Consider the following 57,671-nt stretch of genomic DNA (forward strand, 5'->3'; position numbering starts at 1 on the left):
CGTACAAAACCTTCATTGAAAATAATACTTTACAAACAAACTATCAATCCTGTATTCTAATGGGGTTACTTTATTACGGAAAAGCGGACAAGCAGTTATGCAATAAATTTTTTTTGGAGGGAATCGAACGTGCGCGAAGAAACTTCACATCATTTTTTTACCAAAGCCGAAGCATTCGTTACAACGATTATACTGCTTAGCATTATCGGCTTATTTATTATTAAGCTAGAAGCGCCGCCCCATGTTCCGCTTCTACTCTGTACGCTTCTGCTCATCCTCATCGGCTTCCTGAAGAAAGCTTCATGGAAAGAGATGGAGCAGGGAATCATCGACGGCGTGCGACCCGGCCTTATTCCTATTTTTATTTTTCTTCTAATCGGAGCGCTCATCGGTGTCTGGATGGTGAGCGGCACCGTCCCAACAATGATGATGTACGGCTTTACTATTTTATCGGCTGATTACTTTTTGCCTGCTGCGCTTCTGATTGCGGCAATTGTCGGCACTTGTATCGGCAGCTCGCTTACGACAGCAGCTACGATTGGTGTAGCACTTATGGGGATGGGGAGTGTGATGGGGATCAGTCCAGCGCTTGTAGCAGGTGCTGTTATCTCCGGTGCTTTTTTCGGTGATAAAATGTCTCCGTTATCTGATACGACGAACCTGGCTCCGACCATTGCACGCATTGATCTATTTACACATATTCGCCATATGACATGGACAACTGTGCCAGCGCTTGTCATTTCTTTGCTTATCTTCTTCTTTATTGGCAGCGGGCAGACGGCGCCCCAGTCTGCCGCCCAAGTAGAGAGCCTGCGACAAGCTCTGCAAGCGCATAGCGTGATCCATCCGGCTGCACTGATTCCGCCGCTCCTGCTTCTTGTGCTTGCCTTGCGGCGTATTCCCGCTATTCCTACATTAATGGCAGGCATCCTATCGGGAATTGTGATTGCTTTCTGGCTGTATCCGGGAATGACAGCAGGACAGATGGCAGCCATTCTGCAGAACGGATTCGTCTCCAAGTCAGGCATAGAGGCGGTCGACTCGCTGCTTACACGCGGCGGCATGCAGAGCATGATGTTCTCTGTTTCGCTCATTTTCTTATCGCTAAGCATGGGCGGCTTGCTATACCGCCTGGGCATTATCAATAGATTAATGGAGATGATTCACAGTTTCATCGAAACTCGTGGACGGCTGATCGCTTCCACCGCTCTCTCCTCCATCGGCATAAATGTACTGCTTGGAGAACAGTATCTATCCATTATTCTGCCTGGAAATGCCTTCGTGCAACAGTATGAGAAGCTTGGACTGGCGCGCAAGAATCTATCACGTGTGCTCGAAGATGCCGGCACAGTCGTCAATCCGCTTGTACCGTGGAGCGTATGCGGTGTATTCCTTACCGGAGTACTTGGGGTCTCTACGATGGAATATCTTCCGTTCGCCTTCTTCTGCCTGCTCTCTCCATTGCTGACCCTGGTGCTCGGTTTTACCGGCATCGGTGTACCGAAAGAACAAGAAGTTCATGTGAAATAACTCATCTTCCGCGTGTAGAGAAACCGATGGTTTTTCTACACGCCTTTTATATCCTGGCAATTTTCTTATTGTGGCTTCAAGCGAATGATCTTATCGTCTCCCGGGCGCTCCTGCCCTCGGCCATCCCGATTATTCGTCAGTATATAGAGCGAACCGTCAGCCCCTTCGACAATGTCACGAATACGACCATATCGGTCCGGAAAAAGCGCATGCAAAGAAACAATTGTAGGCTGCTTCTCCTCTCCCATATCCGCCTTCCATACTTGTTGACCGCGCAGATTGGCCGCAAGCAGTTGATTCTTCCAGGGGCCTTGACTGATAAAGCTTAAGCCAGATGGCGCCCACGTATCTTCTCCGCTATGCATAAGCGGCGGCTCCATTCCTTCCTGACGCTCATCGCCTTCAATGACCGGCCACCCGTAATTCGCCCCTGCTTTGATTATATTTAATTCATCATGTGCAGATTGACCATGTTCTACACTGTACATCTGTCCCGTTTGCGGATGCCATGCTAAGCCCTGGGGATTTCGATGACCATAGCTATAGACGGGAGATGCCGGGTCAGGATTGTCCTGTGGAATAGTCCCGTCCGAGCGAATACGAAGGATCTTTCCTGCCAGATCTTCTCGTTGCTGCGACCGCTCCCGATCAAGCGCATCACCTGTTGTAATATAGAGCATACCATCAGGTCCGAAGCGGAGCCGCCCCCCATTGTGATTCCCATTTCCTGGAATATGGTCAAGCAGGACTTTATCAATCTTGGCACGGTTGTTTCTCTCTACAAGCCGAAGCACTCGGTTCTTAATCTGACCATTTTGTTCATATGAATGGTACACATACAGATAATGATTCTCTGCAAACTTCGGATCAAGAGCAAGTCCTAGCAATCCGCCTTCCCCCTGCTCTACAAACGGCGGCGGAAGGGATAGCACCGGCTCTGTAAGCAGCACTCCCTCTCGTATCACGCGCAGCGTTCCCGGACGTTCCGTAAAAAACATCCTTCCATCCGGTGCAAGCGCCAGCGCCCACGGCACTTGGAGCCCTTCGATAAACACCTCCGGACGATAAGGAATATCCGCTGCCGCAAGTGGTACGGCCTTTTGTACAAGTGGGCGTTCGGCAGGCTGGGAATGTTCCGCTTCCTTTTGTGGAGGTGAAGCGGGAGCTCCCTCTTTGTCCGGCGAGCAGCCAGCAGCACCTCCGACCACACTCAGGCACAGCACCCCTGCAATCAACAGTCGTCCCGCATACCGTTTCATTTCTCTTCCCCTTCCGTCTTTTCTTACTTCAGCGTCACAAGAAAAGCTTCCAAGCGGGTCAAACCTTCTTCTAGAATGTCCATCGCATACGCGTAAGAGATACGAATATATCCTTCACCATACGAGGAGAATGCATCACCCGGCACCACCGCCACACGCTGCTCCTCAAGCAGACGCGAAGCAAAAGCAAAAGAAGAGAGGCCAAATTGTGAGATGGAGGGAAGGATATAGAAGGCACCATCCGGCTTAATAACATCAAGCCCCATGGCAGTAAGGCGCTCATATACGTATGTACGGCGCCGATCATACTCTCCTTTCATCGCTTCCGCATCGTCTATCCCTTCCGTTACCGCTTCAAGTGCCGCATATTGGCTAATCGAGCTTGCACACGTAGCATTATACTGATGAACCTTCACCATCTGTTCCGTTATGTATGCAGGAGCAAACGTAAAACCAATCCGCCATCCGGTCATAGAATGTGATTTTGATAATCCGTTAATCACGATGGTCTTATCCCGCATAAAAGGCAGTGCCGCAATAGAGCGGTGTTCCCCTTCATAAATAAGTTCGCTGTAAATCTCATCGGAAATAACAAAAATTTCTTTGTCCGCAAGCAGCGATGCAATCTCTTTCACTTCATTCTGACCAAGCGTACATCCGGTTGGATTGGATGGATACGGAAGGATGACACAGCGGGTCTTTGCGGTGATTTTTTCTTCGATCAGAGCGGCTGTCATCTTAAATCCGGTATGTCGGGTGTCTACATATACAGGTACCGCACCACACAGCCGAATAATCGGCTCATACCCCGGATAGACAGGTCCCGGCAGAATCACTTCACTTCCTTCTTCTAGAATGGTGCGAAGCGCAATATCGATCGCTTCGCTCGCCCCATTCGTTACGATAATCTCTGCGGCTGCATCGTAGCGCAGGCCGTACTTCTTCTCCATAAATGTACTAACAGCCTCCCGCAACTGCGGCAAACCAGCATTTGGAGTATATGTTGTGTGATTCTGTTCAATCGCTCGTTTGCCCGCCTCTTTAATATGCTCCGGCGTAGCAAAGTCCGGCTGTCCAATCGTTAGTGAAATCGCGTCATCATACTGCTGGACGAGATTAAAGAATCTGCGGATGCCGGAAATTTGAATGTCGCGTACCCTTGTATTAAGTAAATGCTGCATATGTCTCGTTCTTCCTTTCTCCTTATAAAACATGGCCTCTTTTTGTAAAGTATAGCACGATTTTTACAGAAGAATGGCCGCTATTGGACTTTTGCAGAAACAACTCCTTTCATTGATAGCAGCTTCTCGACAATATCTTGATGATTGTAGCCCGGCGGAAACGAAACGAGAACAAATGTCGTAACCCCTTGTTCGGTTTCATCCATAGAAATATCTTTAATTGTAATACCCGTCTCTTCCAAAAGTGCGGTAACACGAGTCAGCATCTGTTGCTCAGGCAATGCAACATAGGAGAGCTGGTATAATGACTTATTCATATGTTTTTTTAAAGGCGGCAGTCCAACCATACATAGAACAACGACAATAACGGTGACGATGGAGACAAAATATTGACCTCCACCAATCGCAAAGCCGATAATCATCGCAAGCAGCAGCATAGCCGCTGTAGAATACCCGCTAATGGTAAACTTATCGCTGCGGAATACGATGCCCGCCGCCAGAAAACCGCCGATTCCGCCGCCTACTTGCGCCGCTAACCGAGCAGGATCAAATCGCACATTGTCACGGTCAATAAATTCATCAAAACCATACAATGATAGCCACATGAGCAGACACCCGGACACGGCAACAAGAATATGCGTCTTTAATCCCGCGAATTTATTTTTTCGCTCGCGTTCCCATCCAAGCAATCCGCCTAGTACTACAGCAAGCAGCAAGCGAAACAAAAAGACGAGATTCCGCCCCCAGTTTATATTCAGGTCAACTTCCATCTCTTTGCCTCCTATACACAGGTATACACAGCAAACGATTTGCTACCTTGCTCTTACCACCTGCGCTCGCTTTTGAGCAATCATGCAAGCATTCCCTCCGTCTTTAGCTGTTCAAGTACCTTTATATCCGTAGGAAATGCGAGTACAGGCAACGTATCATATGAAAAAAATGCCACATCCATCAAATCATCCGCCGCCGCAAGTATACCGCCCTCCTCTTCTGCAAGAAACCATATTCCTACCGTGTGCTGATGCGGATTATGAAAATTGGAATGCACCGCATAGACACGCTGCACAGCAATGGTAAGTCCTGTTTCTTCGTAGAATTCGCGCCGCAACGCATCATGCACATCCTCATCCCACTCTACATAGCCACAGGGAATGCACCACTGACCTTCATAGCTGCCCTGGCGTTGTCCCAGAAGGATCTTGCCATCCCTCATGATAATAGCGGCAACTCCTACAGCGGGATTTTGGTAGAAGATATAGCCGCAGACCGTACAATACGGCTTGCTTGTTTCCTTTTTTTCATTTAATGCAAGCGCTCCCCCACATTTGGGACAATGATGATATCGCATATTTTTCTCCTTTTTCATGTAGTATACCTGATTCCCCAATTTCAGACGCATACTGTGTTATATAAAGAAAAAGGTGACGATACCCGCTTTCCTTGTCGGAAAACGCAGGCATCCGTCACCTCTTGCTTCATTACATTACTACACCATTTTATTTGTCAGCGTACCCAATTTTTCAATCTCAACCGTCACTTCATCTCCGGCTTTCAGCCACTCTCTTTTTTCTTCCGGCAGCCCCATAATCACGCCCTCCGGTGTCCCTGTTAAAATTACATCTCCTGGATACAGCGTCATATGCTCGGAAATATAGCTAATAATCTCATCACAGCGGAAAATCATATCGGACGTGTTCGAATTCTGGCGCACGTCTCCATTCACAATGGTTTTCACCTGCAATTGATTCGGATCTCCCACCTCATCTGCTGTTACAAGGTACGGGCCAATCGGGCTGAAATCATCGCATGTTTTGCCAAGCAGCCACTGGGAGCTTTTAAATTGCAAATCACGGGCCGACAAATCATTCGCATTACAATAACCATACACATACGAAAGTGCGTCTTCGCGCTTTACGTTCTTTGCTTCTTTGCCAATGACAATGGCTAACTCCACCTCATAATCAACCTGCGTTGATTTCTCCGGTAGTTTTACATTCTGTCCATGTCCTGTAAGCGTGTTGCTGAATTTGCTGAACAGAAGCGGAGCTTCTGGCGGCGCCATGTTCGATTCTTCGGCATGCTTCTTATAGTTCAGACCGACACAAATAATTTTTGAAGGTTCCGGTACGCACGGACCGAATCTAAGCGACTCTTCGCTCACAAAACAATCGCTGCCGTTTTGCAGTGCTTCATCGACCAATTGTTCTAGTGCGCACTTTCCACTTGCCCCCTGTTCAATCAATGTTTTTACTGAGACAGGAACATTGTCCGCTTTTGCTTGGGCAAGTGCAGCTTCCACATCAAGAATGCCCTTTTGCGTTTTTACCCCTAGGCCCCATTTTCCTTCTTTCTCGAAAACTACTGTAATCATGGTGCGCCTCCTACTATACGTAATGTAAATATACTAGTTTTGTCGTCGTTCCCTGCTGCCTATGCTTTAACAAACACCGTTTTAATAGAGGTAAAAAACTCTATTGCAGCCTGACCCTGCTCACGGGAATGCGAGCTGGATTGCTTCATCCCTCCGAACGGAGCCTGTAATTCAACCCCTGCTGTTTCGGCATTAATCCGCACAAGCCCAGCCTCCATTTCGTTAATAAAAGCAAGCATGCTGCCAATATTCGTTGTATAAATAGAAGCACTTAGTCCGAATTCCACATCATTTGCCAGCTGGAGCGCTTCTTCGATTGTCTGCACCTTAATTAATGCCAGAACCGGACCAAAGATTTCTTCCTGTGCAATAATCATATCATTTGTGACATCTTCAAACACTGTCGGCTGCACATAAAAACCATGCTCGGCATCATTTTCCGTATATCTTTCACCGCCCCAGAGCAGCGCAGCCCCCTCCTGCTTCCCTTTTTCGATATAGGAAAGGACGGTATTCAGTTGATTTTCACTCGCGCAAGGTCCCATCCAGGTTTCCCCAAGCATTCCGTTGCCGACCTTTATCTCTTTTACTTTGGCTACCAGCTTTTCTTTGAATGCATCATAGACTTCAGCCTCAACGAACACGCGGCTTGTTGCGGTGCATTTCTGCCCCGTAGAACGCAGGCCGCCGCTAATGGTTCCTTCTACCGCGAGATCAAGATCGGCGTCTTTTGCAATAATGACAGGGTTTTTTCCTCCCATCTCAAGCTGATACTTCGCGCCACGGGCAAGCGCTCCCTGGCCAACTCTTTTTCCGACAGCATTGGAGCCGGTAAATGTAATGCCATTAATGTCCGGATGTTCAATTATTCCCTCACCGATAACAGAGCCTTTACCGGTTACCATATTTACAACACCTGCTGGAATCCCGGCTTCATTCATGCATTCAATAATTTTAGCAGCCGTAACCGCTGCCTCCTGTGCCGGTTTAAGAACAACCGCATTTCCATAGATCAGGGCGGGTGCCATTTTCCAGACTGGAATCGCTACCGGAAAGTTCCATGGAGAGATCACACCGACAACACCGAGCGGTACGCGTGTTGTAAACATGAGCGCTTCGCTGTCTGTAGAAGGAATCACATCGCCAACCTTTCGCATCCCTTCCCCCGCATAGTAACGAAGAATGGCAATGCCGCGAGCCGTTTCTCCTTTTGCCTCAGGAAATGTTTTTCCCATTTCTTTCGTCATCGTTTCTGCAATTTCGTCAAGGCGGCTTTCCATAACATTCGCTACTTTATAAAGGTAATCCCCCCGTGCCGCACCGGAAAGCTTACGCCATGCCACCTGGGCTTTTTTTGCAGCGGCAACAGCCGCATCCAGATCTTCACGTGCTGAGCTCTGTACATAGCCGACAATTTCATTTTTGTTGGCCGGGTTGATACTTGCGTCCACCTTGTTTGTAGACGCTGACTTCCATTCACCGTTTATATAATTTAAATACGTTTTTGTCTCTACCTGTGCAGTCATTTCATCCATCTCCTTTTTACTATTGTTTTTTCACTCCCTGTCCGCCTGGTTAGAAGGTAGGGCCGATACGCCAAATGCCAAAATCGTGCTGCTTTAATATTTCTGATTTCGTCAGTTTTCCTGAGCTTACCAGAGCAATTTCATCAAAGATACGTTGTCCTACGGATTGTATCGTTTCCTTGCCATCTATGATGGTTCCGGCATTGATATCCATGTTATCCTGCATACTCTCAAACATCGGTGTATTGGTTGAAATCTTAATCACAGGGGCAATCGGTGATCCGGTTGGCGTGCCGCGGCCGCTCGTAAACAGCACCACCTGAGCCCCGCCCGCTACCATGCCGGTTAATTGTTCGATGTCATGACCCGGCGTATCCATCCATACCAGCCCTTTTTGCTGCGGTGCTTGTGCGTAATCAATCAGCTCCTGAAGCGGGCTGCTGCCTGACTTATTGGCGGCGCCAAGCGATTTTTCTTCTAGGGAGCTTAATCCCCCCTTAATATTACCGGGGCTTGGATTCCCTGTTCGGATGTCGACGCCCATCATAATCGCACGGCTTTCCATCTGCTCAATGACCTCGTATACACGGCGGGCAACCTTTTCATTAACCGCTCGTTTGGCCAGAAGGTGTTCGGCTCCGATGAGTTCTGTCGTTTCTGCCAGAATCGCCGTTCCCCCTGCCTTGACAACCAGATCGCTTACCACACCAACAGCAGGATTGGCAGACAAACCGGAACACGCATCCGATCCCCCGCATTCCGTTCCAATAATTAATTCGCTAAAATCAAAAGGTTCGCGCAACTGTGCCGATGCATCCTGTACCATTTTTGCCGCTACCTTTGCTCCTTGGGCGATGGTCATAAGCGTCCCGCCGTTATCCTGAATCGATACTACTTCAACAGGTTTTCCGCTTTTTGCGATTTCTTCCGCTACGCTTCTTGCCTGATGCGTCTCACAGCCCAGTCCCAATACAACCACACCATATACATTGGGATTCAGCCCCATACCCACATACGTGCGGAAGGTTTGATCATAGTCAACTCCGACCTGAGCACAGCCATGCTGGTGAATGAAGCTGACAGTCCCCTGCACAAGCTGGGTAATCTGGTGTGCCGCCTGAGTAGCACAGGTAATAGTCGGCAGAATTAATACATGATTTCGCACGCCGATTTTTCCATCAGGCCGTCGATATCCCCAAAACATCGGTTTATTTTCCTGTGTCAACTTTATCCCCCCTTCCTCGTTTTCCCTCCAGGTTATGAATATGCACATGCTCTCCCGCAGCAATATCACAAGACGCCATGCCAATGACTTCCCCGTATTTTATAATGTCATCCCCTTTGGCAATGGGTACGACGGCAAACTTATGCCCAAAATCAATCTCATCAGATATCGTTATCCGGTATGTGTGTCCCTCACAGTTCACTTCTACCGCAGCACCCGCCGGGATTCTGCCAAGCGCTACCGCAACCTTATCCTGCGGCTTCATCATTACCGTTTTATGGATGGCTTCCATCGCAGCTTCTCTCCTTTTTGTGAAAATCATCGGAAAAGCAAGGAAAATACTTGTTAGCGAACAGTAAGCCCGCCATCTGCTACATAATTGCTTCCTGTAACAAAGGACGCCTCTTCACTCGCAAGGAAAAGAGCGAGATTTGCCACTTCCTCCGGGGTTCCCATCCGACCGATCGGCTGGCGCTGCTGCATTTGCACTCTTGCAGCCTCCGGATTCGGGTTATCTGAAAGAATCTTTTTAATCCATGGTGACTCAATCGTTCCGGGGGAAATGGCATTGACGCGGATTCCCTTTTTCGCAAAGTCGGAAGCAACCGATTTGGTAAGACCGACAATCGCCGCTTTGGATGCACAATATCCGGCACGATTGAGCACACCGACCATTCCGGCAACCGAGGCGATGTTTACAATACTGCCGCCACTATCCTGTTTGAGCATCTGATGGACCGAGTATTTGCAGCCAAAGAAAGCACCTTTGGCATTGACGCTCATCATCGTATCCCAATCTGCCTCTGTCTGCTCAAGCACTGTTCCCGCCTTGCCGACGCCTGCATTGTTTATCGTTATGTCAAGTCGATGATGCTGCGCAACAATACGTTCAATCACTGCCTTTACCTGTGTTTCCCGCGTCACGTCAAGCGAGTAGAATGCCGCCTGGTTTCCTGCTGCCTGTATCTCCTCGACCACACGCTGACCACCTGCTTCGTCAATATCACATACCGCGACGAATGCACCTGCCGAACTCAATTTCTTGGCGATGGCTTCCCCAATCCCTGAACCTGCTCCTGTTACAAGAGCCACCTTCCCTACTAGCCTCATTAGAAACTCTCCTTTTTTAAAAAGAAATCATCACACGATTACAGGACTATTTAATGTAACAGGATTATTTAATACGCCAAGATTCGAGATTTCAATTTCAACCCGATCACCATCCTGCAGCGTAAATTCATTAGGCGGTACGATACATGTTCCTGTCAGCAATACGGTTCCATCAAAAATCTCGTTATCCTTCACAAGATAGGACACAAGTTCATCAAACGTCCGCTTTAACTGACCTGTGCTGGCCGTTCCCTCTACCACCTTTTTTTCCTTGCGGTAAATCCGACACGTAATCTGGAATTGATAAGGATCTTCCACTGTCTCTGCCAAGCGGATAGTCGGCCCAATGGAGCAGGAATGTTTCCATACTTTTGCCTGCGGCAGATATAACGGATTCTCTCCTTCAATATCCCGGCAGCTCATATCATTGCCAATGGTATAACCAATCACCTTGCCGTTCTTGTTAAGAACAAGGCCAAGCTCCGGCTCCGGAATTTGCCAGTTAGAATCATTGCGCAGATACACCGGCTGATTCGGGCCAATTGTGCGGGCCGCTGTCGACTTAAAAAAGATTTCCGGACGTTCTGCATCATACACCTTGTCATAGAAAGTAGTTGCATCAAGCTTGCCGTCAGTCGCTTCATAATTTCTTGCGTCGCGGCTCTTCTCATACGTTACGCCGGCAGCCCATACTTCTGGGGCTTCAATCGGAACAAGCAGCTTTACATCCGCAAGCTCTATCGGCAGTGCGTCTTTTCCCTCGATCGCATCCTCGATCAGGCGAAGCGGCGTTACATTTTGCTCATCCGCCTCTTTGACTAGCTGTAAGAAATCTGTATAAGGAAGAGCATATAGTTTATCTTCATCCGTTAAGGCTGCTAACGTAGGAACCGAACTTTCATTTGAGTAGCGAATTATACGCATCATAAACCTCCAATAATTTGATATTATAAAACTTAGTTTTTAATTTTTACTCTGTCTCGATCCATTCATAGAACAACTTCTCATCTTTCTTTCACCTGTACTTTTCACCTAAACGGAAAAAGTACGGATTCCATATCCAAGCTGCGCGGAGATATCTTCAGCTTCCCGCTTTAACAGGGCAACGATCTCATTAAGCTGTCCCTCGTCCATACGAATGACCGGCTGTGACATGCTCATCGCAGCAACAACATCGCCGGAATGATTTCGCAGCGGAACGGCAAGACAGAAAACACCGGGTTCATTCTCCTCATTATCGATCGCATACCCGTACTTTCGCACTTTTCCCAGTTCAAGTAGAAAATCCGCTTCATTCGAGATAGTCTTCGGCGTATGGGTTATATACGTATATCCGTTCAAAATACGAGCGAGCTCCTTTGGTGATTTAAATGCGACCAGCGCTTTTCCTACCGCGCTGCAATGAATCGGAATTCTGCGTCCTACACGCGAATAGAGCACAGTAGCAGAAGAGCCTTCGACCTTGTCAATATAGACGCCTTCTTTTCCATCCAGGATGACAAGATGAATCGTATTGCCGGTCTTTATTGAAAGATCAAGCAAATGCTTTTTTGCAATCGCGCGGACATCTAGGCTGTGAATCACAAAACTTCCCTTTTCAAACAATCGCATACCCAACTTGTATTTTCCGTTTTCCGGATTCTGTTCAATGTAATGATATTTTTGCAGTGTTTTCAGCAGCGAATGTATGGTACTTTTATGGACATTCATTCGCGAACTAATATCTGTAATTTTTAATTCCGTTTCATACTCATCGAATAAATCCAAAATGCGCAGTGCACGTTCCACCGACTGAATAATTGGCATCTACCTCATCCTTTTTTGGCTATTTCTCGATGGCTATGCACGTGCCTGTTTAATCGCCGCTACATACGCAGCAGCCATCTGTCGAATTCGGGTAAAATCTTCCGGCTCCGTCGCAGTTGCGTTCACTAGATTTCCACCAATCCCTACCGCCGCAACGCCCGCTTCAATAAAAGAGGTCACATTATCGAGCGTAACGCCCCCGGTTGGGACAATCGGGATATGGGGAAACGGAGCTTTTATATCTTTAATGTACTTTACGCCGAAACTGGCTGCCGGAAAGACCTTTACCATATCTGCGCCCCATTCCATCGCTGTAATCATTTCAGTTGGGGTGAGCACACCAGGAACGGCAACCTTGCCATAGCGTAAAGCGGTGCGAATAACCTCCTGATGCAAGCTCGGACTGAATATAAAATCCGCTCCGCTTTGAATCGCAAGGCGGGCTGATTCGCCATCAATAACGGTTCCTGCTCCGACAACTGCTCGATCCTTACAGCTCTTGGACAGCCGCTCTATCGCTTCAAATGCTCCTGGAGTATCAACCGTAACTTCGAGAGCGGTAACTCCCCCGTCCACCAAACTTTCCGCAATTTGTTCGATGAATTCAGACGGAACCCGACGTATCACAGCAATAACTCCACTTTCAGTAATTTTCTGCAACAATTTCACTTTAGGCAGCATGGAAGCACCTCCCTCCTGTTTCTTCATTTAACGAAGCACCTCATTTTCTGCCCGATCCGGGGCAATCTGTGACCAGAAGGGATAGCCTTCTACATCACCAGCTACCGTTAAGGCATAGGCACCAACCCGGTTGCCAAGCATAACGGCCTCCTTCAGCGTCCATCCCCGAATCAATCCGGAAAGAAACCCGGCAGCAAATCCGTCACCTGCCCCAATTGGGTCAACAATTTGTTCCACTTTATATCCGGCAACATATTCGGCTTCATCTGCTGTCGCATAATAGGCACCGTTTGCGCCAAGTTTAGTAACAACGAGCTTCGCTCCATTTTTCAACAGGGTATGCGAAATTTCTTCCGGGCTTGAATAACCGGTGAGAATCTCGCCCTCCTCCAAACCCGGCAGCACAATCTCGCATTGAGCGGCGATTTCCATCAATATCTTCTTGGCCTGCTCCTTCGACCACAGCTTCAATCGAATATTCGGATCGAACACTACTTTTACATTATGCTTTCTAGCCAATGCAATACCGTGCAGCACCGCTTCCCTGCAGCTTTCACTCAATGCGGGGGTAATTCCCGTAATATGAAGAAACTTTGCTCCCGCGATTTGTTCCTCCGTTATATCTTCGGGTGTCATATGACTTGCCGCCGCTCCTGCACGGTAGTAATACACCTTAGACTCCTGTGCAACTCTTCGCTCTTTAAAAAATACGGCGGTAGGATACTTTTTATCAAACACGACACCCGATGTGTCGACCCCTTCTCCCCGAATAAAGTTTCGCGTATAAATACCGAACTCATCATCTCCGAGGCGACTGATCCATCTGACTTGATGACCCAGCCGAGCAAGACCGATGGCGACATTCGATTCCGCACCACCAATCGTTTTCTCGAATTGCCCTGCATACCGAAGCGGTCCTGTCGATAGGGGAGTAAAAAGCACCATCGTCTCACCAAATGTGACTACGTCCATACTCTCGTTCCTTCTACCGGAACGGCCAGGCCAGCGGCTCCTCTTTCGGACACTTTCAGCTCCGGTGCATAACGCGCAATGATATCTGCTCCGATCCGCGCCCGACGTACTCTTTCTTTACACAAAGCTATCGAGGTCGCCTCTAAGTGTGTACCGGACGGATAAATATTTGGCGAATTTCTGAGGCCAAATTTAATATAAACCGGAGCGGCCACACGAATAATTTCTGGAATCTCATAGTGGCGGATAAAGCCGCCTATATCATCTGGAACTTCTACATAAATATCAATCGGAATATCTACTGCTTGTCGAATCGCAGCAAGGCGGGCAAGAGTTAGGTCTGTCGGTACGTTATATGTGTTCGCGCCCAATTGCTCAACAATTTTGATCGAAACCGGATTCGACTGGGCCATCTGTACAGAAATTTTCACTACAAGATCAGCCGGTAATTCTCCACTTTTCTTACACTCATTCACAAGCCAGAGCAGACCCTCGTCTGCTACAAGAATGCTGCGAATCCCCATATCGCAAGCACGCTTAATATCTTCAATCGAATAAACAAGCTGATCCATGCTTTCAACCCGCAGTCCCGCGATCTTGCCAGCACTAGCCCAGGTCATCGGCGTCACATCCCAGGTGCCACGCGGTCCAACAAACAGACTCACCTCAAGATTTTCCCTGCGGCCAATTGCAGCCATTTGTTCCAGTTCCTCATCCGTGAGCAGCATAATTCCACTGCCCTGCGAAATGCGGTGAATGTTTACCTCGTATGTCTTGCAAGCCTCGATCACAGCTTCGAAGGAAGCTGGTCCTTCTACGCTTGGAATCTCGATCCGATACTGTGCACCGTCAGGAAATGTTTTGGTTGAACTCGGCAAATCGTGACAATCGCCCGATGGAAACCCTAGACGCTCAATAAATTCACGTGTTTTGTGCAAAATCTCTCCGCCTTTCCATGATATACATTTATTAGTTTTATATTGTAAAACTATGTTTTTTATTATAGTATAATTGTATTTGTAACCGCATAAATTTTCAATATTTTTATACAATTCTATGCCTTTTCTATTGAACTTTTTTCATGAAGGAATTGAACGTCGGTTCGGTAATCTAATACGGCTTCTTCTGCAACTGCAAGGGGAACTACGCCATTGGCAGCATCTGTATGTCCTATCATACGGTTACTGGCAGCAACTTGCCGCTGACGGTGACGAATGGTTCTGCGTCTCTCTTCGCCCAGGCTCTGCCTTGCTTGCTTTACATGATTGAATTCGAAGACAAGGGAACCGTTTTGGAATGCGGACTCATCCAAAAACTCAATGTTGCGAGATCTTAGGCTAAGGTAAAGTAAATCCCCTGTTTGTAAATATAGAATGCCGCCACCTTCCTGTGCCTCTGGTGTCATATGCCCGATCGCTGCGCCATAGGTTACACCAGAATAGCGGCCATCACTAATCAAGGTAGCCAAACGCTTTAATCCGCGGTTTGCATTAATATGCTGCATGGGTGTAAACATCTCCGGCATGCCGAATGCAACCGGTCCCTGCCCGGAAACAACCACCGCGATTTTTAGGATGCCCTTTTCCGCCATCATATCAAACAGTACATCGTATTCCTGATCTTTGTGTATAGCAAACAGCTCTGGTGCATTGTGCTGCAGCATGGCTACAAGATTTTCCGGCGCAAAGCTGCGTGCCTGCTTTAGCTTTTCTAGGAGTGTGGAATCAAGCAGACTGCGGTTTGCATCATCTTCATTCTCATAGTAAAGAACAAAGGCCGCTTTTTTGTCGAATTCATCCAGTTGTCTAGTCGTCATACCGCTAATTTTTACAACCGCACTTTCAAAGAAATTGCCTGTCAGCACATCCACTCCGCTGAACGGGCGACGCGGGTTAGACAGAATAATCGGGTTCTCCTTCACATGGTCAGCAGATAACCCGTCTTCTACGGAAAGACGCTCGCGCCATGTCGTGCCTGTTACTGTCGGCGCGTCAATATCCATCGGCACACCATTTCGAATCAGCTCATGGAACAATGTTTCCATTCCACGGCTGTTTCCGTCGCAGCACTGCATAGCCAATGCAAAAATGTCACGGCCCTGGGTTAAGCTGTAATCAAATAAATCGGGGATCGGTACTTCATGATGAATTTCATCCAAATCCCAAAGACTAAACTTATAGCCGCCATATAGCATTCCGGCAACAATATGCATCATCAGGTTGGTAGACCCGCCGGATGCGCTATGAATGCGAATGGCGTTTTTGATGTTAGCCGCCATAATATTAGAAGCACCAAACGCAGGATGATTTATCATTGTAGCCAGACTGTCAAGCGCCTGATTAATCTGCTCCTGAGAAGGCGGATCCGTTAAAAGCTCTAGCGCTGGATGAACAAGTCCCATACCTGCTACAAGATGTCGGGAGCTGTTTCCTGTTCCGTTAAACGCGCATACTCCGCCCTGTCCATCACACGTGTGAATCGCCAATCTCTTTTCATAGTCTTCATGGGCGGCTTTCGTAATAAACTGTCTCTCACGCGCTCTTTCCAGCACGCCTTGAAATGCAGTATTTGAGGAGCACTGTAAAATGTAGCTCATTGCATCACGTAAATCGTAAGCAATATCCTCTGCATTTTTCATTTCTGCCTGTCGGGCCACTTCTTCCAGTTCTGCAAACAGATCCACCGGAATCGTCCCGCCCTGCAGTACATGGGCCGGTGCAAATGTAGCAAAGAAGGGAGCTTCTCCACGGTATTTGCGAATTCGATCCAGATGAGCCAGCGCGCTAACAACACCGAGCGGCTGCTTATCACATCCCTGAATCACAAACGCTCCATGATAGCTGTGTGATTCCATTTGATTTACAACCATTTGAGCTACCGCGTTGCGGCTTTGCAGTGAATAACTCATTCCTTGATTACTCTGTGCTGTTCCATCACACATAACCGGTGTTGAGAATTGAAAAGGCACACCACCGTTCTGCCAGATCCGAATGGCCGCACGGGCCGTTGTCTGAAAGTCCATAATGTGAGCAGGGTGATCAGGCGAACCACCAATGATGGCAATACGCGGCGCGTTGGTATGCAGTCGGTTGTAGATTTCATCTAACGTCCAATCAGGCTGCGGCCCTTCATATGTCGTGCCAAGCACCTGTTTGGCACGGTCGAGTAAACCGGCAACACAGATTGGTTCATTTGCCTTTCCCTGAACATTGTCACGATACGGATTTATCTGGTTATCAATGTACGGATATTTCACTGCCATAGTCTCTCTCCTCCTTGTCTAGCGTCTGTATTACCATTCTGCTACGCTGCCGTCTTCATAGCGCCAAATTGGATTCTTCCAATCATGCCCCTTGCGTGCTGCTTCCTGCACGACCTCTTCGTTCACTTCGATCCCCAGACCCGGTCCCTGCGGAATTTCTACAAAACCATCCACATATTTAAACACAGCAGGGTCTACAAGATAATCAAGCAAATCGCTTCCTTCGTTATAATGGATGCCAAGGCTTTGCTCCTGAATAATGGCATTCGGTGTACACGCGTCCAATTGCAGTGACGAAGCAAGCGCGATCGGTCCAAGGGGACAATGCGGTGCTACTGCGACATCAAACGCTTCCGCCATCGCCGCGATTTTTTTACATTCAGAAATTCCCCCGGCGTGGGATAAATCCGGCTGAATAATATCGACATACCCGTCTATCAGCAGCTGTTTAAAGCCCCAGCGTGTATATTGCCTTTCTCCCGTTGCAATCGGGGAGCTGGTATGGCGGGCGATTTCCCTTAACGCTTCGTTGTTTTCAGGCAGGACCGGCTCTTCAATAAACATAGGGCGATACGGCTCTAGCTCCTTTACCAATGTTTTCGCCATTGTTTTATGTACCCGGCCATGAAAATCCATCCCGATGCCAATATCTTTCCCGACCGATTCACGGACAGCAGCAATTCGGTTTACAACCGCCTCAACCTTTGAAGTCGTATCAATGTAGTTCATCTCTTCGGTTGCATTCATCTTAATGGCAGTAAACCCGGCTGCCACTTTCTCTCTGGCTGCCGCCGCTACATCATTCGGTCTGTCACCGCCAATCCAGGAATAGACGCGGATTTTATTACGAGCGGCTCCGCCAAGCATTTCGTATACCGGAGCCTGATAGAACTTTCCTTTAATATCCCACAGCGCCTGCTCAATCCCGGAAATGGCGCTCATCAGAATCGGACCCCCGCGATAGAAGCCGCCGCGATACAATACCTGCCAGTGATCCTCAATCGCTAACGGATTCTTTCCTATTAAATAGTCGCTTAGTTCTTTCACACACGCTTCTACCGTACGCGCTTTTCCTTCAACAATCGGCTCACCCCAACCGGTAATTCCTTCATCTGTTTCGATTTTTAAAAAGAGCCAGCGTGGCGGTACTTTATATAGAGTTAAGCTAGTAATCTTGATAACAATTCCTCCCCCATCATCTGTTATATGAAAAGATGCTTATAATAATAAGAAGAAAGCAATAAACGTGCCTATGCTGCTATATAAAAAGGCAAAGCCGATATTCCACAAGGAAATTCGATATGGATTCTCCCCGAGCAAACTGCTTGTCAGAGAAACCGTAAGATTATACGGTCCGGCCATCACAGTAGATAAACCGGATGTAATCAATACAATGCCGATACTTATCGGATTGATCTGCCCTAAAAGCGGCTGCACAACTTCTCCTAGAATACTCATCGTTACCAGCGGGTGAAATCCGATCATCGCCAATCCGATAAATAAACCCTGTATGGCCGCAAATAAAAGCAGCGGCGTATCCGCCAGGCTTGAAAACGGTTCCTGCATATGCTCCAAATAATGAGTTTCTCGTAAAATACTAATAAAGAAACCAACAGCGAGAAACAGTACAACATAGCTCTGCATCGAGGATACACGTATTTTCCATTGAGCCAAGCTATACATAATAAACATATGTCCCCTTCTAATGATGAGCGCCCAGATGATGGAGTACGGCACGATTACAAGCGCAACTGCCAGTAAAAAACTAATCGCAAGCAGACTGCGAACCCCTACCACCGCCGCAATAAAAAGCGATAAATAAACCAGCAGAGCGAAAATGCGACGCAACGTTGCTATATTGAGTGCAATAGCTTGTTTTTCTTCATCTAACTGAAGCTGATGCTTGCGGTAGCGGAATCCAAGCGCCCAATCAAAGAGAAGAAGAACAAATGAGAACAGCAAGAGCCAGGGAAGATACTGCAGATATCCTATCTGTGTGATATCCACACTGATGGCAACCAGGATTTCCATAGGACTCCAGGCAAGCGATAGCGCATACCCCCGCAGCATCACCTGACTAATGAAAAGATGACGCAATTTTACGGTAATCGACTGCAAATTCTTACGCAGCACTGCTTCTACAAAAGGAATTGTAGCTATGTTTAAGAAGGAACCGAGCAAAAAGCTAACCAGTGAACCACGATAATAAAGCTGCCCAAGATGATCCGTCCGTATTTTTAAAAGTTTATTGACGCTTTGATCATACCGTCCTACTACAATAATGCTGTTAATAAACGGCAGTACATAAAAAATGACGAGCAGAATAACCGTAGAGTTCATAAAGTAAGGAAGCTTGGTCCACGAAAGTCCGCTATCCATATACAAAAGCAGGCCAACAATCATAAACACGGAACCTGTACTTTTATATAAGCGATCGGCACGCTGAAACGAGAGAGCAAGGGATAAAATCGAGAGAATTCCTACTATGCACTCTAGTGTGCGCGATACAGCAAATACATTGATTGTGTATAAGAGGATCAGCGCGCTATAAAGGTATAGCATACCTACTCTTCATTGATGGAGAAATCCATTACGTACGGTTCCGATAAAATCTCAATGTCTTCTCTTTCCCTAGCCTCTTCTAGCAAACTCTCAGATATCCAAATATCTTTAATATCCAGCGTATTTTTAATCCGAACCATTCGCACAGTACCCAGGTCAAACGCATTGCACGTCTTAATCGCCGCCTTGACAGCCAACTCCTCCGTTTCGAGTGCCATCGGTACTTTAACTACGGAAACAACCGTGCTGGTTAACGCATTGGCATACCCTTTTTCCCATTCAATCTCATTAAATGCCCGGCGCGTCGTCATATCCGCCGTACCTAGCCCATTTGCATTGCCGTGTGTTTTCTCCGTTAAACCAAGGACGACAATCCGGGAAACATCAGGCCCGCCGCTCGCATAAGGAGTAGCATAACGTCCTGTAATATTAGGGTCCATTCCGTCTCCGGAAATATCCTTTCCTATCTCATTTACAACCAGCACATCAAGCGGGCTAAACTTGATGCTTGGCATAAGGGCCTTGGCTTCGATCAATAATTGGGGTTCAACCTCCTGAAGCTTTTCTGCCGGCACTGCTACAATTTTCGCAGGATGGTCATATGCATTCTCTAATGTAGCAAGCCCGAAAATGATCGGCACTTTTCCTAGCACAATCTTCGCCATTTCCGGTACGTGCTCTGCCATATATTTAAAGCTGTATGCATGGGCAGCTTCAGCGCCTTTTTGTTTACCAAGGCCGATCGTTATCATTTTCATCAAGCCGCTCTCCACCGGACCGCGAAACGCGGTATGAGGTTTGACCCGATTAATTACAATCACTTTATCGGCTTCATAGGCATGTTTATCCGTGTAGACAGGAAGGCCGTTTGGCAGCCTTCCCACTTCTACAACTTCCATGCTTGATATAATCGGAGCACCCGTAAATTCTTCTGTCACGCCCAGTTGTTCCAGCACTTCAATTTGTCCCTCCGCTGTCGCTCCTCCATGACTTCCCATCGAAGGAACAATGAACGGGGAACCTCCTGCCGACTTTACGGCATTGGCTACTTCACGGGCAAGGATCGGAATATCAGCTACGCCTCGACTGCCGACTGCGATTGCTACCCGATCGCCCGGTGAAATTCTCTGCAGCACCTCTGCCTCTTTTATCGCTGCATGTACCGCCCCCGCCACATCAGGCAATTCAGGAGCATTGAATTTCTGTCTCACTTTTACCATACGCGGAACTGGTATATCCTGGAGTAATTGTTCAATAATCTTCATCCGTGCTCCTCCTTACGACAAGCTGCCTGCTCTTTCTATTTACGTACTTTTTCTACTTCACTCATCATTTCCTTCACCAAATCCTCGCCGAATTCTTTAGCGAATTTATCTGTTACCGGTTGGATAACCTCTTTCATTTTTTGTCTGTTTTCATCGCTAACCTCGTTCACCTGCATGCCTGCCGCTTTTAAATCTTCAACCGCTTTTGCATTTTCCTTACGGTTTACATCACGCTCATACTTTCCAGCCTCGATCGCCGCGTCCTTCATAATCTTCTGCTCCTCTGGAGATAGATCATCCCAGAACTTCTTGCTTACAAGCACAACAAACGGCGTATATACGTGTTTACTCATGCTCAAGTACGGCTGTACTTCATTAAATTTGTGGGATTTAATTGTTGCCACAGGATTTTCCTGTCCGTCTACTGCCTTGCTTTCCATCGCAGTAAATACTTCAGAAAGAGGCATTGGCGTTGGGTTTGCACCTAACTTTTTAAACGCTTCAAGATGAACGGCATTTTGCATTGTACGAATCTTTAACCCTTGAAAATCCTCTACTGTATTTATCGCATGCTTACTGTTGGTCAGATTGCGGAACCCATTCTCCCAGTAAGTCAGGCCGATTAAGCCGTGCTCTGGTAATTTTTCCAGCAGCTTTTGTCCGAGCGGCCCGTCGAGCACAGCATCCGCTTCTTCTTCTGTATTGAAGACAAAGGGAAAGTCATAAATCCCAAATTCTTTCACCATGCCGACAAGCGGAGAAGTAGAAGGGATCGTTACTTCTTGCAATCCACCCTGCAGCGCTTCCGTCATCTTCTGGTCGTCACCTAGCGTAGCGCTGTAGAAGTTCTGCACCTTCATTTTGCCGCCGCTTTTTTCCTCCACAAGTTCTTTAAACTTAATTAACCCCTGTCCTTGCGGATGATCTTCATTTAAGCCAATGCCTGCTTTAATTTTGCGTTCTTTAATTCCGCTGGCCGCTTCTGTCTTCTCCTTCGGAGCGCCGCCCCCTGTACTTGTGCTGCTGCCGCTGGTACCACAGCCCATCAGCAGCAATGCCGGAAGCGCAAATCCGATCGTAAGATTTTTTGTCCACTTTTTTACCTTTTCCATTCAGAATCCCCCTTTTGATTTTTTACATAAGTACGGTATAACGTTCTTCTGCTCTACTTTGCTGCAAGGTTATATGGTCTTTCACTTGTGTATTTACCAAATATTTCGGATATTCGTTGTGAATAAGGACATCCACGACTCCCATTGCAGCCTTGGATCTCATTTCTTCCGCTGCTTCTTCGGAATACCAGGCTACATGCGGCGTAAGAATGACTTGATCCATAGACAAAAACGGATGATCCACCGGAATCGGTTCTTCTTCTACTACGTCCAGAGCAGCGCCGGCAATTTTCCCTTCCGTTAATGCCTTAATCAGCATTGCTTCATTAATCACAGGGCCACGGGAAGTGTTGATAATAATGGCTCCTTTTTTCATGACATCAAACTGCTCTTCTCCAATCATGCCTCTGGTGGCTTCCATTAGAGGAGCATGAACGGAAATGATGTCAGCCCGCCTGCATAGCTCATCAAGCGACACGAGAGCAACTCCTTGTTCCGCTGCTTTGTCTGCCGGAAAGTAAGGATCATATGCCAGTACCTGCAAACCTAACGGCTTAACTTTTTCGGCGAGTGCCTGCGGGATTTTTCCAAATCCGATCAGACCGAGCTTGCGGCCGCGCAAACGATAAATCGGCTGCGTCACTTTAAAATCCCACACATCGTTTTTTACATGATAATTGGCCAGAGTAACCTTGCGTGTCCAAGAGAGAAGAAGGGCTAGTGCATGGTCCGCTACTTCATCCATGCAGTAATCCGGCACATTGGCGACGCAGATCCCCTTTTTTGTTGCTGCTTCCAAATCAATTGTATTTACACCTACGCCATAGCGTGTGATAACCTTGCATTTATCAAGCGCTCGAATGACCTTCTCTCCAAGGGGAGCGTACTGATTAATAATCGCGTCTGCATCATGGCAGGCGGCAATTACATCCTCCTCCGTGCGGCACTGTGCAGATACAAGTTCAATCTCTTCATGTTGCAGCAGGACGCGCTCCTCAAAGCGTAAATCGTCATATTCCCAATCCGTTACAACTACTTTCCATTTGTTCACTGCTCTTTCCCCTCTCTAGTTTGAATCAGTAGATAGTTAGGTCAGCCATTCTAATGGCACCGTAATAATGCTTGGGAATAAGATTAATAGAATTAAGATGATGATATGAACCAGCAGGAACGGAGCAATTCCTTTCGTAATCTGCCAGATATTGATTTTACTAATCCCGCAGCCTACATATAATACTGTGCCTACCGGTGGTGTAATCAGGCCGATACATAGGTTGAATACCATAATAATTCCAAAGTACACCGGATCGATTCCGGCCATTTTCACCAGCGGCAGCAGTACCGGTGTGAAAATAAGAATCGCAGGCGTCAAATCCATTACCAGACCAATCGCCAGCAGTAATATATTGATCAGAAGCAGTAATAATAGAGGGTTTTCAATTAATCCGCCTAACATATCTGCCATTTCTGCAGGTACGTTGGCCACCGTAATCAACCAGGCTGATACCATAGCAGCTGCGGCAACGAACATAACCACACTTGTTGTTTTCGCTGAGGCTACAAGCACCGGATATAAATCTTTGATTTTTAGCTCCCGATATACGACCAGACCAACAAATAGGGCATAAAATGCAGCTACAACCGCTGCTTCTGTTGGTGTAAACACTCCGCCGCGCAGCCCGCCGATAATAATAACCGGAAGAAGCAGCGCCCAGCTCGCCTGTTTGACCGCCTCAAAAATTTCTTTCATTGTTTTACGCGGCGGCAGCTCACTGTCATCCTTACGCGCAATAAATGTCCATACAATCATCAAGCCTACACCCATTAGAATGCCAGGTACGATCCCACCCATGAACAACTCGGTAATTGATACACCGCTTGTTACCCCGAAAATAATCATCGGGATGCTCGGCGGGATAACCGGAGCAATAATTCCGGAAGCACAGATTAAGCCGGTAGAGCGGTTTACATTATATCCACGTGATACCATCATTGGTATCAAAATGGCACCGAGCGCTGCCGTATCTGCGACCGCTGAACCAGATAATCCGGCGAACAAAATACTAGCAATGATCGCTACATAGCCAAGTCCTCCGCGAACATGGCCCACAAGTGCCATCGCAAAGCTTACAATCCGCTTTGAAATACCGCCTGCGTTCATCAACTCGCCTGCTAACACAAAGAACGGAATCGCCATCAAGGAAAAATTGTTCGCTCCGTTAATCAAATTCTGGGCAACAACCTGACTATCAAAAATATCCATGGCAAACATTAACGCTACCCCGCTCAAAATCAGAGCGAAGGCAATCGGAACACCAATAGCAAGGGAAACGAAGAGGGAGCCTAAAAATACGCCTAGCATGATTTCACCTCCTCTTCTATTTGTTTTGCTTCCTTCATTACATCATCCACATTCGAAACCATCATCAGCGATGCGTCGCTGTCTTTTGAGAACAGAACACGGTACATAGTAAGCAGAATAATGGCAGCCATAGAAACGCTGGCAATAATTCCAACTCCATATACATAGGCCAGAGGCATACCGGTAGCTGGTGCCGCGCTGTTCATATTTAAAACCGTCATTTTCCAGCTTCCGTCCAACAACAGCCAAAGCAAGTAGATAACAAGTATATTACTAACCATGAATACACCCTTTTTAAGCGGACGGGGCAGTGCATTAACCAGAAGATCGACACCTAGATGCATGTTATCTTTTAGAGCTGCAATCGCTCCAAAAAACACCATCCAAACAAATAAGAAACGCGACATTTCTTCTGACCATGTAATACCTGAATTAAACGCATAGCGTAAGATAACATTTCCAAATACGAGAATCGCCATAGAAGCCAGGGAGATAGCGATTGCACCGTTAAGGACATGATTGAAAAATTTGCTTAGTTTCTGTTGCACAAAATATGCCCCCTTCTTTATTTAGCTTCTGCTTTAATCCTTTCTACCAGGTCTTTCGCCCAGCTATGTTTTTGGTAGATTTCATCGTATAAAGGCTGTGCCGCTTTTTCCATTTCATTCTTAAATTCCGGACTCGGCGTTGTAAACTTGACCTTGTTCTCCTCTAAAAACTTTTTATCGGTTTCATAGCTTTTCTCCAGCAAGTCGAACTCATAATTAGCTGCTGTCTTTGCTGCTTCTTCAATGACTTTCTGCTGTTCAGGGGTTAATCCATTCCAGAACTTACTGTTGATGATATAAATGTTAGGACTGAACATATGCTTAGATTCAAGAACGTCACTCTGCACTTCATGCCAGCCGGAGGCACGCAGGGTCGCAATTGGGTTATCCTGTCCGTCTACTACCTTTTGCTCCAAGGCGGAGAATACTTCTGAAATGGGCATCGGTGTTACATTCGTTCCCAACAGCTTTCCAAGTGCTATATAGTTTGGAATGTTTGGCATTCTAATACGCAATCCTTTAAAATCAGCCATATCATCAATCGTTTTGTTCGCTGAGAACATCCTGAATCCGTTTGCACTCCAGGCAAGCGGTTTTACTCCATGCTTGCTTTCAAGATCTGCTGTGATTTCTTCGCCAATCGGTCCGTTCAGCACCTTTTTGACATGCGCAAAGTCCTTAAATAAAAACGGCCATTCAGGAACCTGCATTTTTTCTACGTCTGCCTGCATAATCAATCCTGGAATTCCCATCTCGATCGTGCCGTTGCGCACCCCATCATAAAATTCCTTTTCAGCACCTAATGTACTGTTGTCATAAATCTGTACCTTCAGTGTGCCGCCTGACTTCTCCTCGACCATTGGCTTGAACTTTTCACGCAGGGCAACGTTTTGCGGATGGTCGGTTGCAAAATAGTTGGCCACCTTGATTGTCTGCGGTTTTCCTCCTTGAGAACCAGCTGTTGTCGCTGCCTTCTCTCCGCTGCCGCACCCCGCAAGCAGCACCGTGGTAGCGAGTACCATTGTTGAGAAAATGCCTAATCCCTTTTTTAGCTTCATCATGATTCCACCTTTATCTTTATATTTTTTAGAAGAAAAGCACAGTTTTAAAATAAAACTCCTTTTTGCAAGCGTTATCATTTTATTTAATACGCTATTTCTTTCTTCTATACTTTCTACAATCAAGTATATGTTTTATATTATAAAACATAGTTTTGTCTTAATTGGTTACATCTTTAATTGTTTTATATTATAAAACTCAATTTTCATGCCTTTGCCTGCTAAACCTAGTATATATTGCTATATATCATCCCCTTTCCAATAGCCACTAAGAGTAAGAGAAAATTCCATGCCTTTAGTTTTATATTATAAAACTGAGTATTACTATTATTTATTTTTTTCTGTAAATAATATTATTATACTGATACTGAATATGTCAAATTATTTTATAATTTTTAATTTTATGGATTACTATTACAATTTTTCACTTTGCTTCTTCATGTTCTTTTCTGATTTTATGGGGTTAAGAAAATTTTTGCTTGCTGGACGCGATGATTGATTAAATCTTGGAACGCGCCATCCCCTTCTTTTAGCGAACGAATTTCCGACCACTGCGTTTCATCGATCTTTCCGGCTTTTAAAAGCTTAAGTGCATCATAAAAGTCCTGTGCATGGTAAGAAAATGAGCCGAGAATATTAATCTCACTGCGAATACAGTGATTGATTGGTAGTACGGTATCGTCAATACCAAGACCGATATTCATAATTGTACCGCCTGGATTTATCAGCTCTATTGCTGCTGTTCGTGTCGGCTGAAAACCTGCCGCATCGATGATTACATCAATCCCAGCCGGTCCCATAGCCTCTTTAATCTTTTGAATATAACCGGCCTCTGGCGTAATTGTACCGTATGCTCCCAGATTGGCTGGGGTACGAAGTCTCGCCTCATTCGTATCGACTACCATGATTTTCGCAGCACCCAGAATTTGCGCGACAAGAAAGCTAAGCAGCCCGATTGTTCCTGCACCAAATACTACGACATTTGCAAACGGATGATTTTGCAGCGCGCGTCTTGCTGCCCGCAATGAACAGGCGAGCGGCTCCGTTAATGAAGCTCGGTACGGGCTAAGCGCATCCGGAATGATATGTACAGAAGAGGCAGGGACGCTTACAAATTCTGCAAAGGCACCGGGACGATGAACGCCGATAATACCTCGTTCCGCGCAAAGCTGCGGTAGTCCTTTACGGCACCGGTTACACGTTCCACATGATAAAACCGGATTAATTACAACAGGCTGCCCTCTAGTAAATCCGTCCACATTAGCACCTGTCTCATACACCCTTCCACTAAATTCATGACCCATTACCAACGGTGGCACACGTAAACTATTATGGCCAAGGTAGCCTTCAATCTCCGAGCCGCAGATACCGACGGCTTCGACTTTTATCAGCACTTCACTTTCTGCTAGGCGCGGTTCTTCCCCCTGCCGTACCTCCATCCGCTTAGGTCCAGTCCATACTAATGTTTCCATACTCATTCCTCCCTCACCATTTATACGCCATTCCAAGCCTATTATTTTTCATATCCATGTAATTCCTTGATCAAATTTGGGGATTCTTCCCCCTTAAGTGCTGCTACAAGATTTTTTGCGGCCAGCAATGCCATGTCAAATCGTGTTTTACGCGTCGCTGAGCCAATATGCGGCAGGGCTACTACATTAGACATCGCAAGCAGCGGATTGTCCGGAGACGTCGGTTCCTCATAAAATACATCAAGCCCAGCTGCACGGATCTGGTTGCTTTGCAGTGCTTCAATCAGCGCGGTTTCATCCACTGTCTTACCCCGTGAGGCATTGATAAAAACTGCTGAATCCTTCATAAGCATAAACTGCTCACGGCCCATAAAGTGAATGGACTCATCAGTAAGCGGAATCATTAGAACGACAAAATCTGATTCCTGCAAAAGATTTTCTAGTAACCGGTACTGCACACCGAGTTTTTCTTCCACTTCTACTTTTCTGCTCCGGTTATGGTAAAGCACCTCCATAGCAAAGCCACATTTGGCCCGGCGAGCAATGGCTTCTCCAATTCGACCCATTCCAATAATACCAAGCGTTGCGCTATGAACATCAACACCAAACAACAGCTCATCATTTTTGTTATTCCATTTTCCTTCTTTCACATACCGATCCAGTTCGGGAATACGACGGGCAGTAGATAAAATAAGGGCAAATACAAGATCGGCAACAGTTTCATCAAGCACGGATGGAGTATGCGTTCCCATTACATTTCTTGCTTTCATTGCCTTTATATCAAAGTTGTTATAGCCAACGGATATGTTACTAACTACCTTCAACTTTGGAGCATGCTCTAGCAATTCGCTATCGATCTTTCCTCCCGTAGTCAGCAGACCGTCTACATCCTTGATGTGCGCAAGCAATTGATTTCGTGAGATCGGTTCCTCCTGCTCCCACTTTTGATAGTCACAATGTTCAGCAATATATGCCTCTACTTCCTTTGGGATTGGTTTGGCTATAAACACGTTAGGCTTCATTACTCTCCTCCTTTGATAAATTCAAACATAAAAAGCAAAGTATTCTACTCAAAGTAGATAATAAAGTAGATTATAATTTAATTTTTAAAATAATCAATAAATTAAATCCGCAAGAACATATGTAAATGTGAATGACATTGTTCTGGGCTATATTGCAATAGATATGAATACAGCCCTGCTTAATGATTCGATCCGCAGTTCTCAAATCCTTGGTCGAATTCTGGCAGGGCGCTGGGGAAACCCAGAGGATTTCAAAGGGGCTGTCGTCTTTTTGGCCTCTGACGCAGCAAATTATGTTCATGGGCATTTATTGGCTGTAGATGGCGGATGGCTCGGTCGGTAATTTTTCGGACTATCATGGCTGAACTATGCTTATCCTGATTGTGGCTGTTCAGCCATAACGGTTTTCTGTAAGAAAATGCGAACGTTTTCAGCACAAAAAAGTATACTACTGTAGAAAGTCATCGGTTGTAACGACATAGCAGGCTTAATTCGAATAAATGCCATATCCAAGTTTAACAGAAATTTGCTGTGCCGCTTCTTTCAGCATGGACATGGATTCTTCGATTGTCTGTGTATTCAGCCTTGTAGCCGGCTGGGACATGCTCATGGCTGCTACGACCTGTCCTGTATGATTTCGAATCGGAACGGCGATACAGGCGACTCCTGGCTCATTCTCTTCATTATCAAGTGCAAAGCCCTGCTCTCTAACTTTTTGCAATTCTGCCAGGAAATCTTTTTCGCTTGTAATTGTATTTGGCGTATTTGAACCATACTCATAGTCAGTTAAAATCGCCCCAAGTTCTGTCTGGCTTTTAAAAGCCACGAGCGCTTTTCCCACCGCACTACAGTGAATCGGAATTCTGCGTCCGATACGTGAATACAGCACAGTAGCCGAAGAGCCTTCCACTTTGTCGATGTAGACCCCTTCTTTTCCATCCAAGATGACAAGATGAATCGTATTTCCGGTTTTCATAGACAGCTCTGTTAAATGATTTTTGGCGACAGCACGCATATCCAGATTTTGAATGACAAAATTCCCTCGTTCAAATAACTTCATTCCCAATCTGTATTTTCCATTTTCCGTACTTTGCTCGATATAATGAAACTTCTGTAATGTTTTCAACAGGGAATGGACCGTGCTTTTATGCAGGTTCATCCGAGCGCTGATATCTGTAATTTTTAGTTCCGTTTCATATTCATCAAATAAATCGAGTATCAGCAGCGCGCGTTCCACTGATTGAATAATTGGCATAGGATTCACCCTTTAATTAAGAAAATTAAACAATATTGTGTTCTTATCATACTATATAAACGGCATTTGATGAATCAGCATCCTTTTATGGCTGGCTCTATTTTAGAACAAAACTATACATAAAAATTATGTGAGCTAACTCAACTTACTATCGTTATACTAAAGGTAAACAGATAGTAACCAAGGAGGAAAGAAAAATGAAAATAGTAAGTGCATGTTTAATGGGATGCGAGTGCCGATATGATCAGAAGGATAATCTCGTCAACGAAATCAAACAGCTTGTCCAAGACGGCAAAGCCATCCCCGTCTGTCCTGAGCAGTTGGGCGGACTGCCTACACCGCGTAATCCGGCAGAAATTGTCGGCGGAGATGGATTTGATGTGCTCGATGGAAAAGCAACGGTTATAGATAATCAGGGAAACGATGTCACGGAGCAGTTTCTCCAGGGTGCTCGTCAGGCATTACACATGGCACAGGCGCTGTGTGCTACAGAGGCAATTCTGAAAGAACGCAGTCCCTCATGTGGGAGCGGCATGATTTACAATGGCACCTTCTCCGGCACAAAACAAAAAGGCGTTGGTGTGACCGCCGCCCTCCTTATTCGTCATGGAATTCATGTCTCTTCTGAAGAAATGATGAACTAGCCGAAATATTGGATTAAAAACAACATACTAAGCAGACCAATAATAAAAGCATACGTCGCCGAACGTTCATAGCCGTGTCCGTGGCTTTCCGGAATAAGCTCCTTGTAGACGATAAACATCATCGCACCTGCCGCGAAGGAAAGCCCATACGGTACCAGACCTTTAACATAGCCAGTTAGCACATATCCTAGAATTCCTGAGACAATCTCTACCGAACCGGTAAGCGTAGCTACGAGCAGCGCTTTCCAGCGATTGATGTTCTGATTGACTAAGAACAATGCCACCAGAAACCCTTCCGGCGCATTCTGGATGCCGATTGCTAACGCAATCAATCCTCCCAGCGCTTCATTGTTCCCGGTATAGCTCACTCCGACAGACAGACCCTCGGGTAGATTATGTACAGTGATCGCAGAAATAATCAGCAGTGCCTGTGCATCAACCGGCAGCCTGTTATTCGGATTCTCCAGGTCAACATGCGGCAAATACCGCTCGATCAGCATGAGCGTGGTTGTACCAAACAGCATGCCGATAGCGAGCACATACAGGTTGGCCATATTGAGCGCTTCCGGTATGAGGCTGAACACACAGGCAGCCATCATAATTCCTGCCGTCAATGCTACCAATGTGTCTCTGGCGTGATGATTAATATGCCGCAGAAATAAAATTGGTATTGCCCCTATTCCTGTAGCCAAGGCGGAAATTACACTTCCCAATAACATCGCTTCCATATAGTATATTCACCTTTGATTAATATGTATTGTTATCCTACCCGCTTGCCTATGCAAAAAAACAGCACACGAGGTGCTGTTTCGCATACTAGCGACTTTTCACAAGTAAATCCACCGCTTCTTTTATAACATGATCCGGGTTGTTGCCTTTTTCGATCTCCATACGGATGCATGCTTCCATGTTATTAGCCACGACCAATCCGATGGTGCGATCAACAGCGGAGCGAACAGCAGTCAACTGGGTTACTACATCCCGGCAGTCCTTCTCCTGCTCCATCATGCTCAATACTCCGCGGATCTGTCCCTCGATGCGGCGGAGGCGGTTCTTCACAGCATCATTATATTCCATATACTATCACCTCCGCATAATGAGGATATATAGTAATGGTACCCCTTTAGGTATGAGTTGTAAACAAAGAAAATCCTTCAAAGAGGCTTATTGTACTTCCATTATCTAACTTCTAGATAATGAATGCTGAAGAACTGCAGGGGATCGATCCATGTCTGAATCGGAATGTATCCGCTCAACCGCGCCATCTTCTGAAAACCTTCCACCGTGTATTTGTACGAGTTCTCCGTATGAATACTCTCACCCTTTTGGAAGTGAATGATTTCACCAGCTACGGATACATCTTGATCACGCAGGCTGCGCAGATGCATCTCAATGCGACCCGCCGACTCATTGTAGAAAGCATGATGCTCAAAAGCAGTCACATCAAAATTTGCGCCAAGATCTCGATTTATTCTCTCCAATACATTCAAATTAAATGCGGCAGTAACTCCCTGCGAATCATTATAGGCCGCTTCTAGAATTTCAGGGCTTTTTCGAAGATCAACACCAATCAAAAGGCCATCACCGCGACGCAGCATAGCCGCTGATCGGGCGAGAAATAATTCGGCTTCTTCCGGCTCAAAGTTGCCGATGGTTGAACCCGGAAAGAAAATGACTTCTTTTCCTGCTCCTTCATAGAAAGGGAGTTCAAACGGCTGGGTATAATCTGTACAGACAGCAAGAACCGGCAAACCTGGGTACGCATCAGCCAGCGCCTCTGCCGATTCATACAGATGAACTTTGGAAATATCAACCGGCATATACGCAGCGATATCCTGCATTCTATCAAGCAGCAGGCGGACTTTGGTGCTGCTTCCGCTCCCAAACTCAATCAACATACACCGCTCGCCCATACATTGAACCATCTCATCTCCACAACTTTTAAGAATGCTTATTTCCGTCCGTGTCGGATAATATTCAGGCAGCCGAGTAATATCATCGAATAACTCCGAACCCTTTTTATCATAAAATAATTTCGGCGGGAGGGATTTGTATGAAGCCTTCAATCCCGACAATACTTCTGCTTTTAGATCCGCGACTTTTGGATGCATATCATACATTGTCACAAGCTTCTTCGTTTCTTTCATACTCATCGCTGCACATCCTCCGCCAAACGAATTCCTGAAAACTGCCAGCGCTTTTCCGGCTGAAAAAAATTCCTGTATGTGGCCCGTATATGTGAGTGAGAAGTAGCGCAAGAACCACCGCGAAGCACCATCTGATTGCACATGAATTTGGCATTATACTCCCCTAACGCACCTGGAAGAGGTTGACTTCCTGGATATGAAGCGTATGGGCTTTGTGTCCATTCCCATACATCTCCGTATCCTTGTACAGGCTCGTTGGCTGCTGCCTTAGCGGAGGTAGGATGGTAGGATGCAGACTCCGAGAAATTCCCTTCGATGGGCTGCTCCGCAAACACCACCTCCCATTCCGCCTCCGTTGGCAGACGTTTACCGGACCAGCGTGCATATGCATCCGCTTCATAGAAGCTTACATGACACACCGGTTCATTTGCATCAACAGGACGCATTCCCGATAATGTAAAATTCCACCACCCCCCATCGCGCATCTCCCAGTACAAAGGCGAGTTCCAGCCAGCTTCCTTCACTGTAGCCCAGCCGTCCGAGAGCCAGTACTCCGGCTTCTCATATCCTCCGTCTTCCATAAAGGCCATATACTCGCCATTCGTCACAAGACGTGAGGCGATGCGACTTTTATGCAGCCATGTTTTATGACGGGGCGATTCATTATCAAAGGCAAATCCCACCCCCTCATGTCCGATCTCTACAAGCCCTTCTGCAATATCGATCCATTGCAGCTCTTCTGGCATGTGTGATACAGCAAGAGTCCGTTCTTTATACACCGGATACAACGGATTGATGGAAAAATTATATTTGATATCTGTCAGCAGAAGTTCTTGATGCTGTTGCTCGTGCTGCAAGCCAAGCATCACCAGCGGAGCCAATTCCGCAAGCACCCCTTCATCCACTTGCTCCACAAGACGCTCCATATGTTCATTAACATACGCACGATAGGTATAAATCTCCTCTACCCCCGGGCGTGTCAGAAGACCACGGCGCGACCGGGGAAAATATGTACCGACTGACTCATAATAAGAATTAAACAGATGCTGGTAAGCAGAATTAAATACTTGATATCCAGGCATATATTTACGCAGAATAAACGTCTCAAAAAACCATGTGGTATGCGCAAGATGCCATTTCGGCGGACTCACATCTTCCGTTGCCTGTACGACATAATCTTCAATCGTCAATGGTGCTGCCAACATTTCTGTATATGCCCTAACCTCGCTATAACGTGAAGATATCTGTTCATACCGGGTAATCACGGCCGATTCCCTACCACTATGCATACCCATTCTTTCCCCGCCCTTCTGTTTATTCATTTCTTTCGTTTCTGTAGATAAACGTATGGAAGGATAATCAAAAAAAGAATCCCAGTCATCAATACGTTTTTTCCCCTCTTTTTAAAAATTCAAACAAAAAAGTGTGAAGCACCCTTTGGATGCTCCACACTTCCCGCACTATACGTCATATTTATTTTATGGTAAGTCAATCAACATGAAGTGGGTATCTTCCTTCGCCTCTATTTCCAAACGGCTTGTCTCCGTGATACGAGCGGCATCCCGTCTTTTGAGTTCACTTTCCTTGTTCAATACAAGTTCACCTTCTATAACAAACACATAAATTCTCCGTCCCTCCGGCTGCCTAAATAAAATCGTACGGCCAGCATCCAACTTCGATAAATACAACGTAAGATCTTGATGAATATGCGCAATCCTATGCTCACCCATCGTATGCTTTGCTACGATGGGCAGCAAATTGTTTTTCATTGCATCCTGATCATAAGCAAACTGCTCATAAGATGGCTCCAAGCCCAGTTCATCCGGCAGAAACCACAACTGCAGAAAATTCGCCTCTTCGGTATGGGAAGGATTATATTCCGAATGCACAATACCTGTTCCTGCCGTCATGCGCTGAATCTCGCCAGGTACTAACACCTCCGCATTCCCAGTACTATCCTGATGCTTCAACTGCCCCTGTAAGACGATAGAGACAATCTCCATTTCACGGTGCGGATGTGCGCCAAAGCCATTATCCGGCTGCACAATATCATCATTAAACACACGCAGAGGTCCAAATTGTACGTTATTCGGATCATAATAGTCAGCAAACGAAAAACTGAAGTTGCTGTGAAGCCATCCATGGTTAGCAGAGTAACGCGAGGCGGCTGGATATATGGTAATCATGAGTTCCCTCCTGCTCATAACTTTATATAAGTATGTTACTATAAATAAATAAGTTTTTCAACTTTTTTCTTAGGATTCAAACCATACATTCTTAAAGTCAACCCATCCTCTTGGGCTTACACGCACACCATGCAGCGAAGGAGGTGATGTCACTCCAACCTCTTTATATGTCAAAAAAATTATTGCACACTTTTCTTTTATCAACTGTTCGACCTCGTACATCATCTGCTCCCTCTTCTCTTTATCCGCTTCCGCCTGTACCCTGCTCATGCATTGATCAATATGGGCAGACAATGGCTCATCTAGATGGGCGCGAAGAAAGCTGCTGTAGGATACATAATATTCAATCTGCTGAATAACCCCTTCACTTGTCACTGCCTCAAATAAAATAAAATCAGCCTGGGCAATATATTCCTCACTGATTTTTCTGCTGGCAGATCTGTCAGACGGCATCCTCATTACTGCCTTCGCATATCTATTCTGCCTCTTTCTTCTCTCCCGGCTCTCGCTTGAAGACACAATAGAAGTTCATGGGAATAGACGATTCCTGCAAGATTTATATGAAGGCTGGGCGGCGTTTCGAGCCAATCGCCCATTATGGATGATGTCTCTCTTTGTTGTTTTTTTAAATTGTACCATGGTCGTCGTAAGCACAACGATTATCTTTCACGCAAAAGACATTCTTCACCTCTCATCTTCCCTGTTAGCCGTCGTATTATCCGCATCAGGAGTCGGGGGATTGCTGGGAAGTCTTATGATCAACCGACTGCGTATCCGTATCGGTCTCGGTAAAATTTTCGGTCTATCCGCTCTGCTAAACAGCGCAGCTTATGCTTCCTTGTATTTTTTCTCAAGTGTTCCCGCATTGATTATTTGCTTAAGTTTCATCGGCATCGCTATATCGCTGTACAGCACCTCTATGTATACATTTCGGCATGAGCAGACTCCTGCTCACTTGATGGGAAGAATTAGCGGAATTACCGGTACTCTGTTCCGCGTAGGTATGCCGCTGACTATGTATGCATCCGGCTGGATGATGATGTGGTGGGGAACCTCTATCATCTTTTTGAGCGCTGCTGTCTGGAATCTGTGTGTCTTCCTTATTTATGTTCGCACCCACCTTTGGAAAATCAGCTAGACTCACTCATCTAAAGATACGAGGAATCTGGCCTGCTCCTCTTCCGCAGGGGCAAGCGCTTCGATAAGCGGGCTGAAGCTGAGAATGATGCTGCATGCCGAGGGGATCGGTTATGGCTACCGGGTAAATTTATAGTATAACCTTGCGAAAACCTCTGTGATTCACCTAGCCACCACCATGTCCGAGGAGCTCCGACCGTATAATGTCACCGCCCTGGCGGTTACTCCCGGGTTTCTCCGTTCTGAACAAATGCTTGACTATATTTCGGGGTAAAAGAAGAAAGCTGGCGAGATGCTATAGAAAAAGAGCCGCATTATATTGAACTGTAATGTCCGTTGTTCGGGATACAGTTCAACGCGGCTCAAACCCCGTTTATTATTTCTGTTGTCTGTTCTCTTTTTACTTTCCTTCTTTTGCGAAGCTCTGAATTCTTTCTTCTATCTCATCTCGTACACGCTGGAAGACTGCCCATTTTTCTTCATCTGTGCCGGTTGCTTTAGCAGGATCATCAAATCCCCAATGCTCACGCTGTACATGCGGAGGCGTCATGGGACACTTATCATTCGCATCTCCACACAGAGTCACTACATAATCGGCTTTATTCAGCAGCTCTGAATCGATACGATCCGACGTTTGATTCGAGATATCAATCCCTTTTTCTTTCATGGCCTTTACAGCATTCGGATTTAGACCATGGGCTTCTATTCCTGCGCTGTATACATCATACTTGTCATCCAAATATTTTTCCCCAAATCCTTCTGCCATTTGGCTGCGACAGGAGTTACCCGTACACAGAAAATAAATGATTTTTTTGTTAGTTGCCATCATTCCTTTTCCTTACTACTCTGTTTCTTACTACCGCTAAGGTTTCCGAATTCAATCGCAACAGGTTCAGGAGCGCAGCATACACCTTCGACCGCTGGTTCCCCTGCCGATTCAAATTCAGAGTCCTCTTTTGTATAGAAGACCTCCCAAGCATTCCCCTCCGGATCATGAACCCAAATTTTATCCTGCACAGCGTAACAGCATGTTGTTCCCATTTCATCAACGGAAACAAGTCCTGCTTCTTGGAAGCGCTCCTTCATAGCTACGACAGCCGCTGTATCTACTACCTGAAATCCCATATGATTGAGCGCACCTTTGCTGTCATACGGACGCACATTCATTGAGAAGTGAAGAGGAGGATTATTCAATTCGAACTTCGCATAATTGTCTTTGACTTTCGTTGGTTCTTCACCAAAAAAAGCACGATAAAACTTCAAATTTTCCTCCAGGTTTCTCACATTAATTGCTACATGCATACGAAATGTAGGTGTAGACATATTACTCATCCTTTCTTCTTTTATTTATGAAATCAATGAGAGCCATAGATACAGTCCAACAAGCGTAATAAAGAGGGTAGGAATTGTCAGTATAATCCCTATTTTAAAGTAATAGCCCCATGTAATTTTGACACCCTTACGCGATAAAACATGGAGCCAGAGCAATGTTGCAAGAGAGCCGATCGGTGTGATTTTTGGTCCTAAGTCACTACCGATAACATTTGCATAAATCAGAGCTTCTCGGATGACTCCCTCCGTTTGAGTTGCCTGGATGGCGAGTGCATCAATCATAACGGTAGGCATGTTATTCATAATGGATGACAGAATGGCCGCAATAAAACCCATTCCGATCGTAGCTGCAAATAGTCCTTTGTCAGCCATTGTTTCAATCAATTGTCCAAGTACATCCGTTAAGCCAGCATTCCTTAATCCGTATACAACAACATACATACCGATAGAGAACACAACTACAGCCCACGGCGCTTCTTTAATTAATTTTGCTGTCTGTATATCCGGACTTCTACGTGCAGCAATTATAAAAATAACGGCCACAATACAGGCTATAAAGGAAACAGGAATCCCAAGTGATTCACTAAATAAATAACCTATCAACAGAACTCCAAGCACAATCCAAGATAAACGGAACATTCCTTGATCTTTAATCGCTTCTCGTGGTTTCTTCAATTGGGATACGTCATAATCTTTAGGAATATCTTTGCGAAAAAACAGATACAGAACAAGTAGACTGGCTCCTAGTGAGAAGAGGGTAGGAACAATCATTCGACTGGCATATTCTATAAAGCCAATACCAAAGTAGTCTGCAGATACAATGTTAACCAGGTTGCTTACCACAAGGGGGGTTGACGTTGTATCTGCAATAAACCCACTTGCCATAATGAAAGGCAACACCATTCGATCATCAAACTTCAGTGCTCGGACTTGAGCTAAAACGATGGGCGTAAGGATTAAAGCTGCACCGTCGTTTGCGAAGAAGGCTGCTACCGCAGCGCCTAAAAGCACAACGTATATAAACATCCGTCTGCCGTTTCCCTTCGCCAATCGTGCCATATGTAGAGCAGACCATTCAAAGAACCCAATCTCGTCAAGAATCAGCGAAATAAGGATAATGGCGACGAATGCCAGGGTAGCGTTCCAAACAATCCCTGTAACAGTCACAACATCAGCGAATGTGACAACGCCGAACAACAAAGCTAATATTGCACCGGCAGTCGCCGACCATCCGATATTCAACCCTCTTGGCTGCCAAATTACAAACACCAAGGTGATGGAAAAAATAAGAAAAGCACTCCATGCTTGCATGATTTTCCCTCGTTCTTATTCATTTTCTTTTATAACATCACAACAGATATTCTGTTGGGATGCCTCGTAACTTTCTAAATAAGAGGCTTGTGAAGGAATTGCAGCAATAATCTGAGCAAGATAAGGTTTGAGCTCTGGATTTAAGCGAAAATATGCCCATGTCCCTTTTCTTCGTTCGAGAATGATACCAGCGACGCGTAACTTTTTCAGATGCTGACTAATACCCGGTTGTGACATCTCTAATAAATCAACAAGATCGCACACACATAGCTCTTTCTCTTTTAAGTAACCAAGAATGGTAAGGCGCGTTTTATCTCCCACAACTTTGAGTAAAGAAGACATCGCTTCAACTGTATTTCCTTCCAATACATTCACCTCCACTAATATAAATATATACTTATATTATTATTTACTTATGTATAATTCAATATATTTTTATATGCTTAATTCTACTCAAAAAAATAACCACCTATTAAAAGGTGGTACGATGAAACAGTAATTAAAATGGCAAGTCATCATCCGATATATCAATGGGCCGCTGGTCATCCGCAAATGGATTCTCATGCTGTGCATTTCTTGAAGGTCTTCTGCCTTCTCCTGCCGCTGGGCTACCCTGCGCAAAATCGCCGCTTCCCTGCCCGCCACCTAGAAACTGCACATTCTCAGCTACTACCTCTGTTACATACACACGTCGTCCTTCATTATTCTCATAATTGCGGACCTGGATTCTTCCCTCTACAGCGGTTTGCCTGCCTTTGCTTAAATATTGTGCGCACAACTCCGCCTGCTTGCTCCACACGACAACCGGAATAAAATCTGTCTCCCGCTCTCCCTGTTGATTCGTAACTCGTCGATCCACCGCCAGCGTAAACGTGCCGACCGCTGTTCCGCTTTGCGTATAACGCAGCTCCGGGTCTTTCGTCAGCCGACCAAGCAGAACTACCCGATTTATCATATCCTTTCCTCCTTTTTCCTATCCTGATATTATGATGGAGTACATTCTATAGTAAGTTACGATGCAGAACGTTCTTCTGTATTTTCTAAGCGCGTTCTACGCAACTGCTTGAAATACCTTTGCACAGAAGCAAAATGTACGGACGGCAGGGCATCGACTGTAGTAAAACGTCTGCCAAGCTCCTCTACTTCTTGAACTACATCAACTTTTCGTTTAATAAGATACGCGATCATTGCCTGCACAATCTCGGCTTCCTGGGCGTTCGCATTAAAATCATGAATTAAGCCGCGCAAATAATTGGCCTGCATTTCATTAATAAACCCTGGGTGCTTCCCTTCCGACTCTTCCCGCTCTGTCTCCGGCTGCTCTATCTCATTCTTTGTTTGCTCACGTCTTGGTGCTTGCTTTCGATTAAAATCGAATACGTCAGAGTAAAAAATTCCGTCCGTCCAGCCCATCTGTTCATAGAAAGAGCGGAAAGAATCCGGAAGCACTGGGATGCCATATTTATGATCATATTCCGACAATCTGAACTTCTCTATATTCTGAAGATAAAACTTACTCTGCGGCTGACCGTCTTTGTCCCTATTCGCCCGGATGGCAATCACTTCTCCTCGGTAAATATGTGCAGCAACCCCCAACCAGGAACTGCACTTCTTCATACCATCGGATACTGCAGACTTGATTGCTTGTCCAATCGCATCCCCGCTTGGTTTTGCTTCACCACGCAGCTTGCTTGCAGTATGCACACCATATTGACGTACGCGATGCTCTCTGCCGTTAATGACAGCTTGAACCGTAACCCATACACCAACACTCCATGTATCTGTATCTACCTGTGCTTCTTCCGCCTCATAATGAAACTGCTCAAACAATAGTCCATTCCGATCTGCAATGCACTGCTGAGCAATATAAATGTTGCCGTCATAATTTACTTTATAGTGATGATACGGAAATGGCGCATCAGCAAGCTTTAGCCACCGTTCTTTCTCCATCATCTGCTGCTTATAGGATTCAGGTAATTCAAAGCCTAGTGACTTTGTTATTTTTTCAATGCTCATTTGATTTTCCCCTTTCTTAAAATACTCACGCAATACACGTCGGGAAACTCACGATTAAGAACTTATGTTCTTATTATAGTACATATGTTCTTATTTAGCAATGAATAATAGGAAAAAAAGCGTCCCTATCAACAAGAAATATTTTCAATTATATCCATCTATCACCGCTGCTGGCATGCTATACTACATCTATCTACACAGGAGGTGAACCATCATGAAATACATGCACAGAAGCATAGCCGCAGCCTGCATCCTGAGCATGCTCGCAGGCAGTATCGCCTTCACTGCAGCGGCCGCACCGAACACAGTGAGCGCACCGACTGCCGCACCCGTAACCTCATCCGCAGTACCCAACATCGGTTACAGCAGTATTCCTACGACTATCCAGCGCATAATGATGAATGTTTCTTTTAATAAAAAAACCCCCCTACAAATGAAGGACTTATCTTATGTCAAAGTGCGGTATATAGGTTTTGATAATAAGACTCATACAGGCGAACTTATCATACACAAAAAGCTTGCTAAGGATGTGTTTGATATTTTCGAAGAACTCTATTCGAAGCGCTATCCCATTGAAAAAATTCAATTGATTGATCAATACAAAGGCTCAGATGATCTCTCTATGAAAGCGAACAATACCTCTGCCTTTAACACAAGAGTGATTGCCGGAAAAAAATCCTTATCAAACCACAGCTATGGTATCGCCATTGATATTAACCCACTGCAAAACCCTCATGTGAGCAGAAATAAAGTCAGCCCAACCAGCGCAAAGGCATACGCGAATCGAACCGTCGCTAGAAAAGGTATGATCATAAAGGGGGATGCATGCTATACCGCCTTCAAGAAACGCGGTTGGAGTTGGGGCGGAGAATGGAAAAGTTCTAAAGACTACCAACACTTTGAAAAGAAAATCAAATAAACGGAACACATAAAAACCCAGAATGCTCATTATAGACGTGAAGCATCCTGGGTTTTTGCCGTCTATCTTATTTCATTCTACATCCTGCTCTGTAAGGTACCTGATCGAGGGCCGCTCACCCTCCGTCTGTAATACTTTCTACTCTCATGCGTCCCTGAAAGGTGCTTGTACTTCTATGCCGCTGTATAATGAGCCTGCATATGAAGGAAGATAAATAGAGAATGTAGTCATCGACTCATCAGAGGCAATAGAAATTCTGCCCCCATGCTTCTCTATGATTTGCTTACAGACAAAAAGCCCCAATCCTGTACCAAGCTCTTTCGTCGTAACAAACGGCTCGAAGATCGTATGCAATACCTCTTGATCAATAACAGGACCGTTGTTGGAGACAGAAATAACAATCTCTCCCCCGCACTCTTTCAACACAATCGTAACGACCTTATCTTTATCCCTCGTATGCAGCGCATCAATGGCATTGAATAAAATATTAATAAACACCTGTCGAATCTCATCAACATAGCCGTAAAATTGCACCTTTCCATGTATTTCTTCCACCAAATGAATCTGGTCATTTAACAAACTCGGATAGAGAAAATTGAGCACTTCTTCTATTAACTGCTCTATATAAAACTCCTGCTTCTCTTTCCCGACAATTTCTTTTTTTGACAGCATAAGAAATTGCGAAACACGAAAGTTGAGCTGTTCAAGCTCGCTTGAAATAATATCTATATATTTTAAATCAGGGTAGTCGGTTTTTAACAACTGAATAAACCCCTTGATTGATGTAAGCGGATTACGGAATTCATGAACGAAGCTTGAAGTCATTTGTCCGAGAATATACAAGCGATCCTTATGCGTTGCGTCAATAAATGTCGCCTTCTCTTCTAGCAAGTCATTTTTTAATTCAGTATAATGCGAGACGGCATAGTATAAGAAAAGATCAAAACCCTGATTGATCCGATCAATGACCGGCTGCATTTCTTTCATCGTACTCTGCAATATATTCATACACTTAAAAATCTCGCTTCTTCCTATGTTCACGTTATACACAAATTCACCAATATTAATTTCGGCATGTATTCGTTCTTCTGCAACGCGCCGGGCAATCACCTTTAATTCATCCTGATTATATCCCTCTTCTAGTCCCCGAACGATCAGTTCATACATGTTGGTTGCATTTTGAGTCATTTTTGCTTTAAACGGCTCATTTTCTGAAATAAAAATACTCTTCTCCCAGCCTGCTAGTATAACGCCCTGATACTCTTTTAGAAATTCTACAAATTTCTTCATATCTTTCATTATAAGGATCACTCTCTTTTTAGAATGGGTCTCATATTTTTCATACCAGCTACCACAATGTATAAACATTATAATGGATAAAACATATATTGGATAATAAAGTTTTGTACTATTTCTACCATTATGTCTTTTCTATCCGTTGTCAGAAGGAGGATAGGAAAGTCGTATGGATAAACGACAGTTCCTGTTCTCCTTGGCAATGATTTCGAGTCGTCCGTCCATGACGCAGCCCATTGGTTATTCCCTCCTGCAGCGCGTGATAGATGAGTTTTCCTGTGCGGAAGACAGCGGTGGAAGCGGAATAGCTTCATATTGTATTTTGACTGCCGTATGCCTCTCCGTCTCCCGTAGCAAATGTCGAAGCGCGGGAAGTAGTTCAAAGCCTGTCTCCTCTTCTTTAAGCATGCGCACAGACATCTGCGCCCGTGCTTCGGACATCTCTTCCATTGTTCATAAAAATCATCTTGTTTCTTTTTATTTCGGCAAAATCGAAGGATACATTATCTTCACATAATTGGGTATGGTAAAGAGTATGCAGAAAATGACAGGAGGAAAGCCCATGACTGAAAGGAATACAGCAAATGGAACATTGCCTCAATTTCCAGAATCCTATTGGAGAAATTCCATAACAATCCACTCTTTTCCTGCTCTTACTGAGGACATACAAGTCGACGTTGCAGTCATCGGAGGAGGAATCACGGGGGTCACAGCAGCATATGTATTAGCAAACGAAGGAGTACGTGTTGCTCTCTTGGATGCCGGCACCATCCTCAATGGCACGACCGGCCACACGACCGCAAAAATAACAGCACAGCATGATCTACTATATGACGAGTTAATCCAACATCTAGGAGTAGAGAAAGCCGGACTGTATTATAAAGCAAATGAGGAAGCTTTACGATTCATTCAACATACGGTAAAGGAAAATAACATCGATTGCGACTTTGCGGAAGAAGACGCTTATATCTATACCAGCTCTGATGAATACCTCAAAAAGCTGGATAACGAATACGCAGCATATGAAAAGCTCGGTATCCCAAGTGAATATACAAGCACGACCTCGCTCCCTTATAAAATAAGAGCGGCGATTGTGATGAAGAACCAGGCACAATTTCATCCGCTTGCCTATTTAACACATCTCGTACAGGGCATAATCGATGCCGGCGGCACGATCTATGAAAATACTACAGCCGTTGACATAGAAGAAGGCGAGCAAACCAAGGTGATCACAAGAAATGGACGTACCGTTACGTGTAATTATGTGCTCTCCTGTTCCCACTTCCCCTTTCACGACGGAATGGGCTTCTACTTCGCCAGGCTTCATGCCGAGCGTTCTTATGTTCTCGCAGTCAAAACAGAAAAGGAATTCCCAGGCGGTATGTATTTAAGCGCGGAAGAGCCGAAGCGATCTCTTCGCTATGTAACCATACACGGCGATAAATTTGTTCTAATCGGAGGTGAAAATCATAAAACCGGACAGGGTCTCAGCACTATCAAATACTATGAAGCACTTGAAGCCTTCGGCCGCCAGACATTCGGCATTCTCGATATTCCTTATCGCTGGTCGGCACAAGATCTAATCACGCTCGACAACGTACCATACGTCGGACGTATTACTTCCGGTAATTCGAATGTTTTTGTCGCAACTGGCTATCGCAAATGGGGCATGACCAACGGAACGGCTGCCGCTCTGCTATTGCGCGATCTCGTTATGGAAAAAGACAGTCCATACAGCGAACTCTATTCTCCTTCAAGATTCAAGGCCGATCCAAGCTTAAAAACTTTCATTACGCAAAATGCTGATGTCGCCAAGCATTTGATTGCAGGCAAGCTGGAGATTGTTCATAAAAAACCGGAAGAACTCGGAAATGATGAAGGCTCCGTCGTTACGGTAGATGGAAAACGCGCAGGCGCCTACCGAGACGAAAACGGTACACTTCATGTCGTCGATACGACATGCACCCATATGGGCTGTGAGCTTGAATGGAATACCGGTGAGCGCACATGGGATTGTCCCTGCCATGCCTCCCGTTTTTCCTTTACAGGTGACGTAGTTGAGGGACCTGCAGAGCAGCCATTAAAAAAGCTTACTATCGAATAATAGGCTTATACTCCGCCAAACGCCGAACAGGATCTTCCTGTTCGGCGTTTTTTCGCACAAAAAGTCAAAACTACTCTCCACGGCTATCGTATGATTGGAATAAAGGAGGTGGCCGTGTGTATGATCTGTATGAGAGTATCGTACGAAAATCCATCACATACATGGAAGAACATCTGGTAAAGGATGTGACTGCTGAAGAAGTCGCCCGGCACTGTGCCGTCTCTAAATGGCACTTCTATCGCATCTTCCAGAAGATTACCGGCATGGGCGTAGCAGAATACCTGCGTAACCGCCGGCTTACCTATGCAGCACAGGACCTGGTCAATACGGATTGGCGCATTATTGATATTGCGGTTACATACCGCTTCTCCACGCAGGAGTCGTTTACCCGCGCCTTCAAAAAAATGTTTGCCATGACACCACATCAATATCGACAATACTTTAGTGAATTTTATATCGTTGAGGAGGACGTACCAATGAAGATGCCAAAAGGCTGGATTGCAAGCGGTAGCCACCCCGCGGAATATGAAATGGGAACAGACCAAAACACCGTTCACAGCGGAAAAGCGGCCGGTTATATTGCATCCACAGCTACAACGTCCCACCATGGATTTGGCACGATGATGCAAATGTTCAACGCGCAGGCATATCGCGGCAAGCGCCTCCGTTTATCCGCTTTTCTAAAAACAGAAGAGGTAAGCAATTGGGCGGCCCTCTGGATGCGCATCGACGGAGCAAACGGTGACATGCTGGGATTTGATAACATGGAGCAGCGCCCGCTTACGGGTACTTCTGAGTGGAATCAATACGCTATCATACTTGATATTCCCCAGGAGAGCACCGCCATTGCCTTTGGCATCCTGTTATCAGGAAGTGGTGAGGTGTGGATAGATACAATTCGCTTCGATGAAGTCGATGAAAACGTGCCAACTACTGATATGCTGGCCGGCGATGGTAACAGACTCCCTGATGAACCGCTAAATTTACATTTTGAAGATTAAGACAAGCCTAAGAAAGTACAAAGGACTCATCTGAACTAACCTATTTCTCCTCCATTAACCTATTTTTTGTAGATCATTGTGATTACCTTATATGCATACTCTAGAAGTACTTTCTTCGTATAGTATAGTAGGACCCACCAAGAAATGGATAAAGGAAACAATAAGGGAGAATGTGCTAGATGAAGCGAGTGGTAATTACAGGCATGGGCGCAATTACACCCATGGGCAATTCAGTAAAAGAAACATGGGAGGCCGCTGTAAACGGACGATCAGGCATCGGTTTTCTCACACGATTTGACTGTACAAACATCCCCGCAAAGACTGCGGCCGAGGTGAAGAACTTTGACCTTTCTGCCTATCTAAAGGTCAATAAGAGACACCGTATGGATCGATTCGCACAATATGCGGTGGCCGCATCCATTATGGCCGTAAATGACGCAGAACTCTCTATTGGGGAACATATCTCTCCTGAGCGGGTGGGTGTCTGGTTCGGCACGGCCATCGGAGGCATTGAAAGCTTCGAAGAGAGCTATCGGAGTCTGCAGGAAGGCGGATATAAAAATCTGTACCCGTTCGCCACGACCACCGTTATATGCAATATGGCTTCTAGCCAGGTTTCAATTGCACTCGGCGCCCGAGGAATTAACACATGCACTGTCCTATCGTGTGCCTCAGGAGCCAATGCCATCGGTGATTCCTACCGTGCCATTCAGCGCGGAGAAGTTGATATTATGGTCGCGGGCGGCTCTGAAGCCTCTCTCACTCCGCTTGGCATTGGTGCATTTTGTGCCATGGGTGCCATCTCGTCTAATCCTGATCCCAACACAGCCTGCCGTCCATTTGATAAGCAGCGGGACGGGCTTGTTATGGGGGAAGGAGCCGGTGCGCTGATTCTTGAGTCGCTAGATTCTGCCCGCAAGCGAGGCGCTCGCATATATGGAGAGATTGTCGGATATGCCACCGTAGGCGATGCTTATCATATTACGAGCCCCGCACCAGGAGGGGAAGGAAGTGTTCGGGCAATGGAGCTGGCCCTTCAACAATCGGGCTTTGATCGAACTGACATTGACTACATCAATGCGCACGGTACCAGTACAGTATATAACGATGCCTTCGAAACAGAAGCAATCAAAGCATTCCTCAAAGACCATGCCTATCACATCCCAATTAGCTCTACCAAATCAATGACAGGGCATATGATGGGCGCTGCCGGCGCAATCGAAGCAATCTTCTCTCTTCTAACCATTTATTCCGGGATCATCCCTCCAACTATCAACTATACCGAAGCTGATCCGGCGTGTGATCTGGACTACGTTCCCAATGAGGCCAGAGAACAAAAAGTGCGTACCGCTCTTAGCAATGCACTGGGCTTCGGCGGACACAATACATCGCTGATTTTTACAGCAGTTGATTGATCTCTACATACAGCAGTACAAAAAAGCCGATGGTTAACTCCAGCGGCTTTTGCTTTTACTATTCTTCTGCTACCGGGAGAAGTCACGTTCCGTTAGCTTTTTTCCGTCTTGTCCGAATACAACCACTCGAACATTTGTATACTCTTCCGGGAGTCTGCTTTTGGAAAACCCCTGTACAGCATTTAGAATATAGTTAGAATTACTTCCAGGATTGGGTAGATTGGTTCGTACAAAAATAAGGACTTCTTCTTTATCGACCACAATGTCATACCCCTTGATATATTGAGCCCAGTGTGTTTTCAACGTAGTAAAATTAAAATTCGCTTGGATATAACGCGCAAGTTCTTCACCGATCTGCTGCTCCATCGTCTCTTCTGATTGTGCCATTGCAACCGGGAAGACTGACTGGCTGATTGTACGATCCGTATTCACTGCATGCTGGACTAAATAATCATCCTGCATTTTCAAACCGAATACAATACCGATAAATACAGCAATAAGGACCCCATGTGTACTTATTTTCATCATCGCTGTCTCCCCTTCGTCTTAAGCTATTTCACTAAATAGTTAGACAAATATAAGCTAATTTCCTGTATGTTTTATTGTAAAATTTACTTATTTTAATTTTTTAGAAATGACATGCCTTCACTTTTCTCATGAGCAGACATCTTGGTTGACACAGAACACAAAGTTCATTAAATTATATAGTAACTAATGATAATAAAGTAAAAGAAAAGCTACATACTATATTTTAGTTGTATGTTCAGTACATTATGAAGATAGGAGTAAACAGAAGATGAATGTGAAGTATCAGCCTTTATTTGAGCCATTTACTTTCCGAAGCGGTGTTCAGCTAAAAAACCGGGTGGTTATGGCACCCTTAACAAACTATTCTTCAAATGAAGACGGCACGGTTTCTGATGCAGAAATAGATTATTATATCCGCCGCACCAAGGGAGTCGGAATGGCGATTACAGCCTGCGTATACGTGACGCCAAACGGCAAGGGATTCCCAGGTGAGTTCGGTGCCGACAGCGACGAGATGCTTCCCAGCCTGCGTCGCCTCGCCTCCACGTTGAAGGCTCAAGGTACAAAAGCCATTCTGCAAATCTTTCACGGTGGAAGATTATGTCCCCCTGAGCTTGTACCAAATGGGGAAACGGTAAGCGCAAGTGCGGTCGTAGCGGAAGCACAGGGAGCACCGATGCCCCGAGCATTAAAGGATTCAGAGATTGAGGACATCATCTACGCCTTTGGCGAGACCACACGCCGTGCCATTGAGGCAGGTTTTGATGGTGTAGAACTGCATGGTGCCAACGGCTATCTGCTCCAGCAGTTCTTCTCCCCTCATTCTAATCGCCGAACCGATCGCTGGGGCGGCAGCTTAGAGAAGCGTATGGTATTTCCACTCAGCGTAGTAGACGAGGTTAAAAGGATAGTGGCGGAGCATGCGACGCAGCCATTCCTTGTTGGTTATCGCTTTTCACCGGAAGAAGCGGAAACACCGGGTATCACCATGGCCGATACATTGGCGCTGGTTGATGCGCTTGCAGATAAGCAGCTTGATTACCTGCATATATCTACGCTTGACTTTTGGTCTCCTCCACGCCGGGGAGTAGAGAGTACACGCTCACGCACCGAGATCATTCAGGAGCGTGTCGGTCACCTTGTGCCCATCATCGGTGTCGGTTCCATCAAAACACCGGACGACGCCTTACAGGTAATGCAAACCGGCGTCCCATTATTTGCCCTTGGACGGGAAATCATTATTGAACCTGACTGGGTACAAAAGATTGAGCAGGGACGAGAGACAGACATCCTAACCACAGTGACAAAAAATGATCAAGAACGCTTAGTCATTCCAGATCCGCTCTGGCATGCGATCATGAGCCGACCAGGCTGGTTCCCTGTAGTCGAGAACGTATAATATCAAAAGCCAGGCATGCTGTAACGCATGCCTGGCTTTTTAATTTACAGGTTATTATTTATATATTTTATTAAGCTTATTGATTTCTTCATTAAAAGCGGCCGCTTTTGTTTTAAATGCAACATATTGCTTCACAAATTTTTCACCCCAGATGTCCCATTCTTTATCAGACATCTCCTGGTTACTCATTGCCTTTTGTAGCATATTGTTTACCAATTGGTAAGTTTGTGTATTCGATGCTACTGCTTGGGCAAATAAAGCCTGAGCTTTTTTAAATTTAGCAGGCGCATCCTGTGGCCTATATTTTTTTGCTTCCTTTAATGTCTGTTCCCATGCATCCATTTTGCTGCTTAAAAGCAACGTAAATTTCTCGTCATCTTCATACTCATCTGCTTGATCCATAAAATCCATCATATCTTCTGTCTGGGTGCGCAGCTTGTATAAAATATTGCTTTGATATTTCATATACGCTCGCTCAGCCGGAGTATATGTCTTCTTTGGTGCAGCTGCTACTGCTTTTGTTGCGGCTTCGACTGCTGTCGGCATCATAAGTGCAGGAGCAGCGACAGTAAGTGCGAGTGCGCAGGAAAGACCTGCTTTAATGATACTTTTCATAATACCCTCCCTATATCCCTCTATGTATCGTACAGTAATAAAATCAACCGTTCTCCTTAACTATGTAACAAAAGGTAGTAATAGGAAACTATCTTTTTTCGTCAAATATCGACAAACAAAAACTTCAAAAGTATGTTTAGCTACTGCTACCATATAAAAAAAGGGGCTTAATCACGAACGGCCCCGTCTTTTTTGACTTACGGAGTATGTACTCCAAGGTACTGGAGCGTGCCAACCGGGAAGCTATTCCATTCCCCGTGCAGGTTGAACGAGCTTGAACCAGCATGAATGCCGGACTTACGGATGATCGTTCCACCGTTTGGCATAAATTTACTTTGTGAGGTTGGATCGCCAAGCACGTCGATCATGACTCCGTTTTTCTTCAGAACAAAGCCTGTGGTGACTGTATTCCCCGGATCGTATATCACCAGTTCGTCATTGAAGTACGTGACAGGGGCAATGTCGAACAGATCGTAGAATATCCGATCAATGAAGAGATACGGCATACCCTTCCAGTACTCGAACAACGCTCGAGTATAGGAGGTTTTCTGTCCGTTCTTAAGGTTGTATTGATGGACTTCCAACTCGTAGCCAGACACTTTCTGCGAGGTGTCACCGACAGGATTGTAGAACAGTTGAATCGCCGTGCGTCCATTGTCCATGTCCATATATTGCGAGAAGTACAAGTCCTCAGGCCCTTGCGGATTAACTGTGACGTGCAGCACGACTGCCGAACCGTTTGCACCGATCACCCACACTAATAGCGAGGTATTACCGTTCCCCGTCCATGTTTTTCCATTTAAAATCGCCGGCCCGGTAAAGGTCGAGTCAGGGGTGCCTTCGTATATTTGGAACGTGGTTTGGTTCTGAAATATGCTCGAAAGGTCGTATGCGATACTATCTTTTACACCTTGCTTTGTTCGAATCTCCACCTGTCCGTTCGGAGCAAGCGGCGCGTTGCGTACGGTAAGATCATAGGTTGCCGTGCCTCCTTTGCCGTCGTCTGCGGTAATCTGTACCTTCGTACTGCCCGCAGTCGAATCTGGTGTCAGAGTAAGGAGAGCTCCAGAAACCGATGCAGTGACAATGCCAGATGTTTGTGGAACAGCAGTAAAGGTCAGCGCATCGCCGTCCAGATCTTCAAACAGTTGAGTCAGGTCGAACGTCCGGGCATTGGTTACTCCAGCAGTCAGTACTTGTTCGTAGATCGAGCTAATGACTGCTGGGACTTGGTTTTGTCCCACTGGAGCCGCTTTAACTTCTACCGGAATGGATGCTGTTGCTGTGCCTCCTCTACCATCGCTCACCGTCAAGGCTACTTCTGTTTGGCCTACACCAATCGGGGTTAATGTCAGTGTGTCTCCGCTCACCGTTACCGTTGCAATACTATGATCCGTTGTGTCTGCTGTCAACGTTAGTGGGTCATGATCTTCATCATGTAAGTAACTAGATATATCCAGTTGTTGTACACTTCCTCCCACCTGAAGGATTTGTGAAGGAATAGTACTAACAGAAGGTTTAGTATTCAGTGGAGCGCTTATATTCAATTTGAATGCTTGCGTAATACTACTACCAGCATTAGATGCTGTAACGGTTACTGTCGCCATGCCCACCTGCAGAGGATGTAGAGTTAATGTACTGTCTAACAAACTTAATGTAGCAATATTAGTGTTATCGATAATTGCTGTATATCTCAAAGGATCATTCGCCGTATTTACAAACAAAGAGTTAAGGTTAAGAACGGGGTTACTTGATCCTAACTGTACAGACTGATCAGGAATAGAATCATTAACGGACAGGTTGAATGAAGCTGTCGTTTTCTTTCCAACTTGATCGTCGGCAACAACCGTAATTTTCGATGTTCCTTTCCCTTGCGGCATAATAGTAAGGATATTTCCTGTAACCGACACCTTAGCAATATTATTACTCTGGGAAGCAGCCCCAAATTTCAAGGTAGGTTGCTCATCATCCTTCAGATACTGAGATAAATCTATAGTATAATTTCCATTAGCAAGTAAAACGAGTTGAGGATCAACAAAAGTCTTAATTAACTTTGGCGCTGTGTTCCCCCCACTAGAACCGCCAGATGAACTGCCTCCTGATGAACTTTGTGAGACAGATGATGACGTAGTTACCCCACTAATCGCTGATGCAGGTACACCATTGGCAAGTATCACGCTCTCAACTTTGCTTGATGCTCCTGCTGTTACCTGGGACTGTGGGTTATTAACTTGAAGTTGTCCTACCGAACCAGAATTATTTAGCGCCACTGATCCAGAACCATTCACTATCATACTAGCAATATCTGCACTACCAACCACTGTTATCGGACTTGCGCTCGCTACAACAACCTGCTGAACAGTTCCCTGCACGTTCACTGTTTGTGCACCATCATTAATCGTCATTTGTTGTATCTTCGCTGTCGGGTCTGCTTCAATCGTTGCATTCGTTCTTACATCCAGATTATGTATCGTTGTACTGCCTGAAGAAACAACATGTACGCCCTGTTTAGTAACATCAACGAATTGCAACTGTGAATCCTCAAACTCAACCGTATTTTCATCCCCGCCTTCGATACTTGTCATGCCTTTCACTGTTAATTTCTTAGCGTAAAAATCGTGCTGAAGCATCTTCTTAATCGTAAAATTGTTCAAAACGGTCAGATTCGATACTGTAATATAATCACTTGCAACGACTAGGTCGCCATCTACTATCATCCCATTTCCATGCAGCACTAGGTTGCCACTAAATTCTTTTTCACCTGTCTTCGCTGGCTTTCCACCCGCTACAAGCTCTAGATACGTGATTTTTGTGATTATTTGATTAGCAGATGCAAAGTCAATATTTGCTTTCTGGAGAGATGCCGCATTTTCTTCATTTAGTAATCCTTTTAAGCTTTCAGCTACACGGTATGCAGAACCGTTAATCGTAACGGTATCTCCCTTAATGGCATCAATTACGGCATGATGAGAGGAAGATGCCATTCGATCTATCAACCTAGATAAAACAGAAGCCGCTTCCTGCCGTTGTACAGATTTCCTAGGATTGAAGTTCTTTCCGTCTCCATGAAGCAAGCCCTGTTCCAGCGCGACTTGAACAGCCGCTTTCGCCCAGGGACTCACCTGACTTTTATCCGCAAAGGGGAGATTGTCTCCTTTTCCTTTTGTATCTGCTTTGATGGCATTGACTACTAACACGGCGAGTTCTTCCCGGGTTATCAATGCATGCGGGCGAAAGTTTCCTTTTTCATCCCCGCGCATAATCCCGGCTGTTTTTACCGCTTCAATCGCATCCTTAGCCCAGTCAGCATCTGAAACATCTCGAAAAGAAGAGAGACTGCCTTTTTGTTTCTCCAGATGTAATACACTTGCTATCGTTGAAGCGACTTCCTGACGTGTCATCTTATCGAGTGGTCGAAAATGACCCGTTGGATCTCCGACCATAATCCCTTGTTCTTTCATTTTCAATACAGCATCCTCGGCCCAGTTACTCACTTGATGAAGATCCACAAAGGAGCTGGATGCTGTATTTTCCTGTGTTTGTTTTTCATGATTTACAGCAGGAGCTGCCATAACATAACCAGGTCCAAACAGCATAGAAAAAACAACTGTAGCGGATAAAACTTTATGACACTGTCTATATATTTTTTTGCTCATAACTCTCCCCCTTACTTACTAATTTTCTTAGCCCATAAGAAAAGTGTAGAGAAATATAGATTTTCTCTACACTCCAATCGTTACCGGTTTTCATACTTCAGAATTCCTTGATCACCGTTGCTACGGTGTGTACGAATTTAAGCCATCAGTGTAATCTGTTCCTTCATCAATCCATTTTGAAGCATCGAAGAGCGTACTTCCAGAGATAGTACCACTTACACGTGCTAAGGATGTTTGCGGTTGAAAAACTGCAATATCAATTAATTGACCGTCGTAGTATAACTTAAGCTCAACCGGTTGCGTATCATCGTTATAAAAATTCATCATCGTGTTGTAATCAATGGACAGATCGATAGAAGAGAAAGATTCCCCAATGGTAAATGTACTTCCGCTGTGGATGATAGACTGGCTTTCCGAACTAATAGTAATATCGTCTCCACCATCACTACGTACAATTTTTAACTTTGAGGCTTCAATGTCTTTATCGGTAGGATTATACAATTCGATAATTTGCAAAAAGCTATCGGATTGACCCCATACCAATTCAGAGATGAACGCAGTTTTTTTCTTTTCTACGTTTACTTGGAACGTTGTTTGGACTGAACCTCCATTACCATCACTTGCTGTTACCGTAATCGTTGCTGTTCCAATAACAAACGGCGTAATTGATAGCTGATCTCCGGTAACATTTACCTGCGCTATACTAGGATCTGAGGATACTGCTGTATACGTAAGCGTGTCATTATCCTGGTCTGCAAACGCACCTGCAAGACTGATGGTTGCATCTCCCCCGCCTATTATTGCTGTTTGATCCGCAATAGTGCCTGCTGTTGGCGCATGATTTGCCGGTATCGGCGCACTAATAGTTACGTTAAATTGGGTTTGCACCGTTCCACCCTTACCATCACTCGCTGTTACTGTGATTGTCGCTGTCCCTGCATTCACTGGAGTAATCTTTACATCCGTTCCATTTACGGCTACTGTTGCTACTCCTGTATTCGAAGAGGTTGCCGTGTAGCTCAATGTATCGCCATCGGAATCGACGAAGACATTCGAAAGGCTTACCGTCTGCACTCCAGCCGTTACTTCCTTATTTACCTGGCTGATAGTATTTTGTACTGTTGGACTATGATTTGCTCCTGTAATCTGTGCACTTACCGTACTTACCACTGGTGCTCCTGTTATCGTTCCCGTACTTGCAATAGGTGTGACTTCAAAGAAAATGTACTTACCTTGGTCATCGCCTACCAGCTGATACGTTGCGCCTGTTGCACCAGAAATAGCTACCTTATCCGATCCATCGGATGCTGTTCCACGATACCATTTGAACGTTGATGTTCCTTCTGCATCACTCTCAGCATCACCATATGTATAGCTTCCAGTCAAAGTTTGACCTACCATCGCTGTTCCAGAAACCGTTACATACGTTGCCGTTGGCGCCTGATTTGGTACAGCCACATACGTGTATCCACTCGTTGAATTCGCCGTTCCACTAGGTGTCGTAACGGATACGTTTACAGTACCTGCCGTTCCGGCTGGTACTGTTGCCGTAATCTGAGTGTTAGAATTCACGGTATAAGAGGTTGCTGCTGTGCCTCCAAACTTCACGGCTGTTGCGCCCGTTAGCCCGGTTCCTGTAATCATCACTACATTGCCGCCCACTGTAGACCCGGAAGACGGAGTAACAGAAACGATCGTTGGAGCAACTACTGCTTTGCCTCCTCCTCCCCCACTATTATGGGTAGATCCAGAAGAAGTGTTCGGCGTTCCGTTATTCACAGTGCTAATCTGCGTTTTTGATTCTGTATAGTTCCTTACGACATCTTCCACTTTGGCTCCAGTTGGAATAGATAAATTCGTAATTTTGCTTCCCGTTTGCATGACAATTTTTGAGTTGATATCCGGTACGTTTGCATTTGTAATTATTCCTGTTGTATTCAAAGTTACATAACTTTGGTTTTGAACAGTTAAATTCCTAATATGTCCACTTCCGGAAAGAAAAATATCATTATGACTTTCCACTACAACGGAATCAATAGAGGCATTCAAAGTTACGCTCTTTACGCCATCCATTACCGTTACTTTAGGAATGGACACACTTGAATCCGCTTGAATCGTCGTGTTATTTTCCACCGTCACATCTGAAACCTTCGTGATTCCGATGGCTTCTACCCGTACATTCGGCTTACTTACATTCATCGCTCCCAAGATTCCATCTTCGAATACAACAGTATGAGGGGATCCGCCTTTAATGGCCGTCTTTCCATTGACATGGACTTTATATCCGTAAAAATCATTTTCTATTTCCGGTCCAATCTCGAAGTCTCCCGCTATTGCCAGGTTCCTGATGGTAACATAGTCAGCTTTTACCTTTACGTCCCCATCAATGGTAGCGCCATAACCTTCTAGAACGGTATTTTCCGAAAATTCTTTTTCACCTGTCTTCGCTGGCTTTCCACCCGCTACAAGCTCTAGATACGTGATTTTTGTGATTATTTGATTAGCAGATGCAAAGTCAATATTTGCTTTCTGGAGAGATGCCGCATTTTCTTCATTTAGTAATCCTTTTAAGCTTTCAGCTACACGGTATGCAGAACCGTTAATCGTAACGGTATCTCCCTTAATGGCATCAATTACGGCATGATGAGAGGAAGATGCCATTCGATCTATCAACCTAGATAAAACAGAAGCCGCTTCCTGCCGTTGTACAGATTTCCTAGGATTGAAGTTCTTTCCGTCTCCATGAAGCAAGCCCTGTTCCAGCGCGACTTGAACAGCCGCTTTCGCCCAGGGACTCACCTGACTTTTATCCGCAAAGGGGAGATTGTCTCCTTTTCCTTTTGTATCTGCTTTGATGGCATTGACTACTAACACGGCGAGTTCTTCCCGGGTTATCAATGCATGCGGGCGAAAGTTTCCTTTTTCATCCCCGCGCATAATCCCGGCTGTTTTTACCGCTTCAATCGCATCCTTAGCCCAGTCAGCATCTGAAACATCTCGAAAAGAAGAGAGACTGCCTTTTTGTTTCTCCAGATGTAATACACTTGCTATCGTTGAAGCGACTTCCTGACGTGTCATCTTATCGAGTGGTCGAAAATGACCCGTTGGATCTCCGACCATAATCCCTTGTTCTTTCATTTTCAATACAGCATCCTCGGCCCAGTTGCTCACTTGATGAAGATCTGTAAAGGAGCTGGATGCTATATTTTTCTGAGTTTGTTCGTCCTTATGAAAAGTAGGAGCTGCCATAACATAACCTGATCCAAACAACATAGAAAAAACAACTGTAGCGGATAAAACTTTATAATATTTTTTATATGTTTTTTTCCTCATTACTGCCTCCTAAATAAACTACATATCTCAAGTACCATTTATATATACAAATAGAACTACCAGATTACGTTTATAAACAATCCTATCTATAGTACTACAAACAAACTGAACAAATTCTGAACAACCTTATATACATCACACTGGATATATCAACATACAACTCCAGAGGAAAGTAAGAAAAACAACAGAAGCAGTACCTTGTACTAATGCCATCAAAAAGATCGCACCTTTTTGCAATGTTCTGTATGGTTTTATTAGAAACAACGAAAAAAGGTCCAAAAACCGAAAGTTTTTGAACCTTACCTTACTAACTATAGAGTCATCCCCGATTTTTATAAAAATCTCCGGTGACACTTCTTACCGTCATACGTAAACAGCACACGCCGATCTTCAATTCTTGTCTCTAGGTGTACCGACTTGCCCCATAACATGTGAATATACGGGACGGTCTTCTCCACATACTTCACGTCCAGCTCCATTCCCTCATACTGATGGTACAGGTACAATTCGCCGTTGTGCAGATAATCTCCATCCTGCACCATAATGTAGGGAAAGCCCCCATTCACCCGGCTTGTTACCAACTGGTCACGAACGACTTCCCATGTCTTATCCGTAATCGTCCAATCGTTCCCCTGGCGTCCGAACACATACATATCAAGCTTATTAACCAAATCTTTCGTTAAATAATTGCGGATGAATGAGATGTCGCTATCCATCTCCCGCACTTCAAAGATTTTCTCGCGTCCCTGACCCGGTATTCGACCGAACCGTTCCTGTTCTTCTTTTGTCGGATTGTTCCATCGCTCTTCGATGTCTTCGAATATTTTGATCCCCAGGTAATACGGGTTGATACTGGTTGTCGAAGGCTGAACAACACCGGCGTTTAGCTTGGCGTATTCAATCGTCTCCTCCCCTGTCAGATCCATCTCCCGCAGGATTCGTTGATGCCAGTAGGAGGCCCAACCTTCGTTCATGATCTTCGTCTCGATCTGCGGCCAGAAATACAGCATCTCCTCACGCATAATAGTCAGCACATCACGCTGCCAATTCTCA

The 57,671-nt window shown here is 45.4% G+C and carries 54 protein-coding genes and 1 pseudogene (1 of these 55 running past the window's edge); 11 read left to right on the top strand and 44 right to left on the bottom strand.

Annotation, left to right across the window (positions count from 1 at the left end):
• Positions 1-129 precede the first annotated feature (129 nt).
• Positions 130-1,530, top strand: coding sequence for a Na+/H+ antiporter NhaC (gene nhaC / locus AB3351_RS12065; protein WP_371147399.1), 1,401 nt, complete (start codon positions 130-132; stop codon positions 1,528-1,530).
• A 65-nt stretch (positions 1,531-1,595) separates the two neighbouring features.
• Here the strand turns inward: nhaC and AB3351_RS12070 are convergent, their stop codons facing one another.
• The 25 genes from AB3351_RS12070 to AB3351_RS12190 form a co-directional block, all read right to left on the bottom strand.
• On the bottom strand, positions 1,596-2,789 hold the full coding sequence (locus tag AB3351_RS12070; RefSeq protein WP_371147400.1) for a PQQ-dependent sugar dehydrogenase: 1,194 nt from the start codon (positions 2,787-2,789) through the stop codon (positions 1,596-1,598).
• Positions 2,790-2,812: 23 nt separating this feature from the next.
• Positions 2,813-3,970 carry an aminotransferase A gene (locus tag AB3351_RS12075; protein WP_371147401.1) on the bottom strand — a complete coding sequence of 386 codons (1,158 nt, stop codon included), beginning with the start codon at positions 3,968-3,970 and terminating at the stop codon, positions 2,813-2,815.
• A gap of 80 nt (positions 3,971-4,050) precedes the next feature.
• Positions 4,051-4,740: an MgtC/SapB family protein gene (locus AB3351_RS12080; protein ID WP_371147402.1), complete on the bottom strand. Its 690-nt coding sequence runs from the start codon at positions 4,738-4,740 to the stop codon at positions 4,051-4,053.
• Positions 4,741-4,820: 80 nt separating this feature from the next.
• Positions 4,821-5,318, bottom strand: coding sequence for an NUDIX domain-containing protein (locus tag AB3351_RS12085; protein WP_371147403.1), 498 nt, complete (start codon positions 5,316-5,318; stop codon positions 4,821-4,823).
• A 138-nt stretch (positions 5,319-5,456) separates the two neighbouring features.
• Positions 5,457-6,341, bottom strand: coding sequence for a fumarylacetoacetate hydrolase family protein (locus AB3351_RS12090; protein ID WP_371147404.1), 885 nt, complete (start codon positions 6,339-6,341; stop codon positions 5,457-5,459).
• 59 nt (positions 6,342-6,400) lie between these two features.
• Complete coding sequence (gene gucD, locus AB3351_RS12095; RefSeq protein ID WP_371147405.1) at positions 6,401-7,867, bottom strand: alpha-ketoglutaric semialdehyde dehydrogenase GucD; 1,467 nt, start codon at positions 7,865-7,867, stop codon at positions 6,401-6,403.
• Between the two features lie 49 nt (positions 7,868-7,916).
• Complete coding sequence (locus AB3351_RS12100; protein WP_371147472.1) at positions 7,917-9,071, bottom strand: UxaA family hydrolase; 1,155 nt, start codon at positions 9,069-9,071, stop codon at positions 7,917-7,919.
• A gap of 4 nt (positions 9,072-9,075) precedes the next feature.
• A complete protein-coding gene (locus AB3351_RS12105) occupies positions 9,076-9,384 on the bottom strand; it encodes a UxaA family hydrolase (RefSeq protein ID WP_371147406.1) in 309 nt (102 codons plus the stop codon).
• Positions 9,385-9,437: 53 nt separating this feature from the next.
• Positions 9,438-10,202, bottom strand: coding sequence for an SDR family NAD(P)-dependent oxidoreductase (locus AB3351_RS12110; RefSeq protein WP_371147407.1), 765 nt, complete (start codon positions 10,200-10,202; stop codon positions 9,438-9,440).
• A gap of 30 nt (positions 10,203-10,232) precedes the next feature.
• The gene (locus AB3351_RS12115; RefSeq protein WP_371147473.1) at positions 10,233-11,126 is read right to left on the bottom strand and encodes a fumarylacetoacetate hydrolase family protein; all 894 of its coding nucleotides are present in this window, start codon (positions 11,124-11,126) and stop codon (positions 10,233-10,235) included.
• Positions 11,127-11,234: 108 nt separating this feature from the next.
• Entirely contained in the window at positions 11,235-12,008 is a 774-nt protein-coding gene (locus tag AB3351_RS12120; protein ID WP_371147408.1) for an IclR family transcriptional regulator, read from the bottom strand.
• 33 nt (positions 12,009-12,041) lie between these two features.
• The gene (locus AB3351_RS12125; RefSeq protein ID WP_371147409.1) at positions 12,042-12,716 is read right to left on the bottom strand and encodes a bifunctional 4-hydroxy-2-oxoglutarate aldolase/2-dehydro-3-deoxy-phosphogluconate aldolase; all 675 of its coding nucleotides are present in this window, start codon (positions 12,714-12,716) and stop codon (positions 12,042-12,044) included.
• Positions 12,717-13,661 (bottom strand): sugar kinase, encoded by a 945-nt coding sequence (locus AB3351_RS12130; protein ID WP_371147410.1) that lies wholly within the window; start codon positions 13,659-13,661, stop codon positions 12,717-12,719.
• A complete protein-coding gene (locus AB3351_RS12135) occupies positions 13,652-14,599 on the bottom strand; it encodes a U32 family peptidase (protein WP_371147411.1) in 948 nt (315 codons plus the stop codon). The genes AB3351_RS12130 and AB3351_RS12135 overlap by 10 nt, the downstream gene beginning before the upstream one ends.
• A 116-nt stretch (positions 14,600-14,715) precedes the next feature.
• Entirely contained in the window at positions 14,716-16,923 is a 2,208-nt protein-coding gene (locus tag AB3351_RS12140) for a dihydroxy-acid dehydratase domain-containing protein (protein WP_371147412.1), read from the bottom strand.
• A gap of 30 nt (positions 16,924-16,953) precedes the next feature.
• Positions 16,954-18,102 carry a galactonate dehydratase gene (gene dgoD / locus AB3351_RS12145; RefSeq protein ID WP_371147474.1) on the bottom strand — a complete coding sequence of 383 codons (1,149 nt, stop codon included), beginning with the start codon at positions 18,100-18,102 and terminating at the stop codon, positions 16,954-16,956.
• A gap of 39 nt (positions 18,103-18,141) precedes the next feature.
• A complete protein-coding gene (locus AB3351_RS12150) occupies positions 18,142-19,485 on the bottom strand; it encodes a hypothetical protein (protein ID WP_371147413.1) in 1,344 nt (447 codons plus the stop codon).
• 2 nt (positions 19,486-19,487) lie between these two features.
• Positions 19,488-20,750, bottom strand: a complete 1,263-nt coding sequence (locus AB3351_RS12155; RefSeq protein WP_371147414.1) for a nickel pincer cofactor-dependent isomerase, group 22 — start codon at positions 20,748-20,750, stop codon at positions 19,488-19,490.
• A 35-nt stretch (positions 20,751-20,785) separates the two neighbouring features.
• Entirely contained in the window at positions 20,786-21,862 is a 1,077-nt protein-coding gene (locus tag AB3351_RS12160; RefSeq protein ID WP_371147415.1) for a TRAP transporter substrate-binding protein, read from the bottom strand.
• Positions 21,863-21,884: 22 nt separating this feature from the next.
• A complete protein-coding gene (locus tag AB3351_RS12165; RefSeq protein ID WP_371147416.1) occupies positions 21,885-22,913 on the bottom strand; it encodes a C-terminal binding protein in 1,029 nt (342 codons plus the stop codon).
• 36 nt (positions 22,914-22,949) lie between these two features.
• Positions 22,950-24,227 carry a TRAP transporter large permease gene (locus AB3351_RS12170; RefSeq protein ID WP_371147475.1) on the bottom strand — a complete coding sequence of 426 codons (1,278 nt, stop codon included), beginning with the start codon at positions 24,225-24,227 and terminating at the stop codon, positions 22,950-22,952.
• A complete protein-coding gene (locus tag AB3351_RS12175; RefSeq protein WP_371147417.1) occupies positions 24,218-24,772 on the bottom strand; it encodes a TRAP transporter small permease in 555 nt (184 codons plus the stop codon). The genes AB3351_RS12170 and AB3351_RS12175 overlap by 10 nt, the downstream gene beginning before the upstream one ends.
• A 17-nt stretch (positions 24,773-24,789) precedes the next feature.
• A complete protein-coding gene (locus tag AB3351_RS12180) occupies positions 24,790-25,830 on the bottom strand; it encodes a TRAP transporter substrate-binding protein (protein WP_371147476.1) in 1,041 nt (346 codons plus the stop codon).
• A 455-nt stretch (positions 25,831-26,285) separates the two neighbouring features.
• The gene (locus AB3351_RS12185; protein WP_371147418.1) at positions 26,286-27,302 is read right to left on the bottom strand and encodes an alcohol dehydrogenase catalytic domain-containing protein; all 1,017 of its coding nucleotides are present in this window, start codon (positions 27,300-27,302) and stop codon (positions 26,286-26,288) included.
• Positions 27,303-27,343: 41 nt separating this feature from the next.
• Positions 27,344-28,324, bottom strand: a complete 981-nt coding sequence (locus AB3351_RS12190) for a 2-hydroxyacid dehydrogenase (protein ID WP_371147419.1) — start codon at positions 28,322-28,324, stop codon at positions 27,344-27,346.
• Between the two features lie 127 nt (positions 28,325-28,451).
• Between AB3351_RS12190 and AB3351_RS12195 the strand changes: the two genes are divergently transcribed.
• Positions 28,452-28,667, top strand: coding sequence for an SDR family oxidoreductase (locus AB3351_RS12195; protein WP_371147420.1), 216 nt, complete (start codon positions 28,452-28,454; stop codon positions 28,665-28,667).
• Positions 28,668-28,811: 144 nt separating this feature from the next.
• Here AB3351_RS12195 and AB3351_RS12200 read toward each other — a convergent pair whose 3' ends face one another.
• Positions 28,812-29,579: an IclR family transcriptional regulator gene (locus AB3351_RS12200; RefSeq protein ID WP_371147421.1), complete on the bottom strand. Its 768-nt coding sequence runs from the start codon at positions 29,577-29,579 to the stop codon at positions 28,812-28,814.
• A 197-nt stretch (positions 29,580-29,776) separates the two neighbouring features.
• Between AB3351_RS12200 and AB3351_RS12205 the strand changes: the two genes are divergently transcribed.
• A complete protein-coding gene (locus AB3351_RS12205; RefSeq protein WP_371147422.1) occupies positions 29,777-30,223 on the top strand; it encodes a 2-thiouracil desulfurase family protein in 447 nt (148 codons plus the stop codon).
• Here the strand turns inward: AB3351_RS12205 and AB3351_RS12210 are convergent.
• The 6 genes from AB3351_RS12210 to AB3351_RS12235 all read right to left on the bottom strand — a co-directional run bounded on the left by AB3351_RS12210 (position 30,220) and on the right by AB3351_RS12235 (position 35,009).
• Positions 30,220-30,951 (bottom strand): ZIP family metal transporter, encoded by a 732-nt coding sequence (locus AB3351_RS12210; RefSeq protein ID WP_371147423.1) that lies wholly within the window; start codon positions 30,949-30,951, stop codon positions 30,220-30,222. The genes AB3351_RS12205 and AB3351_RS12210 overlap by 4 nt on opposite strands.
• A gap of 88 nt (positions 30,952-31,039) precedes the next feature.
• Positions 31,040-31,300, bottom strand: coding sequence for a metal-sensitive transcriptional regulator (locus AB3351_RS12215; protein WP_057222026.1), 261 nt, complete (start codon positions 31,298-31,300; stop codon positions 31,040-31,042).
• Between the two features lie 101 nt (positions 31,301-31,401).
• Positions 31,402-32,376: an L-histidine N(alpha)-methyltransferase gene (gene egtD, locus AB3351_RS12220; protein WP_371147424.1), complete on the bottom strand. Its 975-nt coding sequence runs from the start codon at positions 32,374-32,376 to the stop codon at positions 31,402-31,404.
• Entirely contained in the window at positions 32,373-33,665 is a 1,293-nt protein-coding gene (egtB, locus tag AB3351_RS12225) for an ergothioneine biosynthesis protein EgtB (RefSeq protein WP_371147425.1), read from the bottom strand. The genes egtD and egtB overlap by 4 nt, the downstream gene beginning before the upstream one ends.
• 183 nt (positions 33,666-33,848) lie before the next feature.
• The gene (locus tag AB3351_RS12230; protein ID WP_371147426.1) at positions 33,849-34,556 is read right to left on the bottom strand and encodes a pirin family protein; all 708 of its coding nucleotides are present in this window, start codon (positions 34,554-34,556) and stop codon (positions 33,849-33,851) included.
• Between the two features lie 69 nt (positions 34,557-34,625).
• A complete protein-coding gene (locus AB3351_RS12235; protein ID WP_371147427.1) occupies positions 34,626-35,009 on the bottom strand; it encodes a hypothetical protein in 384 nt (127 codons plus the stop codon).
• 151 nt (positions 35,010-35,160) lie between these two features.
• Here AB3351_RS12235 and AB3351_RS12240 point away from each other — a divergent pair, with 151 nt between their 5' ends.
• On the top strand, positions 35,161-35,694 hold the full coding sequence (locus AB3351_RS12240; RefSeq protein WP_371147428.1) for an MFS transporter: 534 nt from the start codon (positions 35,161-35,163) through the stop codon (positions 35,692-35,694).
• A gap of 99 nt (positions 35,695-35,793) precedes the next feature.
• Positions 35,794-36,017: pseudogene (locus tag AB3351_RS12245) on the top strand (short-chain dehydrogenase); the annotation flags it as partial.
• 76 nt (positions 36,018-36,093) lie between these two features.
• On the opposite strand, the gene arsC reads toward AB3351_RS12245, so the two are convergent.
• The 6 genes from arsC to AB3351_RS12275 form a co-directional block, all read right to left on the bottom strand.
• Positions 36,094-36,519: an arsenate reductase (thioredoxin) gene (gene arsC / locus AB3351_RS12250; RefSeq protein ID WP_415708683.1), complete on the bottom strand. Its 426-nt coding sequence runs from the start codon at positions 36,517-36,519 to the stop codon at positions 36,094-36,096.
• Positions 36,519-37,016, bottom strand: coding sequence for an ArsI/CadI family heavy metal resistance metalloenzyme (locus tag AB3351_RS12255; RefSeq protein WP_371147430.1), 498 nt, complete (start codon positions 37,014-37,016; stop codon positions 36,519-36,521). The genes arsC and AB3351_RS12255 overlap by 1 nt, the downstream gene beginning before the upstream one ends.
• Before the next feature lie 24 nt (positions 37,017-37,040).
• Positions 37,041-38,336 (bottom strand): arsenic transporter, encoded by a 1,296-nt coding sequence (locus tag AB3351_RS12260; RefSeq protein WP_371147431.1) that lies wholly within the window; start codon positions 38,334-38,336, stop codon positions 37,041-37,043.
• 15 nt (positions 38,337-38,351) lie between these two features.
• On the bottom strand, positions 38,352-38,702 hold the full coding sequence (locus tag AB3351_RS12265; protein WP_371147432.1) for an ArsR/SmtB family transcription factor: 351 nt from the start codon (positions 38,700-38,702) through the stop codon (positions 38,352-38,354).
• A gap of 133 nt (positions 38,703-38,835) precedes the next feature.
• A complete protein-coding gene (gene ssb, locus AB3351_RS12270; RefSeq protein ID WP_371147433.1) occupies positions 38,836-39,291 on the bottom strand; it encodes a single-stranded DNA-binding protein in 456 nt (151 codons plus the stop codon).
• A gap of 56 nt (positions 39,292-39,347) precedes the next feature.
• Positions 39,348-40,352, bottom strand: a complete 1,005-nt coding sequence (locus tag AB3351_RS12275) for a hypothetical protein (protein WP_371147434.1) — start codon at positions 40,350-40,352, stop codon at positions 39,348-39,350.
• Positions 40,353-40,566: 214 nt separating this feature from the next.
• On the opposite strand from AB3351_RS12275, the gene AB3351_RS12280 reads away from it, so the two are divergent.
• On the top strand, positions 40,567-41,271 hold the full coding sequence (locus tag AB3351_RS12280; protein WP_371147435.1) for a M15 family metallopeptidase: 705 nt from the start codon (positions 40,567-40,569) through the stop codon (positions 41,269-41,271).
• Positions 41,272-41,415: 144 nt separating this feature from the next.
• Here AB3351_RS12280 and AB3351_RS12285 read toward each other — a convergent pair whose 3' ends face one another.
• Positions 41,416-42,570, bottom strand: coding sequence for a histidine kinase N-terminal domain-containing protein (locus tag AB3351_RS12285; RefSeq protein ID WP_371147436.1), 1,155 nt, complete (start codon positions 42,568-42,570; stop codon positions 41,416-41,418).
• A gap of 166 nt (positions 42,571-42,736) precedes the next feature.
• On the opposite strand from AB3351_RS12285, the gene AB3351_RS12290 reads away from it, so the two are divergent.
• The 4 genes from AB3351_RS12290 to fabF all read left to right on the top strand — a co-directional run bounded on the left by AB3351_RS12290 (position 42,737) and on the right by fabF (position 47,087).
• Positions 42,737-43,084: a hypothetical protein gene (locus AB3351_RS12290; RefSeq protein ID WP_371147437.1), complete on the top strand. Its 348-nt coding sequence runs from the start codon at positions 42,737-42,739 to the stop codon at positions 43,082-43,084.
• Between the two features lie 45 nt (positions 43,085-43,129).
• A complete protein-coding gene (locus AB3351_RS12295; protein ID WP_371147438.1) occupies positions 43,130-44,671 on the top strand; it encodes an FAD-dependent oxidoreductase in 1,542 nt (513 codons plus the stop codon).
• Positions 44,672-44,787: 116 nt separating this feature from the next.
• A complete protein-coding gene (locus tag AB3351_RS12300) occupies positions 44,788-45,672 on the top strand; it encodes a helix-turn-helix transcriptional regulator (RefSeq protein WP_371147439.1) in 885 nt (294 codons plus the stop codon).
• Between the two features lie 179 nt (positions 45,673-45,851).
• Positions 45,852-47,087, top strand: coding sequence for a beta-ketoacyl-ACP synthase II (gene fabF / locus AB3351_RS12305; protein ID WP_371147440.1), 1,236 nt, complete (start codon positions 45,852-45,854; stop codon positions 47,085-47,087).
• Positions 47,088-47,156: 69 nt separating this feature from the next.
• Here the strand turns inward: fabF and AB3351_RS12310 are convergent, their stop codons facing one another.
• The gene (locus tag AB3351_RS12310) at positions 47,157-47,615 is read right to left on the bottom strand and encodes a hypothetical protein (RefSeq protein ID WP_371147441.1); all 459 of its coding nucleotides are present in this window, start codon (positions 47,613-47,615) and stop codon (positions 47,157-47,159) included.
• A gap of 268 nt (positions 47,616-47,883) precedes the next feature.
• Here AB3351_RS12310 and AB3351_RS12315 point away from each other — a divergent pair, with 268 nt between their 5' ends.
• The gene (locus tag AB3351_RS12315; protein ID WP_371147442.1) at positions 47,884-49,014 is read left to right on the top strand and encodes an NADH-dependent flavin oxidoreductase; all 1,131 of its coding nucleotides are present in this window, start codon (positions 47,884-47,886) and stop codon (positions 49,012-49,014) included.
• Positions 49,015-49,068: 54 nt separating this feature from the next.
• On the opposite strand, the gene AB3351_RS12320 is transcribed toward AB3351_RS12315, so the two are convergent.
• The 4 genes from AB3351_RS12320 to AB3351_RS12335 form a co-directional block, all read right to left on the bottom strand.
• Positions 49,069-49,629, bottom strand: a complete 561-nt coding sequence (locus tag AB3351_RS12320) for a hypothetical protein (protein ID WP_371147443.1) — start codon at positions 49,627-49,629, stop codon at positions 49,069-49,071.
• Between the two features lie 197 nt (positions 49,630-49,826).
• A complete protein-coding gene (locus AB3351_RS12325; RefSeq protein WP_371147444.1) occupies positions 49,827-53,285 on the bottom strand; it encodes an S-layer homology domain-containing protein in 3,459 nt (1,152 codons plus the stop codon).
• A gap of 120 nt (positions 53,286-53,405) precedes the next feature.
• Entirely contained in the window at positions 53,406-56,618 is a 3,213-nt protein-coding gene (locus AB3351_RS12330) for an S-layer homology domain-containing protein (RefSeq protein ID WP_371147445.1), read from the bottom strand.
• 332 nt (positions 56,619-56,950) lie between these two features.
• Positions 56,951-57,671: the 3' portion of a SpoVR family protein gene (locus AB3351_RS12335; protein ID WP_371147446.1), read on the bottom strand. It continues 716 nt past the right edge of the window; only the last 721 of its 1,437 coding nucleotides appear in the window; the start codon falls outside the window, past its right edge; it ends in the stop codon at positions 56,951-56,953.

The organism is Aneurinibacillus sp. REN35 (genome assembly GCF_041379945.2).
Lineage (GTDB): Bacteria > Bacillota > Bacilli > Aneurinibacillales > Aneurinibacillaceae > Aneurinibacillus.

Bases quoted from the DNA above. Each gene is read 5' to 3' on its own strand.
- AB3351_RS12155 (WP_371147414.1), bottom strand. From the start codon at position 20,750: ATGAAGATTATTGAACAATTACTCCAGGATATACCAGTTCCGCGTATG.
- AB3351_RS12290 (WP_371147437.1), top strand. From the start codon at position 42,737: ATGGATAAACGACAGTTCCTGTTCTCCTTGGCAATGATTTCGAGTCGT.
- AB3351_RS12230 (WP_371147426.1), bottom strand. From the start codon at position 34,556: ATGATTACCATATATCCAGCCGCCTCGCGTTACTCTGCTAACCATGGA.
- AB3351_RS12070 (WP_371147400.1), bottom strand. From the start codon at position 2,789: ATGAAACGGTATGCGGGACGACTGTTGATTGCAGGGGTGCTGTGCCTG.
- AB3351_RS12130 (WP_371147410.1), bottom strand. From the start codon at position 13,661: ATGGACGTAGTCACATTTGGTGAGACGATGGTGCTTTTTACTCCCCTA.
- AB3351_RS12185 (WP_371147418.1), bottom strand. From the start codon at position 27,302: ATGGAAACATTAGTATGGACTGGACCTAAGCGGATGGAGGTACGGCAG.
- egtB (WP_371147425.1), bottom strand. From the start codon at position 33,665: ATGGGTATGCATAGTGGTAGGGAATCGGCCGTGATTACCCGGTATGAA.
- AB3351_RS12125 (WP_371147409.1), bottom strand. From the start codon at position 12,716: ATGAAGAAACAGGAGGGAGGTGCTTCCATGCTGCCTAAAGTGAAATTG.
- AB3351_RS12075 (WP_371147401.1), bottom strand. From the start codon at position 3,970: ATGCAGCATTTACTTAATACAAGGGTACGCGACATTCAAATTTCCGGC.
- AB3351_RS12120 (WP_371147408.1), bottom strand. From the start codon at position 12,008: ATGCCAATTATTCAGTCGGTGGAACGTGCACTGCGCATTTTGGATTTA.
- AB3351_RS12150 (WP_371147413.1), bottom strand. From the start codon at position 19,485: ATGCTATACCTTTATAGCGCGCTGATCCTCTTATACACAATCAATGTA.
- AB3351_RS12275 (WP_371147434.1), bottom strand. From the start codon at position 40,352: ATGAGCATTGAAAAAATAACAAAGTCACTAGGCTTTGAATTACCTGAA.
- AB3351_RS12295 (WP_371147438.1), top strand. From the start codon at position 43,130: ATGACTGAAAGGAATACAGCAAATGGAACATTGCCTCAATTTCCAGAA.
- AB3351_RS12200 (WP_371147421.1), bottom strand. From the start codon at position 29,579: ATGCCAATTATTCAATCAGTGGAACGCGCGCTGCTGATACTCGATTTA.
- AB3351_RS12115 (WP_371147473.1), bottom strand. From the start codon at position 11,126: ATGCGTATAATTCGCTACTCAAATGAAAGTTCGGTTCCTACGTTAGCA.
- AB3351_RS12240 (WP_371147428.1), top strand. From the start codon at position 35,161: ATGTCTCTCTTTGTTGTTTTTTTAAATTGTACCATGGTCGTCGTAAGC.
- AB3351_RS12280 (WP_371147435.1), top strand. From the start codon at position 40,567: ATGAAATACATGCACAGAAGCATAGCCGCAGCCTGCATCCTGAGCATG.
- AB3351_RS12085 (WP_371147403.1), bottom strand. From the start codon at position 5,318: ATGCGATATCATCATTGTCCCAAATGTGGGGGAGCGCTTGCATTAAAT.
- arsC (WP_415708683.1), bottom strand. From the start codon at position 36,519: ATGGCAACTAACAAAAAAATCATTTATTTTCTGTGTACGGGTAACTCC.
- AB3351_RS12180 (WP_371147476.1), bottom strand. From the start codon at position 25,830: ATGAAGCTAAAAAAGGGATTAGGCATTTTCTCAACAATGGTACTCGCT.
- AB3351_RS12315 (WP_371147442.1), top strand. From the start codon at position 47,884: ATGAATGTGAAGTATCAGCCTTTATTTGAGCCATTTACTTTCCGAAGC.
- AB3351_RS12100 (WP_371147472.1), bottom strand. From the start codon at position 9,071: ATGTTTTGGGGATATCGACGGCCTGATGGAAAAATCGGCGTGCGAAAT.
- AB3351_RS12210 (WP_371147423.1), bottom strand. From the start codon at position 30,951: ATGGAAGCGATGTTATTGGGAAGTGTAATTTCCGCCTTGGCTACAGGA.
- AB3351_RS12320 (WP_371147443.1), bottom strand. From the start codon at position 49,629: ATGAAAAGTATCATTAAAGCAGGTCTTTCCTGCGCACTCGCACTTACT.
- egtD (WP_371147424.1), bottom strand. From the start codon at position 32,376: ATGAGTATGAAAGAAACGAAGAAGCTTGTGACAATGTATGATATGCAT.
- AB3351_RS12190 (WP_371147419.1), bottom strand. From the start codon at position 28,324: ATGAAGCCTAACGTGTTTATAGCCAAACCAATCCCAAAGGAAGTAGAG.
- AB3351_RS12205 (WP_371147422.1), top strand. From the start codon at position 29,777: ATGAAAATAGTAAGTGCATGTTTAATGGGATGCGAGTGCCGATATGAT.
- fabF (WP_371147440.1), top strand. From the start codon at position 45,852: ATGAAGCGAGTGGTAATTACAGGCATGGGCGCAATTACACCCATGGGC.
- AB3351_RS12330 (WP_371147445.1), bottom strand. From the start codon at position 56,618: ATGAGGAAAAAAACATATAAAAAATATTATAAAGTTTTATCCGCTACA.
- AB3351_RS12160 (WP_371147415.1), bottom strand. From the start codon at position 21,862: ATGGAAAAGGTAAAAAAGTGGACAAAAAATCTTACGATCGGATTTGCG.
- ssb (WP_371147433.1), bottom strand. From the start codon at position 39,291: ATGATAAATCGGGTAGTTCTGCTTGGTCGGCTGACGAAAGACCCGGAG.
- AB3351_RS12325 (WP_371147444.1), bottom strand. From the start codon at position 53,285: ATGAGCAAAAAAATATATAGACAGTGTCATAAAGTTTTATCCGCTACA.
- AB3351_RS12080 (WP_371147402.1), bottom strand. From the start codon at position 4,740: ATGGAAGTTGACCTGAATATAAACTGGGGGCGGAATCTCGTCTTTTTG.
- AB3351_RS12260 (WP_371147431.1), bottom strand. From the start codon at position 38,336: ATGCAAGCATGGAGTGCTTTTCTTATTTTTTCCATCACCTTGGTGTTT.
- AB3351_RS12310 (WP_371147441.1), bottom strand. From the start codon at position 47,615: ATGATGAAAATAAGTACACATGGGGTCCTTATTGCTGTATTTATCGGT.
- AB3351_RS12255 (WP_371147430.1), bottom strand. From the start codon at position 37,016: ATGTCTACACCTACATTTCGTATGCATGTAGCAATTAATGTGAGAAAC.
- AB3351_RS12235 (WP_371147427.1), bottom strand. From the start codon at position 35,009: ATGCCGTCTGACAGATCTGCCAGCAGAAAAATCAGTGAGGAATATATT.
- AB3351_RS12285 (WP_371147436.1), bottom strand. From the start codon at position 42,570: ATGAAAGATATGAAGAAATTTGTAGAATTTCTAAAAGAGTATCAGGGC.
- AB3351_RS12215 (WP_057222026.1), bottom strand. From the start codon at position 31,300: ATGGAATATAATGATGCTGTGAAGAACCGCCTCCGCCGCATCGAGGGA.
- AB3351_RS12105 (WP_371147406.1), bottom strand. From the start codon at position 9,384: ATGGAAGCCATCCATAAAACGGTAATGATGAAGCCGCAGGATAAGGTT.
- AB3351_RS12140 (WP_371147412.1), bottom strand. From the start codon at position 16,923: ATGGCAGTGAAATATCCGTACATTGATAACCAGATAAATCCGTATCGT.
- AB3351_RS12090 (WP_371147404.1), bottom strand. From the start codon at position 6,341: ATGATTACAGTAGTTTTCGAGAAAGAAGGAAAATGGGGCCTAGGGGTA.
- gucD (WP_371147405.1), bottom strand. From the start codon at position 7,867: ATGACTGCACAGGTAGAGACAAAAACGTATTTAAATTATATAAACGGT.
- AB3351_RS12110 (WP_371147407.1), bottom strand. From the start codon at position 10,202: ATGAGGCTAGTAGGGAAGGTGGCTCTTGTAACAGGAGCAGGTTCAGGG.